Consider the following 57,671-nt stretch of genomic DNA (forward strand, 5'->3'; position numbering starts at 1 on the left):
CCCGGGATATGCGATCGAATACGACTTCTTCGATCCGACACAGCTACATCATAACCTGGAAACAAAACAGATCAGAAACCTGTTCTTTGCAGGACAGATCAACGGTACTACCGGCTATGAAGAGGCAGGTGGCCAGGGATTGATTGCAGGCATCAATGCACACATAAACTGCCACGGCGGCGAACCATTCATATTAGGTCGCGACGAAGCCTATATAGGTGTACTTATCGACGACCTGGTAACAAAAGGTGTGGACGAACCTTACCGAATGTTTACTTCCCGTGCCGAATACCGCATCCTGCTCCGACAAGACGACGCCGATATGCGCCTGACAGAAAAAGCTTACAAGATAGGTTTAGCGAAACAAGACCGTTACGACCTGCTCAAAGAGAAGAAGGAACACAGGAATGCTATTATCTCCTTTGCAGAAAACTATTCTGTGAAGCCGCAATATATAAATGACGGATTAGAGAAGCTAGGTACTACCCCACTCGCCCACGGTTGTAAACTGATCGACCTGATCCTTCGTCCGCAGCTCACGATGGAAAGTATCGCGACCCTCGTTCCTGCACTTCGCACAGAGCTGGACAAGGTTCCTACCTCACGCAAAGAAGAAATCATCGAAGCGGCAGAAATCCTGATCAAGTACAGCGGATATATCCGACGCGAGCAGATCATAGCAGATAAGATAAATCGTTTGGAGAATATCCACATCAAAGGTAAATTCGATTACAACTCGATCCAGTCTTTATCGACCGAAGCACGGCAAAAGCTAACCAAGATAGATCCGGATACAATTGCCCAGGCAAGCCGTATCCCAGGTATCTCTCCAAGCGACATAAACATCCTGTTGGTGCTACTCGGAAGATAAAACGCGAATTGTTCCACGTGAAACATTTGCTTTAGGTAAAAGGAGGTAAAACACTGGGAATAGGCCAGAAACAATTAAATAAGATGAGTTCAGAAACCGATAAACATATAAAAATGATCCTTTCTATCCTGCCGGACAAGCCTGGATGCTACCAGTACTTCGATGACAAAGGTACGATCATTTATGTAGGCAAGGCTAAGAACCTGAAGCGCCGTGTGTCCTCCTATTTTAACAAGGAACACGACAGCAATAAGACACGTGTATTGGTAAAGCAAATCCGCGACATCAAATACATCGTAGTAGATACGGAAGAGGATGCTTTATTACTCGAAAACAATCTAATCAAGCAATATCGTCCCCGGTATAATGTAATGCTGAAAGACGACAAGACGTATCCGTCTATCGTTGTAAAAAACGAATACTTTCCACGCATACTTCAAACCCGAAATATAGTGCGCGACGGCTCGCAGTATTATGGTCCCTACCCTTCCGTCTATACGGCTAAAGTAATGCTTCAAATGTTGAAAGAGCTTTATCCGTTACGCACCTGCAAATATCCGCTTACACCGGAATCGATTGCCGAAGGAAAATACAGCGTTTGCCTGGAGTATCATATAAAACGTTGCAAAGGTCCCTGCGTAGGATTGCAGACACTGGAAGAATACCGTCAGAATATATCCGAAATAAAAGAGATCCTACGTGGGAATATATCTCAGATAAGCAAACATCTTTACGAAGAAATGCAAACACTTGCCGGAGAATTGAAGTTTGAAGAAGCTCAAAAGATTAAAGAGAAATACGACGTAATAGAGAACTACCGGGCAAAATCGACCGTAGTAACTCCCATGTTACACAATATAGATGTTTTTTCTATAGCCGAAAACGAACGTTCAGCTTATATCAACTTCATGCATATAGGGAACGGAGCAATCGTTCAGGCCTACACTTTCGAGTATAAAAAACGGCTGGACGAAACAAAAGAGGAACTGCTCAGCCTGGGTATTATTGAAATGCGCGAACGTTTTAAAAGTACAGCCCGCGAGATCATCGTTCCTTTCGATCCGGATATGGAACTGGGAAATGTCAGCTTTACTGTTCCACAGCGTGGCGATAAAAAGAAGCTACTGGAACTTTCAGAAATGAATGTAAAACAATTCAAAGTAGACCGCCTGAAACAAGCGGAAAAACTGAATCCGGAGCAACGCAGCACACGCATATTGAAAGAGGTACAGGATGCTTTGCACCTACCCAAGTTGCCAATACATATCGAATGTTTCGACAACTCGAATATACAGGGTAGCGATGCCGTTGCAGCCTGTGTTGTCTTTAAAATGGCGAAACCATCGAAGAAAGACTACCGCAAATACATTATTAAAACCGTAGTAGGTCCCGATGATTACGCATCCATGAAGGAAGTAGTACGTCGCCGTTATCAGCGGGCTATCAACGAAGGATCTCCCCTGCCCGACCTGATCCTTACCGACGGAGGAAAAGGGCAAATGGAGGTGGTTCGTGAAGTCATACAGGATGAGCTTCATCTGGATATTCCCATAGCCGGATTAGCGAAAGACGGCAAGCATCGTACATCGGAACTACTCTTCGGCTTTCCCCCTGTCACAGTCGGCATGCAGATACAAAGCCAGATGTTCCGGTTCTTCACACAGATACAGGACGAGGTACACCGCTTCGCTATCACCTTCCACAAGGATAAGCGCAGTAAAAACCAGACTCGCTCGGAACTGGACAGCATCAAAGGAATTGGTGAAAAGACTAAAGTATTGCTTTTACGCCATTATAAAAGCGTAAAAAGAATACGTGAAGCAAGCTTTGAAGATTTAAAAGAATTAATCGGAGAAGCCAAAACAAAAGCATTAATAAATGGTTTAAAAGAAACATATAAATGAGAACAGTTATACAACGTGTACGACATTGCTCCGTCACGATTGACGGACTGGTAAAGTCTAAAATTGGAAACGGATTGCTCGTGCTGGTAGGTATCGAAGATCGCGACACACAGGAGGATATCGAATGGTTATGCAAGAAGATTGCAAACCTACGCATTTTCGACGATGAAAACGGGGTTATGAATCGTTCTGTGATCGAATCAGAGGGCGAGGTTATGGTCGTTAGCCAATTCACCCTTCATGCGTCTACAAAGAAAGGAAACCGTCCCTCCTACATCCATGCGTCTAAACCCGATATCGCCATACCGATGTACGAAGCTTTCTGCGCGGAGATGGGACTTCAACTAGGCAAAGATGTAGCTACAGGAACATTCGGCGCAGATATGAAAATAGAGTTGTTAAACGATGGGCCGGTCACTATCCTGATCGACTCGCAAAACAAAGAATAAGATGGCAGATATTACCCTGCAGGAAGCCCAGGAAAAGGTAGACTACTGGATCAAAACATACGGTGTACGCTACTTCAACGAGCTTACGAATATGACGATCCTGACCGAAGAAGTAGGCGAACTGGCCCGCATCATGGCTCGTACCTACGGCGAACAATCCTTTAAGGAGAGTGATAAACATCGCGATTTGGGCGATGAAATGGCGGATGTATTATGGGTACTACTCTGCCTTGCCAACCAAACCGGCGTAGACCTGACAGCAGCTTTCGAAAAGAATCTGCAAAAGAAAACCGACCGGGATAAAGAACGACATATAAACAATAAAAAATTATAACGATGGCACACGAACACAATTGCAGTTGCGGACATGACCACGATCATGACCACGACGATCAGATGGATAAATACCATGAAGCATTTACCAAATTTGAACCGGTAGCTGCAGATAGCAAAATAACAGAAACGGTTAATGCACTTGTTGAAAAGTACTACAAGGAGAACTTCACACCCGAGGTATTAAAACAGATCCACGGATGTATCGACCTGACTTCCCTGACCAGTATAGATACTAAAGAAAGCATCTGGAAACTGGTAGATAAGGTCAATGATTTCGAAGGTACCCGTCCTGATGTTCCCAACGTGGCAGCAATCTGCACCTATCCCCTCTTTGTTGAAACGGTAAAGCAGGCATTAGCCGCACAGAATGTGAAGATCGCTTCCGTTGCTGCAGGATTCCCCTCCTCGCAAACATTTATAGAAGTAAAAATCGCAGAAACAGCTATGGCTGTTATGTCGGGAGCCGATGAAATAGACGTTGTGATGAATCTGGGTTACTTCATGGAAGAAAATTATGAAGAGATTGCCGAAGAATTACAGGAGATTAAGGAAAGTTGCCGCGAAGCCAAACTGAAAGTGATACTCGAAACAGGCGCATTGGCTACTGCTGCCAATATCCGGAAAGCCTCCATCCTGGCCATCTATTCCGGCGCAGATTTCATCAAAACATCCACAGGCAAGGGTTATCCCGGAGCAACACCGGAAGCCGTTTATACGATGTGTAAAGTGCTAAAAACGTACCATTCCATCGCAGGGAGACGAGTGGGTATAAAAATATCCGGAGGAGTACGGACAGCGGAAGATGCGGTTAAGTACTATACAATCGTAAAAGAGGTATTAGGCAATGAATGGCTGAACAACGAATTATTCCGTATCGGAGCAAGCAGCCTGGTGGAAGATATTGAACACAGACTAGGGAAATAAAGTTGACATAAAAAAAGGTTCAATCCGTAGATGGGTTGAACCTTTTTTATATCTGAACATTTACTTATTTCTGTCTCTCCATGATATAATCGGCCAGTAAAAGAAGACCGTTACGGGCATCCGATTCCGGAAGTTGCATAAGGACCTCCACTGCTTTATCACGATACTCCCTCATCCGCAATTCTGCATATTCGATACCACCATTGGCTTTGGCAAACTCAATCAAAGCATCGATATTCTCAGCAGAAAAATCCTTATCGTGAATCACTTTCAGAAGAGATTCCACATCTTCTCTCCTACCCTGTTCCAGGGCATGCAACAAAGGCAAAGTAACCTTTCCTTCGCGAATATCATTACCGGTAGGTTTTCCGATATTCATTTCTTTATAATAGTCGAAAATATCGTCTTTGATCTGGAAACAATACCCCAGATACTCCCCGAACTTACGACACATCTTTACCATTTCGGGAGAAGCATCTGCCGAAATAGCACCGATCTCCGTACAGGAAGAAAGCAGCGTCGCCGTCTTTTTCTTTATAACCTGCATATAACAAGCTTCATCCAGAATCGTTTCTTCGGCTGTTTCGAGCTGTTTAATCTCCCCCTCCGACAAGTCACGCCCAAGGTTCGATACGATATTTATGATCTGCAGATTGCCTGTCTGAATAGAACGGATCAAAGCCGTAGAAAGGACATAATCTCCAACCAATACAGAAATGCGATTATCGAAAATGGCATTCAGGGAAGGCACTCCCCGACGTTGTTTCGTTTCGTCGATCACATCATCGTGTATCAGTGTAGCCGTATGCAGCAACTCCAGAAAAACAGCCGAATTAATCGTATGATCGGTCACTTTTCCACAAGCTTTAGCTGTAAGCAATACCAATAACGGACGAACATGTTTACCGCTGGCATTCAATATCTGATCGATAGCCGCTTGTAATCTGCGCGTCTCACTACGAAGTGAATCCGCAAATTCATCGTTAAAGCGTTTAAACTCTTCCGCAACCGGTTTTTCTATTTTCTTTCTGTCATTCATAATCTTTCAAAGATTCGCAAAATTAACAAAAAGTATTGAGTAAGCGAGTTTTTTCGTACATTTACCGTCTATTGTCACCCTAAAACGTGTTAAAAGAGATGAAGTTATTCCTCATAGATGCGTACGCACTGATCTATCGATCATACTACGCTTTTCTTAAAAATCCGCGTATTAACTCAAAAGGCATGAATACATCGGCCATTTTCGGGTTTATAAACAGTCTGGAAGACGTTTTAAAACGTGAGAATCCGACACATATCGCCGTAGCTTTCGACCCCAAAGGGCCTACCTTCCGCCATGAGGCCTACGAACTGTACAAGGCACAACGGGAAGAAACCCCCGAAGTGATCCGACAGTCGGTACCTATTATTAAGGATATTATTGAAGCATACAATATCCCGATACTGGAAGTCCCCCGTTTCGAAGCAGACGATGTGATAGGTACGATCTCGAAGCAAGCAGAAAAAGAGGGATTCGAAGTCTTTATGATGACACCCGACAAAGACTACGGACAGCTGGTATCCGACCATATATTTATGTACCGTCCCAAATTCGGGGGCGACTACGAAGTGATGGGCGTAAAAGAAGTACTCGACAAATACTCGCTGACCTCGGTCGACCAGATAATCGACCTGTTGGGTTTAATGGGTGACAGTTCCGATAACATTCCGGGTTGTCCGGGTGTGGGAGAAAAGACAGCCCAAAAATTACTCGAAGAATATGGCTCGATCGAAAACCTGCTGGAGAATACCGACAAACTGAAAGGGGCACTTCATAAAAGGGTAACAGAGAATGTAGAGCAAATTCGTTTCTCCAAATTCCTGGCAACGATCAAAACGGATGTGCCTATCCAGTTCGATGCGGCGAAATGCATTCGCGAAAAACCGAATGAAGCCCGGCTGACCGAGATTTACACAGAGTTAGAATTCAGAACATTTATTAACAAACTAACAGCAGAGGAGAAAAAGCCTGCCGCACCGAAAGTTGCAAAGGGCCCTGTTCAAGGCTCTCTGTTTGACATATTTGCGCCCGAGGAGCCGAGTGTTCCAAAATATTCGACTCTCGCGAACTTAAAATCGACGCCTCATAATTATAAAGTCGTTGATTCTGAAGAAGAAAGAGCCCAATTAGGTCAATTTTTGATGGATCAGGATTTTTTTGCTTTTGACACGGAAACTGACGGTATCGATCCACTGACAGCCGGACTGGTCGGAATGTCGTTCGCTGTAAAGGAAAATGAAGCCTGGTACGTTCCGGTTCCGGCCGGCAAGGAAGAAGCGGCGAAGGTAATAACCCACTTCTCCCCTGCCCTGCAAAATCGCAAATCGCAAAAGATAGGTCAGAATATTAAATTCGATATCATGGTCCTCCGCAAATATGGAGTTCGGGTAGCCGGTCCGTTGTTCGACACCATGATCGCCCATTACCTTCTCAACCCGGAGTTGCGACACGGAATGGACTATCTGGCGGAAACCTATCTCAAATATAAACCGATCCCCATCACGGAGCTTATCGGTTCAAAAGGAAAAAACCAGTTGTGCATGCGCGATGTACCTTTAGCACAAATTGCCGAGTATGCCGCCGAAGATGCCGACGTTACCCTGAAGCTGAAAAACTTCTTTGCTCCCGAACTCAAGAAGACCGGAATCGAATCGCTCTTCTTCGACATTGAAATGCCATTAATATATGTACTGGCAGAAATGGAGCAGACTGGTGTTAAGCTCGACACAGTCGCTTTGAAGCAGTCGTCGGATGAACTGACCGATGCCCTGAAAAAATTGGAAAAAGAAATCTACGAGCTGGCCGGTGTAAAGTTCAACATCAACTCCAGCAAGCAGGTCGGTGATATTCTTTTTGAACGTCTAAAGATCGAGGAGAAAGCTAAAAAGACAAAAACAGGTAGTTACAGTACCAGCGAAGACATACTGGAAAAACTCCGTTCGAAACATCCGGTCGTAGGCAAGCTACTGGAATATCGCGGACTGAAAAAGCTACTGAGTACTTATATCGACGCCTTGCCTGAACTAATCAGTCCGGTAACAGGAAAAGTCCATACCTCATACAACCAGACAGTAACTGCCACCGGTCGTTTGAGTTCGACCAATCCGAACCTGCAAAACATCCCTATCCGGGACGAGTTAGGACGCGAAATCCGCAAAGCATTCATTCCTGATAGTAAAGATTGTACCTTCTTCTCGGCCGACTATTCGCAGATCGAACTGCGCATCATGGCCCATCTGAGTAATGACGAGCATATGATCGAAGCCTTCCGTAGCGGAGCAGACATTCACGCTGCCACTGCTGCTAAAATATACGGTATTCCGGTAGAGGAAGTGACCAGCGATATGCGTCGTAAGGCCAAAACTGCCAATTTCGGGATTATCTACGGCATCTCGATATTCGGCCTTGCCGAACGTCTGAACATTCCCCGGGCGGAGTCAAAAGAGCTTATAGAAGGGTATTTCAAAAGCTATCCGGGTATCCGTGACTATATGGACGAAAGTATCCGCATTGCCAAGGAAAAAGGGTATGTGGAAACGATCTTCAAACGCAAACGGTATCTGCCGGATATCAATTCGCACAACGCCATCGTCCGCGGTTACGCCGAACGAAATGCGATCAATGCTCCCATCCAGGGCAGTGCTGCCGACATCATCAAGGTAGCCATGGTTCGTATTTTCAACCGTTTCGAAGCAGAAGGATTAAAAAGTAAAATGATCCTTCAGGTACACGACGAATTAAACTTCAATGTCTGCAATGATGAATTGGAGAAAGTAAAACAGATCGTCTTGGATGAAATGGAAGGCGCTATCAAGCTACAGGTTCCTCTGATTGCCGACTGCGGCGAAGGTACAAACTGGCTGGAGGCACATTAACCGCCAGAAGGATATTTATCCGAAGGAAGCGGGCTATTGTAATGTCGGTATATGGCATGCAGTAAAAGAAAGCCCGGCACCTTCTAATCGTTAACCAGGGAAGAATTAAATGTTAAGTCGTAACTTACTATTCCTACCCTGTACACCTTATAAGATTACCCTGTACACCCTAGCCAGACAGCCTGTACACCCTGGCAAGATACCCTGTACAGGGTAGTTTTAATAAGTCCGGACTTAACATTTAGTGCTTCCCGACTTAACAGGTAGTTGCCCGGCTCTTAACACATAGTCCTTCCTGAAAGCCCTGTGACAGATAATAGACAAAGATAATCTTTCATGCAAAAAATTGCTTATCTTTGCACACCCAAACGAGGTGAGAGGTACAATTTTGCTACTCGTCTGTTTTGCAGTTATACATAACTAATTGACAATAAAAAAAATACTATAATAATATGGCATTACAATGTGGCATCGTAGGTCTTCCGAACGTAGGAAAGTCTACTCTTTTCAACTGCTTATCAAATGCAAAAGCACAGTCTGCAAACTTCCCGTTCTGTACGATCGAACCGAACGTAGGTGTAATTACCGTTCCCGACGAACGTCTGAACAAACTGGCAGAACTGATCAACCCGAAACAAATCGTTCCTACTACGGTAGAAATCGTCGATATCGCCGGTCTGGTAAAAGGAGCCAGCAAAGGGGAAGGATTGGGAAATAAGTTCCTTGCCAATATCCGCGAAACAGATGCTATCCTGCATGTATTACGTTGTTTCGACGATGAAAATATCGTACACGTAGACGGTAAGGTAGACCCTGTACGCGATAAGGAGATCATCGATGCGGAACTCCAGATCAAAGACCTGGAAACGATCGACAGCCGTATTGCCAAAGTACAGAAACAAGCTCAAACAGGCGGCGACAAACAAGCAAAACAGGCATACGAAGTATTAGTAAAATACAAAGAAGCCCTGGAACAAGGAAAGAGTGCCCGTACGGTTACGTTCGAAACAAAAGACGAACAAAAGATTGCTCACGAACTCTTTCTGCTGACCAGCAAACCGGTGATGTATGTCTGCAACGTAGACGAAGCCAGCGCCGTAAACGGTAATAAATACGTAGAAGCAGTACGCGAAGCAGTAAAAGACGAAAACGCAGAAATCCTGGTAGTAGCAGCCAAGATTGAAAGCGAAATTGCCGAGTTCGAGACTTATGAAGAACGCCAGATGTTCCTACAGGAAATCGGGCTGGAAGAGTCAGGCGTAGCGCGCTTGATCAAATCGGCTTACAGCTTATTGAACCTGCAAACTTACCTCACTGCCGGCGTACAGGAAGTACGTGCCTGGACATTCGAAAAAGGTTGGAAGGCTCCTCAATGTGCCGGTGTGATCCACACGGATTTTGAAAAAGGTTTCATCCGCGCCGAAGTGATCAAATATGATGATTTCATTCATTATGGTTCCGAAGCCGCCGTGAAAGAAGCCGGAAAGATGAGCGTAGAAGGAAAAGAATATGTTGTACAGGATGGTGATATCATGCACTTCCGTTTCAACGTATAATCACGAAAAATAAGGTATAAATAAGATACTAAAAGCCGTTCCGTTTTATTCGGAGCGGCTTTTATTTTTACCATTACGATATTGCATCGGAGTAACTCCGAAGTATTCTTTAAAGCATTTTCCCATATAACCGGGGCTTGAGAAGCCGGCCTTCCAGGTTATTTCCGAGATAGTCAGCTCGCTGTTTTCCAAAAGGGAAGCACACTTTCTAAGTTTTATCTGGAGAATAAAATCATTCAGGGTAAGTCCTGTCACGGCCTTTATCTTTCCTCCAAGACGTGTACGGCCGATAGCAATCTGACGACACCACATGTCGATATTGAAATCTTTATTCTCCATATTCTCTTCAATGATCCGGACAGAGTCTTCAAGTAATTGCTGATCGAGGCGGTTGGTAGCCAGATCGGTTGGTGCCGATTCCGCTTCGGTACAGAAACGAGTCTGCTGACGTCTCAAAGTAGCGATCACATTATTACATTTCAAAAGAAGAAGCTCCAGATTAAAAGGCTTCATTATATAATCGCTCGCTCCACATTTCATACCCTCAAGGGCACTTTCCAAGTCCGTACGGGCCGTTAGCAAAAGGATCGGGATATGCGATGTTTCAAATTTCTTCTTCAACCGCTGGCACATAGCCGTACCCGACATGCCGGGCATCATCACATCACTGATGATCAAGTCGGGTTGCATTTCTTCGGCAATACGGATACCTTCGTCCCCTTCACTGGCCTTATAAACCTTATATTTGATAGAGAAAGCTTCCTCCAGAACTTGCAGTAAATCTTCATTATCCTCTACAATCAGAACAGAAAGTGCATTCTCTTTTATCTCCGGAGAAGGATTATCCAGAGAATCGGAGAAAACGATTTCTTCCTCCGGCCGCAATGTTCCTACAGGTAAAATATCAACCGCGGCGGCTTCTGTTGTTTTTTGTTCTTCGGTCAAATGTTGTTCACCCAGTTTGAGAGTCACTATGAATGTAGTCCCCTTACCTAATGCACTCCGTACCTCGATCGTTCCTTTGTGTTGCAAGATAATTTCTCGAGTCAGTGCCAGACCTATTCCGCTCCCGGAAAGAGATACACCGGAAGCATTATCAGCCTGGTAAAACCGCTCGAATATATGATCTTGTTGGCTCTGGGGAATTCCAGAGCCAGTGTCGGAGATACGTATCTCCGCAATATCCTTTTTCTGTATAATGGTGATCGTGATGTTTCCCTCCTTCGGAGTAAACTTAAAGGCATTTGAAAGTAAATTATTAAATACTTTCCGGATCTGAACCGGATCAAACCAGACTGGGATATTCTCATCTGCTACTTCCAGTTTATACTGGATATGGTTCATCGAAGCGTAATCGCGGAATGAGTCGAAGATTTGTTGTATGAAGGATACCAGATTCTGTTTGCTTGCATGAAACGGCATTTTACCTTGTTCCAGACGACGGAAATCGAGCACTTCGGTTATCAGCTGCTGCATCTGTCCGGTATACTGGCGGACCTTCAGCAGTTTGTTGCGAAACGTTCCCCCTAAATCGTAATTCTGCAGGATCAAATCGATCTGGCTGACCATCAAGGTCAGCGGAGTACGAAGCTCGTGCGATATATTGATATAGAACTTTAACTTCATCTGGTTCAGTTTCTCGATACGTAGCTTCTCCCTATGTTCCATTTCCAACGAAGCTTTCAATACGGCACGGCTCCGGTTAAAGCGGATAAGCCAGACCAGAAACAAGACAGTCAGCAAAATATAGATACCGAAAGCATAGACTGAGGCATAAAAAGGAGGACGTATCCGGATATCCATAGAGATCTGCTTGCCCTCTCCCACTTCACGTACCAATAAACGATATTTCCCGGGGGATAAAGAAGTATAAATTATCAATGGATGTCGGGTTCGCGTCCATTGCTTATCCAATCCTTCCAGTTTATATTCAAACAGGTTCTTGTCGGCATACCGGTAATTGGTGGAAGTAAAGCCGATTGTCAGATTGTTGCGGTCATAGGGTAAAGTCAGTTCGGATGTATATGCTATTCCTTCCTTTAGAGGAGTGGAAGCAGAAGAAGGAGTCATAAGCGTATTATCCACATATAAACTATTGAAAGAGATCGTATAAGGAACAGTTGTAGCAGCCAGGCCTGATTCTTTTGTAGCTATAATACCTTCTACTCCCCCGATAAAGATCGTACTGTCTTTCGGTGATATATATACGCCGCAATTAGAATTCAGTCGGTGAAGCGGCGAAGACGTTCCCAGCAAGGTATGTGTACTTTTCCCTCTCTTCATATCCAACAGGGTGATTCCACGTATCGATGTAATCAAAAGCCGGCCCATTGGTGTAACACACACTTTGAAAGGTTCGTTTGTCAGTAGCTGTCCCTGCTCCTGGTTATAGCAAGCCCAGAAATCATTCAACGGCTCATATTGCAAGACTCCCATACCGACAACAACAAAATAGAGATTTCCTCTATTGTCACCGGTAATACTTTGTACCGGCTTTTTCCCTATCATCCCTTTTACAGAAAGTATATCTTCTACTTTTCTGGTATCCATATTGACACAAAGTATTTCCCTGTTGGCCGGAGCAAGCCAAAGCCTGTCCTCCATATCCAGATAAGCAGCACGGATAATAACTCCTGTCTGGCTCAACAGATCGGGATCGGTAAACAACCATGAAAGCTTTTGCGTTTCGAGATCCAATAAATATATCCCCCCCTGAGAAACAACGATCAGATTCCCCTTCCAGGGTATAAGATCTGTAATTATCTGTTGATGATCTTCAACTAATACATCCACCCCTATCTGTTCAAAAGGCCCGGAAGAAGTGGAGCAAAGCAATCCACGCAGAAAAGTTCCGACATATAATCTGTCCCGGTCTGCATCATACCAGACCGACTTGGTTGTACGGCACGGGATACGCGAAGGACCGGAATCAAAACGTTTTATCTTTTGAGTCTTAAGATCCATCGAGTTTAGTCCTCCATGCTCGGTTGCGATATATAAATTTCCTTTGGTATCCTCCGTCATTTTACCAAACAGGAAACCGTTCAAACTATTGGGATCACTCGGTGAAATACCGTAAAAAGTATAATTTTCCGTGTCCGGATTGAAATAACTGAGCCCTCCGTAATAAGTTCCGACCCACATTCCACCCTGACTATCCCGGTGGATAGCATAAACGGATGAATGCTGTAAAGACCAGGAAACCTGTTCTTTATGAGATAAATGGTAATAGTCCTGCAAAGAAGGCTTCACCACAGTTATCCCACCAAAGCTTCCGATCCATATATTACCTTTAATATCCTGGTTAATACAACGAACCTGATTATTGACAAGCGGACAAACCGGACCATTCTCCTGCAAAGCAATCCATGTGCCGTCATTATATACTCTCACGCCATTCGATCCCGTACCTATCCATAACCGGTTCTGTGCATCCTTAAACAAGGAAGAAATGGATTCGTTTTCCAACAAAGAACGAACGGTTCCTCCAGTATATTCATACAACCCCTTGTTAGTCCCCAATAACCAACCGGCATCAGATAAAAGCAGAGATCTTATAGTGATAGTCGAGTCCTGAAAAGCATACAGTTCTTCAGGTTCTCCATCAAGCGGGTAACGATAGAGTGTATTTTTAGACGAATAATATAAATACTGATTCTCGTAAGTCAATGTATTCGCCAAAATATCCGTTCGTTGGAACTCTTCCGTCCTCATATTATAAACAATCACCCGGTTATTGGCCAACATATAAACAAACGCCTCCCCATCTCCACAAATAGCGTGGATATTATTATCCTCCACACCATCCATATAGGTAGAGAGACGGAAAGAACGGACAATTCTTCCATCATACACATTGAAGTTATCATTACCAAACCAGATATATCCTCTTGCGTCTTCATAAATAGAGATCGCCGATGGCTGCGTAAATCCATCATTCAAATCGACATGTTGAAAGTAAAGCTCTTTAGCCGACGCAGGAAATACTAGTAAAAGGCACAATAATTGATAGAGGTTCCTAAAACTCATACAAACGATATTTACATGCAAAAATAGCTTATTTTCAACTAGTAAGCAATAAGATAAACACGTATAACATGCAAATATAAAAGATTACACTACCTGTATTAGACTTGTTTTTATAAAAGAACACAAAAAATAACCATCTACTTCATTGGCAAAATGGTAATATCCGTCAAATAAATAGCAAAATCCATCACTAACGGTATTTACCATCCTAACAACAGATTCTAACACAGCTTTGATTCAACACTTTATAGATTTGCGGCATTGAAATTAAATTTTCTTGAATCTAACTAAAGATTTGTTTATGAAAAAAGTATTGAGACCTATCGGACTTATTTTACTATCCGGCGCTCTCTGTTCTACCGGACAGGTATATGCAACAGGAGCTAAGTCGGAAGCTGTAACTAACATCGCTCAACAGAAAAAGCAAGTAAAAGGTACAGTTATTGATGCATTTGGCCCCGTAGCCGGTGCTTCCGTATCTATAAAAGGAACCAGTCAGGGTACTATTACCGACATGGATGGTAACTTTATAATAGATGTGGAACCAGGAAGCACTTTGTCTATCTCTTTCATCGGTTATGTAACTCAGGATATCAAATACACCGGACAAGCAGCTCTGGATGTAAAATTAATGGAAGACAGCCAAAAAATCGACGAAGTGGTAGTAACCGCCATGGGTATCAAGAAAGAAAAACGTGCCCTCCCTTACGCCATGAGTGAACTGAAAGCAGAGCAGCTCCAGACTGTTCCCGTACAAAACGTAGCAACTTCCTTATATGGTAAAGCTGCCGGTGTACAAATCCAGCAGACAGCCATGGGACCTACCGGAGGTACCAAGATCCAGATCCGTGGTATCAACTCGGTGGAAGGTAATACCCGTCCGCTGATCGTTGTCGACGGTATACCTATCAACGATACAGACTCCAACTGGGCCGGTCGCGAACGTAGCGAGACACAACAAGGATCCGCTCTTAACGACATCAACCCGGACGATATCGAATCGATGTCTATCCTGAAAGGTGCAAACGCTGCCGCACTGTACGGTTCACGTGCAACCAACGGTGTGATCGTAATCACTACCAAGCGTGGAGGTGCCGGTAAAGGTCTCGGTATCCAGGTCGGAACATCTTATACATATGACCAGCGTGCTTTTATGCCGGAACTTCAGAATGTGTTCGGAGGTGGTTCAAATCCGTACTTCACTACGAATGCAGACGGTCAGAATATATATAACGGTGATACTTACCGTAGCTTCGGTCCTCGCATGGACGGAACGGAAGTACTTTGGTGGGATGGCGTGAAGCGCCCGTATTCTCCGCAGCCTAACAATTACCGGGATGTATTTAAAGACGGTTTCAGCAACAACAATAGTATCTCTATTACCAACGGTACCGATAAGAACAGCATTCGTCTGGCTTATACAAATATGAACTATGGCGGTTACCTGGAAAACTTCAAACAGAACAAGCACAACTTCAGTTTCTCCGGTAACTTTAAAGTACACGAACGTCTGACTTTCGATGCTTCTGTTTCGTTCAACATTTCGGAAACAAAGAATCCTCCTACACGTATCGACCGTGTTTCCAACTATCCGATGCCTCGTAACGAGATCACTCAGTTATGGAAAGACAACTATAAGAATGATGAAGGCTACTTCCTGACAGACGAGATCTCAGGAATCAGTTCCGGAAACCGCGATAACATCATCAAATACCTGATGTGGCAGCAGAATGAAAACGAATATACACAGAACCGCGAACGTCTGATCGCTTCGTTGTCTGCTAATCTTAAGATATTCGACTTCCTGACTTTCCGCCTGCGTGGTGGTACGGACCGTTACCGTGACGACAAGGAGAACAAAGAATACTTTACAAAATATTCGGATCCTTCAGACATTAACAGTCTGGAAGGTAGTTACCGGAAAGAGGATGCACACTACCAGAAAAACTATGTGGAAGGTTTATTGATGTTCAACAAGGCGATCAATGAAGATTTCGATGTTTCTGCCAACCTGGGTGTTTCCGGTGAAGATATCACGGAATCGAAAGTGATCTGGGAATCTCATGGACTGAAATACAACGGTATGTTCTCATCGGAAAACAACAAAAGAGATCCGAAACAAGCCAGCAAAGACAAAGTAGTTAACCAAGGTGAGTTCCTGGGAGCTGTTTTCGCTTCCGCCCAGGTCGCTTACAAACGCTTCCTGTATCTGGACTTGACTGCCCGTAACGACTGGTCTTCCCGTCTGACTGCCGGCAACCGTAGCTTCTTCTATCCTTCTGCCGGTTTGAGTTTCGTGTTTACAGAAGCATTGGATCTACCGGATTGGTATAACTACGGTAAAGTAAGAGGATCATACGCTATCGTGGGTAATACGACACCGTCTATCTACTTTACTAACTCTGAATACCAGTACGGATCATTCAATAGTTCAGTTATCACAAATGAATTCAAAGCCGACGTTCCTCCTACCAATATCGTCCCTGAAAAGACGTATTCATGGGAAGTCGGTTTGGAAAGCCGCGTGCTTAACGGACGTTTAGGATTAGACTTCGCTTTCTATACTAACAAGACAAAGAACCAGATCATCACTGTACCCGTCGCTCCTTCAACAGGTGCTACAGGTATGAGAATGAATGCGGGTGAGATCGGCAACCGTGGTGTGGAACTTCAGGTTACCGGAACTCCGGTTGAAACCAAGAACTTCAGCTGGGAAGGTGTTCTGAACTTCGCCTATACACACAATGAACTGCTTTCTCTGATCGATGGCATGGAAGACCGTCAGATCAGTAACCCGTGGAGTGCAGCGATCTTCAAAGCTGTTCCGGGATATGCTACACCTAGTGTATTTATCCGTAAATGGATACGTGACGACCAGGGAAGAATCGTTGTGGATAAGAACGGTAATTACCAACAGGAATCAGAATTCACTTATGCAGGTAGCGCAGCACCGAAGTTTACAGCCGGTTTCACGAATACATTCCGTTACAGAGACTTTTCTTTAAGCGTACATATCGACGGTTCGTTCGGCGGTAAACTGCTTTCATTCACCAACAACTTCCTGAAAGCATCTGGTGCAGGTAAAGAATCTTTGTGGGGACGCGATGAAGAATACGGTGGTCTGGCTTACTATATCGACAAGAACAGCAACCAGAAAATCCCTCTGGACAGCCACAGTGCCTCAGCTCCGGCAAATGCACTTGACGGACGTGTACGTCACGACGGTATCATTGTGGATGGTGTAAACGAAAAAGGCGAAAAGAACGACATCATTGTATCGGCAGCCGATTATTACAACTCGCGCTACAACCGTAACGGTTCTGAAGACAACCTGTATGATAACACCTATATCAAACTGCGTGAAATGAAATTATCTTACCGCGTTCCGAACAACATCGTTTCTAAGATCGGTCTGCAGAACCTGAATGTTTCATTGATCGGTAGCAACCTGTTCTTCATCTATAAGAATGTTCCTAACGTGAATCCGGAAGCAACACTGGGTACAGGCGGTACAAACCCTTATGTGGAATACACTTCTTACCCCTCAGCCAGAAGCTTTGGTTTTGCTATCAACACCAGTTTCTAAACCTAGTAACTTATTCATAATAAAACAGTAAACTTTTATGAAACATATATTATATAGCCTGCTTCTAGGCACCGTCGTAGCCTTCTCTTCCTGCGAAAGCAAACTGGACGACAAGCACAATAATCCGGATGGATTTACCTCGGCAGAAATAGAATACCTTTTCTCCAAAGGTGCGTTGAAAGCGATCGAAAACGATTACGCCGATACATACAATTACAACTTCCGCCTGATCGGAAACTATATCCAGACAACTGCCCGCCAGGCAGGAAAAGACCGTGTCAACCTGTATCAGAACATTCAGGACGATAAGGCCCGCTGGGAAAACTACTACGTAACCCGTATGAGCACTCTGACCGAGATAGACAAGATGTATGCTACCCTGTCACCGGACGAACAGAACAAATATCAAACCTTTGTCGAGGCAGGTAAGGTTCTGAAAGCATACAACACAGCTATCGCCACCGACTTTTTTGGCAATATGCCTTATTCGGAAGCCTTCACCGCACGTAATGTTGTCTATGGCGGAAGCGTCATCTTCAAACCGAAATATGATACTCAGAAAGATATTTATTATTCTATTCTGGAAGACCTGAAATCTGCTGCCGCTTATTTCAAGACAGCATCTACTAGCAATATATTTAAACAGCAGGATATTATCTACAAAGGTAATTGCGACGGTTGGTACAAGTTTGCCAACTCATTGCGCCTGCGTTATGCTATGCGTATCTCAAATGTCGATCCTGATAAGGCTAAACAAGTATTGGCTGAACTTTCACTGGACCAGTTGATCACCAGCAACAGCGATAACACATATATTAAGGTAGACAACCAGAGTACTGCTCCTGACGGTATCTGGCGTGCTATGAACGAAAGTCATTCCAAAGCACAAAGTTACTATATGTATGCACCCGAATTCACTGTTAACTTACTGAAAGAAGCTACCGACCCGCGTCTGGTGGTATTCTATCAGCCGGCAACAGATGACGAAGGGGATGTTTACGAAGATAGCAAAGAGATCATCGGTTATCCTTCTTCTGCCGACAAAGCAATCGCTCTGGTAAACGGACCGAATGGAACTGAACTTTTCAAAATCTACGGATGTCTTAATACAGTTACTTTCCGTAAAAACTATCAATTGCCGGTAGGTATCGGTATGACTGCTGCTGAAGTTTATTTCTGCCTGGCAGAAGCTGCACAGCGTGGCTTGTTTAGCGGAAATGCAGAAGAGTTCTATAACAAAGGAGTTATCTTATCTATTCAAAACTACTACGAATATTATAAGAACAGCGATGCAGAGAAAGGAAAAGATATGAATATCGCCAACAGAGACGTATCCGACGGAACGCTGGGTAGCTGGTTAGCCACTTCAACCTTCAAGTTCAATTCATCAAAAGCATTAGAGCAGATCGCTACCCAGAAATGGTTACACCTCGGTTTCCTGCAGATATATGAAAACTGGGCAGAATACCGCCGTACAGACCTGCCTGTCCTGGATGACGACCGCGAAAACGGTGCTTTACTGAATAAGGAGAATGCTCCGGTACGTTTCTTGTATCCTTCGAAAGAAGCATCTATGAACACAGAAAACTATAACGCCCAGTCGGCAAACAACAAGATCGACGCGCGTCTGTGGTGGGACGTAAAATAATCCCATCCAACTAAATAGCTACTAATCATTGACCGTATGGTTGATAATTGTTAACTTTGTGCTAATGATTACCGACCATACGGTCTTACGTTACAACAAACCATATTAATCCTATAATAGCATGAATTTCAAATATTCATTATTAGTAGCGATCTGCCTCGGGACCGGTACTATGCAAGCCAAAGACTCGATCTATAAAAAAGGATGGATAGACTTGAATAAGAACGGCGTAAAAGACGTTTACGAGGATCCCTCCGCCCCTATTGAGGCACGTGTACAAGATCTGCTCAACCAGATGACGCTGGAAGAAAAAAGCTGTCAGATGGCAACCCTTTACGGCTTCGGGCGTGTCTTGAAAGACTCACTTCCCACCGAAGGATGGAAGAACGAGATCTGGAAAGACGGTATTGCCAATATCGACGAACAGTTAAATGGAGTAGGAAGCGCTCGTCGCCGTACACCGGAAATGATCTACCCGTTCAGCAACCATGCCGAAGCAATCAACACGACACAACGCTGGTTTATCGAAGAAACCCGCCTGGGTATCCCTGTCGACTTCTCAAACGAAGGCATTCACGGACTGAACCATACCAAAGCAACTCCCCTGCCCGCCCCGATCAACATTGGTAGTACCTGGAACCGTTCGCTGGTACTTCAAGCCGGTGATATTGCTGGAAAAGAGGCCAAAGCTTTAGGATATAACAACGTATATGCTCCCATCCTCGATGTTGCCCGCGATCCTCGCTGGGGACGTGTACTCGAGACGTATGGAGAAGACCCTTATCTGGTCGGCGAACTCGGCATACAAATGGTAAACGGCATCCAGCAAAACGGCGTAGCTTCTACCCTGAAACACTTCGCCGTATATAGCATTCCGAAAGGCGGACGTGACGCAGCTGTGCGCACCGATCCGCATGTTGCTCCCCGCGAACTACATGAAATTCATTTATATCCCTTCAAAAAAGTAATACAAAAGGCCCATCCCAAAGGTATAATGAGCAGTTACAACGACTGGGACGGTGTACCCGTTACCGCCAGCTATTACTTCCTCACTGAACTGCTGCGTCAGGAATATGGTTTCAGAGGGTACGTGGTAAGCGATAGCGAAGCCGTAGAATTCGTACAAACCAAGCATCACGTGGCCGATTCTTATGAAGAAGCGGTGCGCCAGGTTGTGGAAGCCGGGCTTAACGTACGTACCAACTTCACCCATCCGGAAGATTATATTCTCCCACTACGCAAGCTGGTAAAAGAGGGGAAATTATCCATGAAATCTGTCGATCGTATGGTAGCCGACGTATTACGTGTAAAGTTTGAACTCGGCCTGTTCGACTCGCCGTATGTAAAAGACCCGAAAGCCGCAGATAAGATTGTCGGAGCCGACAAACACCGCGATTTCGTGCTGGATATGCAACAGCAGTCACTTGTTCTACTGAAAAACGAGAACAACCTGCTTCCTCTGGATAAGAACCAGACAAAGAAAGTGCTTATCGCAGGTCCATTGGCTAAAGAAACCAACTATATGATCAGCCGTTACGGCCCGCAGGGATTGGATAATATCACGGTTTACGACGGTATTAAAAGTTATCTGGGTAACCAGGCAGAAGTAGTCTACGCCAAAGGTTGTGAAATAAAAGATGCCAACTGGCCCGATAGCGAGATCGTCCCTACCCCGCTTACCAACGAAGAAAAGCAGGCAATCGCAGAAGCAACCTCAGCCGCAGCCGATTGCGATGTGATCATTGCCGTATTGGGAGAAGATGAAAGCTGCACGGGCGAAAGTAAATCGCGCACAGGCCTCGACCTTCCCGGCCGTCAGCAACAATTGCTGGAAGCCTTGCACGCTACCGGAAAACCGGTCGTTCTTGTACTTATCAACGGCCAACCGCTGACGATCAACTGGGCAGACCGTAATATCCCTTCTATCCTCGAAGCCTGGTTCCCCGGTCAACTCGGTGGAGAAGCTATTGCACAAACCCTCTTCGGTGATTACAATCCAGGGGGTCGTTTGTCTGTCACCTTCCCTAAAACAATCGGACAGATCGAGCTTAACTTCCCCTTCAAACCCGGTTCGCAGGACGGACAATACTTTGCAGGCCCTAATGGTTCCGGAAACACCCGCGTACAAGGCACTCTTTACCCTTTTGGCCACGGATTGAGTTATACAACCTTTGCTTACTCAAACCTCGCAATCAAGCAGGAAACACCCTATTCGCAAAGCCCGGTTACAGTCACAGTCGATGTGACCAATACAGGTAAACGCGCCGGTGATGAAGTAGTGCAATTATACGTCCGCGATAAAGTAAGCAGTGTAATCGCTTACGAATCCGTACTGCGCGGCTTCGAACGTATCTCCCTGCAGCCGGAAGAAACCCGCACCGTCTCTTTTACTCTTCTTCCGGAAGATTTACAAATTCTGGACAGACACATGCAATGGACAGTCGAACCGGGCGAATTTGAAGTCCGCATCGGTGCTTCTTCCACTGACATTAAACTAAAAGATAACTTTATTGTAAAGTAAAAATACTTATAGTAAGTCTATAGCTAAGAATTTATTCCCTCTTACTTTCGAAACAATTCAGAGATTTCGCAAAGTAAGAGGGAATATTTATTTGAAGAAAGAAAGATTAATTATCTTTGCCACAGAGATAAAGGAGAAAAAACTTGAAAAATCACGAGATAAAACAAAGAAACCCACTGGAAACACAAAAATGTTTCTCACAGATTTACTCTACATACTTTATCAAAATGACACGCTTCTCACAAGCTTATGTCATTGCTGAAGAAGATGCAGAGAATATCGTACAAGATATTTTCCTCTATCTATGGGAACATCCGGAAGTTTTTAAAACAATTGATAATATGGATGCTTTCCTCTTCACTCTGGTCAAAAACAGATGCCTGAACTTCCTTAAACACAGCCTGTATATAAACGAAAAGAAAAGAATCCTGGAAACGACCGAAGAACAGGAAATACAAATGAATTTATATTCACTCCAACAATTTGATGAATCATTCCTCACGATCTCAGAGGTTGAAAATCTGATTGACGAAGTGATCGGTAAATTACCGGAACGTTGCAGGGAAATATTTATCCTCAGCCGCATAGAAGGATTAAAATACAAAGAGATAGCCGAACGATTAGAAATCTCCGTCAATACAGTTGAGAATCAGATGTCTATTGCCTTGCGCAAATTAAAAGTCGAGTTAAAAGATTACCTTCCTCTCCTGCTTTTCATTATATAAAAAGCAGATAATATTCCGTCTGCATCAAAAAAACAACTTTTTTCATTTTCCTTTGGTGGTAACTTCCGATGCTTTTGTCTTTAATATAGAGACAAACAATTTTGACATGAATGACAGGTTAGATAAATATTTCTCAGGAGAGATGTCCTCAGCTGAAAAAACAGCATTTTTTCAATTGCTGGCAACAGATCCGGAAGCCAAAAAGGAATTTGCACGTACTAAAAATGCGCTCGCAATCTCCGAACTGATCGACCGGAAGGAAGATGAAGCAAATACCATCAGAGGAATCCGGGATTTTGACAAACGGCTTAGTAAACGTTCAGCCAGACAATTCCAGATCAATCTTCTAAAATATGCAGGTATAGCATTGATCCTGATAGTCGGTTCCTGGTTCGCCTCTCAGGAATACACCCAACATCTGCAAAAGGATCTATACACTGAAATAAACGTTCCCAAAGGACAGCGCGTAAATATGAGACTGGCTGATGGTACATCCGTATGGTTAAGTCCGCGTAGCAAAATCAAAATACCCAATGAATTCAAGAGAAATAACCGTACTGTCGAGTTAGACGGAGAAGGATATTTTTCAGTAACAAAAGACCCCAAACGACCATTCATTGTCAAAACACAGCAGTTTAATGTGGAAGTATTAGGTACAGAATTTAATGTGTTTGCCTATACCGAAATATCTCGTTTTGAAACCAACCTGGTAGAAGGCTCTGTACTTGTGTATAACAAAGATAACAAGAATGAAATGATTCGATTAAAACCCAGAGAAAAAGTATCAGTCATCAACGATGTCATGGTCAAATCCAGCTCTGATTTTGATAATAAAGATTATCTGGAGAGCGGCATATTCAATTTCAAATCAAAGCCTTTTGTCGAAATACTGGATTGCCTGTCTCTTTGGTATAATGTAAGATTCAAAGTGATCGGAACAATTGCTCTTACTGAAAAGATATCCGGTAAATTCCGACAAAGCGAAGAAATTGAAAAAATACTGGGTGCTTTACAAAATGTTTACCATTTCAATTTTAAGAGAATAAGTGAAAATGTATTTGAAATTTACTAATCAATAATCTATGTCTAACCAATAAAATCAAATGCCCATGAAGTAAAAGAGCTATCATGATAGGGCCAAAAAGGGTAAGTGTTGGAACCACTTACCCTACAGAGCCAATACTATCAAATCCATTTCGAGACAGATAACAGTATCAACTTTAAACTATCAGCAAAGTTATGAAAAAAAACTTGTTGCAACTATGCTATGTATTTAAACATGATGAATTAACACACATTATTCGTATTATGAGACTATCCGTGTTTTTCATATTCGTACTATTTTTCCAGCTACATGCGGTCAATACCCATTCGCAGGAAGCACGAATCACCATTACCAAAAATAATATTTCATTCGGTGAACTGATTACCGAAATAGAGAGACAAACCGATTATTTGTTCCTATATGGAGATAAGGATATCAATCTATCCCAACCCATCCAGGTCGATGCGAACAATAAGACTGTGAAAGAGGTTCTGGACAATGTGTTGGCAAATAAAGGCCTTACCTATAAAGTACTGGATAACTACATATCCATACATTCAATCAGCAACAAACGTGCCATATCCCACTCCGATCCATCGGCAGGCACTCCCCAGGTTCCCATTATCAGAGTTACAGGGACTGTGGTAGACCAGCTAAACACACCTATCATCGGAGCCAATGTGTTTTTGAAAGGAAGTGCGTCGACCGGGACTGTAACCGATATCGACGGTCATTTCTCGATTGAAGTTCCGGCTAATGCCCATCTTGTGTTTTCTTATATCGGCTATCAGAACAAAGATGTCTCTGTCAACAACCAAAAGACATTGTTAATATCCATGCAGGAAGATTCTAAAAACCTGGAAGAAGTCGTAGTCACTGCCTTAGGTATCAAACGTTCGGAGAAAGCGTTAGGATATGCTGTACAGAAAGTTGGGGGAGATAAAATGACTACCGTAAAATCAGTTGATGTAGGAACTGCGCTTACAGGAAAAATTGCCGGTTTGAATGTACAGAATAGTACCGAATTCAATGAAGCTCCTTCTATCCTTCTGCGAGGCGAAGAACCTCTATTGGTTATTGATGGCGTTCCTTATAATAATATCACATTAAGAGATATCGCATCTGATGATATAGAATCCGTCGATGTTTTAAAAGGGGCAACAGCATCAGCCCTTTACGGTTCCCGAGGTGGCTCCGGAGCTATTATGGTCACAACCAAAAAGGGAAAAGAAGAAGGACTGAATATAGATGTTAACAGCAGTACCATGTTCGAAGCCGGTTTTCTAAAATTACCTAAAGTCCAGACCTCATACAGCGCGGGAGCATATGGTAAATACAATTCAAACGAACTACTCTGGGGAGACAAATTAGATATTGGCCGGACTGCCGAGCAATACGATCCCTATACCTATGAATGGAGAGAAATGCCTTTGGTATCAAAAGGGAAAAATAACTTCAAAAATTTTCTTGAATTCAGCTTTGTAACAAACAACAATGTGAGTGTTACTCAAAAAGGGAAATACGGTAGCTTCCGGACTTCATTGACTCATATTTATAATAAGGGACAATATCCGAATACCAAACTGAACAAACTTACTTATTCTGTTGGCGGTGATATGAAATTCAGCAACTTATCCGTAGAAGGAGGTTTGACATACAACAAGAGGTTTTATCCCAATGACTTTGGTACAGGATACGGTGCAGGTGGCTACATATATAACTTATTGGTATGGAATGGAAGCGATCTGGATATAAGGGATTATAAAAACTATTGGATTAAAGACAAAGAGAATGAGCAACAAAACTGGCCCAATACACTTTGGTATGACAACCCCTATTTCATTGCAAATGAAATAATCCACTCAAGTGATTACGACATAGTCAACGGTTATTTATCGGCAAACTATTCAATTAAACCATGGCTGAAAGTATCGCTTCGCTCCGGTCTGGATATGTATAGTAACCGGGAAAAATGGAGAAATTCTATCGGAGCAGCAGGAGGCTGGGATAGAAAAGGATATTATGCGGAAAAACGTTCAGGAGGATATAGTATCAACAATGATTTCCTGATCACCGCCGATCACAAATTCGGAGATATCTCATTAGACGGTTTTGTCGGAGGAACAATCTATTTTTATCAGAACGACTGGCTGCAAAATGAAACACAAAATGGATTGACCGTACCCGGTTATTATTCATTGTATGGATCTGTCGATCCTGTTAAAATGAATAGTACTTTAGAGAAGAAGCAGGTAAACAGTGTATATGGTAAAGCCTCTGCAGCATGGAAAAGCACATTCTTTTTAGACATAACTGCACGAAATGACTGGTCATCCACGTTACCATCTGAAACCCGTTCGTATTTCTACCCTTCTGTATCAGCCAGTATTGTTCTGTCTGAATTTATACCTATGCCATCATGGCTTGATTTCTGGAAAATGAGAGGATCGTGGACTCAAACTAAAAAAGATCTGTCAATATACGATACCAATAAGGCATATACCATTAAAACCAATAGTTGGGATGGTCTGAACGGCGCTACTTATCCTACAAAGATCAGAGGAGCCGTGATTAACCCCAGCAGTACACGTTCATTCGAAATCGGTACAGCACTACATTTCCTGAAGAACAGACTGAATCTTGATATCGCTTATTATCAAAAGCTTTTCTATAACCTGACGACAGATGCAAAAATAAGTGATGCCAGTGGATTTCAATCTACTTTGATCAATATTGACGAGGAACATACCCGTAAAGGAATAGAAATCTCTCTCAATGCCAATATTTATAAAGACAAAAACTGGGATTGGAATGCAACAGTCAACTGGTCATCAGACAGATACTATTATTCAAAAATCGATCCGGCATATTCAACCCAGAAAGACTGGGTAAAGAAAGGGGAACGCTGGGACTGGCTCGATTGTTATGATTGGGAACGCGATCCGAATGGAAACATCATTCATGAAAACGGCTATCCTATCGCTAGCCAATACACATCCAAAGCAGGACATACGAATCCGGACTGGATATTCGGATTCAGTAACTCCTTGAAATATAAAAATGTAACTCTCTCCTTTACCATCGACGGCCGGATCGGAGGAATGTCGCACTCCGTGATCGACCAGGCGTTGTGGATGTCGGGTGCCCATATAGGAACTGATAATCAATACAGATACGAAGAAGTGGTAAATGGGAACAGAACTTTCATCGGTGAAGGAGTAAAAGTAGTTTCTGGTAGTGTCGACCGTGATTCGAATGGAAATATTATCAGAGACGACCGTGTGTTTGCTCCTAACGATAAAGTTGTCTCATATGAAAGTTACATGAATCTATACAGTGGAACAGGAAATGTCTGGCAAGCCAGAAAACAATATCTCTATGACCAGACATTCATTAAGTTGAGAGAACTGGCACTTACATACAATCTCCCATCGAATTTATGCAACAAACTGAAAATGAAACATGCTTCCGTTTCATTAATAGGAAATAATCTGTTCATCTGGACGAAAGATTTCAAATATTCCGATCCTGACAAATCGAAAGAGAATCTGAATTCTCCTTCTTTACGAATGATTGGATGCAATTTAAAGGTTAATTTCTAAAAGATACTGAATATGAAAAAGATAAAATCAATAGTATACGTCATCCTTTGCGCGATGATATCCGGTTGTTCCAATTTCGATCAACTGAATACGAACCCGAATACTGTAGAAACAGCAACATCATCTCTAATAGCAACTTCAGTCATACTGGATATAGTTACCCCTGACGGATACGCTGCGAACTTTATTCAGGATGCCTGTTTAGCTAAGCAAATGATTTGGCTGGAGTATTTGCACGACTATAATTATAATGTGCTGGGACGAGCCGATTTTTCCGGATATACTATGCTCATCAACGCAGAAAAGATGAAAGAACTGGCAAAAGAAGAATACAAAAATGCATATGAGGCATTAGCTTTATTTGCTAAATCATATAAGTTATTCTATTTATCCATGCAAGTCGGTGACATACCTTTCAGCGATGCTCTCCAGGGAGAATTCAACAATACAAAGCCACGGTATGATTCTCAGGAAGAAGTGATGAAAACAATCCTGGACGATCTTGAAACAGCATCCCGCTTGTTTTCTCTTGCCAGCCCATTCGATGGAGACCCGGTATTCCAGGGGGATGTTTCCAAATGGGAGAAAGTAACCAATACATTCCGGTTAAAAGTCTTGATGTATTTGTCGAAAAAGGAAAACGATCCCGGATTAAATATCAAAGAACGTTTTGCCCGGATCTTCAACGATCAACCATTGATGGAATCCAACAAAGATAACCTCCAGCTGGTATTTTCCAATAAATCCGGACAGTTGTATCCATACAATAAAGCAACATCAAAACATCATGTTTATGCTACAATTTCCAGTGTCATTGTAGATACTTTAAAAGCCTATAACGACTACCGGCTTTTCTATTTTGCCCAGCCGGCTAAAACTATGACTGATAAAGGACTTCAACCAGATGATGTCGATGCTTATATCGGTCTTGATCCGGTAGCTGATTTCTCGGATATAAAATCTGAATATGCCAAAGGTGCTTATTCGGCAATTAATTTAAGATATACCGATATTCCAGCCGGCGAACCCTATACACGTGTCGGCTATGCAGAGCAATGTTTTATTCTGGCAGAAGCAATACTGAGAGGTTGGATTAATGGAAATGCAACAGAATATTACAACGCCGGAATCAAGGCTTCAATGACATTTATCGGAGAAAACACGCCTGATGACAAAATGTATCACCATGGCAAAATAATTACAGAAGACTATATCGGTACTTACCAGAACAGTGAACCTATCATGCTGAAAGGCGATACGGAACACAAGATTAAACAAATCATTGTTCAGAAATATCTAACTTATTATATGCAATATCCTTTTGACGCATATTATGAATACAGGAGAACCGGTTATCCAGTTTTGCCAATCAATCCTCTTACTAACAGGAATGCGGAAAAGGATAAAATTCCGGTACGGTGGATGTATCCTACAAAAGAGTTTGATTACAACAAAGAAAACGTAGACAATGCTGTTGCATCACAATATGAAGGGATCGATAATAATAACAAAATAATGTGGATATTGAAATGAAAAGAATTATAAGCCTGGCGATTATAATTTCCATGTTCCCCTTCTTTGTATACAGTGCTACAGAAAAAAACGATACTCTGAAAGTTCTACAATTAAATTTATGGGGACAAGGTGAAACCGTACCCAATGGAGTTAAAGGGATTGTAGATATTATTGATCAGACAGATCCGGACATCGTTTTCCTCTGTGAGATATTCAGTCAAAAAGAAAAGCATTTTATGGATTATCTCACCAGTGAACTGAAAAAGAGAGGCAAACAGTATTACGGGGAAAATCTTAAACAAACAATGGGCGTCCTGTCAAAGATCAAAATGGATGAAGTCAGCTCATGTTTCACACTCGCCGATAAATCAAGACCTAACCCTGTTTGTAAAGCGACAATCAGTTTAGGTGCAAAGAAACTGATTGCCTATTCTGTACATTGGGACTGGACTCATTATGAATGTTATCTTCCCCGGGGTTACAGCGGTACAACCTGGAAAAAACTGCCGGAACCGGTAAGTAATGCAGATTCCATACTGGCAGCTAATAGAGTCTCTTTTCGGGATGAAGGCGTCAAAGCTTTACTGGAAGATGCCGGAAAAGAAATTGAAAAAGGCAACCTGGTCATATTAGGCGGCGACTTCAATGAACCGTCGCATCTGGATTGGCAGCAAAATACCAAAGATATGAGAAATCATAACGGTTTGGTTATAAACTGGGACTGCTCCGTATTACTATATGATGCAGGGTTCAAAGATGTTTACCGCGAAATATATCCTGATGCAGTAACACATCCTGGGTTTACATTCCCGGCCGGAAATAGAGATGCAGACCTGAATAAGCTGGTCTGGCTGCCTGATAGGGACGAAAGGGACAGAATAGATTTTATTTATTATTATCCTGATCCATCACTGAGTCTGGAAAACGCAGTCATCGTAGGTCCGTCCCAGAATATATTGAAAGGAGAAATTATTGAGAATGATTCTGAAGATCAGTTCATAAAACCAACTGGTACATGGCCCAGTGATCACAAAGGGATTTTCAGCACATTCTTGATAGAAAGCAATTAACCATTTCAATATGCAAGATAAGCCAACAAAGGGGATGAGTTTGATTCATCCCCTTTTATACTTTATTAAAAAGAATACCTCCTCTATTTCCCCGGATTTAAATATCTTAGCAAAAAATCAATTATCCCGATAAACCGACTGTTTATGGACAGCCTGCAAAGATGGAAAACACAATACCGGTTTTACCGGACATTCTTCCTCAGCACATTAAAATTCAGTGTTCTGACAAGCTTTATCTTTGCTTTTATGGGTGGACTCATTCCCGATGGGAGTTTTGAACCTGTTAAGCTATTCTTCCGCTTTATCCCCACGCTCGGATTAGGATTCGATTATATCTATAAGGAACTGACACGAAAAGAAGAATATTATTTCTATTATAATCAGGGAATCAGCAAATATAAACTCTGGATCGTTACATTCATTGTTATGTTTATTGGCTGCCACCTACTTTATCAGATCATTGAGCTATGTGTACAGGCCTTGAAATAGATAGCGTAATGAAATCTTTCGGTGATCGTCCGATTCTATTGGATGTTTACCTGAAATGTTGCCGGGGAGATATCATTGCCCTCTTCGGACGAAACGGGACAGGCAAATCAACCCTGCTGAATATCATCTTTGGGACACTGAAAGCCGACCGGAAGTTTATCCGCATCAACGGAAAGGTTATAAACGGACCGGCTTTCCATTCCGGACTGATCGCTTATCTGCCACAACATCCTTCCTTTCCTTCACACCTGAAAGTATCACAGATAGTAGAGCTTTGTATCGCCCCGGAAGACCGGAAACGTTTCCTTGCCGACAAGATGCTTCTCCGGCTCAGAACCTCCCGTATCTGTGAAATATCGACCGGAGAACAACGCTATCTGGAAATCAAAACCTCCCTATTCAGCCCAGCGCCTTACATCCTACTGGACGAACCTTTCAGTGGAGTCTCCCCTGTCGTAGCCGAACAAATCCGGCAGCTTATGACCGAAAGCGCCCAAAGCCATGGAATTATCCTGACAGACCATAACTTCCGCGAAGTACACAAAATAGCCAACCGACTGACCTTGCTTAGCGAATGTTATCTCAAAGAAATCAAACAGGTAGAGGAACTGATACCTTACGGCTATTACCAGCCATAGAATAAGCCCGAAGCAGCATTTATCTTCCGCTAAGCAGAAATAAAAAAGGGACACCCTTACGGATATCCCCAACACTGAAAAGATTCTATTCTATCCCATACTTCTGCATCGCATATTCACCCAGTATTTCCAGGTATTTGATGCATTTACTAACTACCTTTTTCATAGCGCATTTCTATTTATTTAAAACGATCTCTTTGCCTAAACATATTCGATAAATATGTTTTACAACACAAAAGTAGTGCTTATACCGATACAGTATACTCTCTACTCCTGCTTTTAACATCATTTGCACAAAATAGATATACAGCTATTGAAGATCTTTATCCGATAATATACTTTGAATAAGGCAACTTGCTCAACAAATAAACAAACAACCAGGTGGCAGCCAGCGTAAAGACAGCCGAAATAGGAACAATTGCCGGAATAGGAATACCTAGCCAAAGCGTCAGCAGATAAGAAGGCCCTACGAAGAAATAATGCACGCAATACACCCCGAATCCGACCTTTGTCAGATTAGCCAAAGCACGACAAACCAAAGGTGACGTAATACGAACTTTCTGAACCAGCAGGAAAATAGCAGCCGTCATCAGCATCGCATTCGGAGAACAATAGGTAAAGAAGAGTTCCATCCCCTCTTCACTCACATTCGGATCGGAAGTCATATAACGAAAACCAGTAAAAGTGATCAGGTAACCAATCAGGAACAAAGGAACAGATACCGCCAGCGTCTTACCGACCGACCAATCATTTCCTTTCCCCAGATAATGGCCAAGCAACAGATAACCGTTGAAACCGGCAAAATAATAGAACAGCCCATACGCATTCCACGAACAGGTTCCGAACACATACTTCGAAACAAACTCCACCAGGTAAGGTATAAACAGTGAGACACTCCAGACAATCAAAAACGAACGTTTCCCCTTATCGGACGCTTTCTCCACCCAGGCCGAAAATACAGGTATATACAAATACAAGCCGATCAGTGCATAAATATACCACATCGGTGTTGCATATACGGTAAATGTGATCGGAATCATAGCAATATCTTTCAGTCCGTCAACCAAAGAGGCTGAAGGATCGGGCGCCCAAGGGAAGAAATCAGTCACCAGCTCCGCACTTCCTCCCACCCATTGAATAAACCACGGAGCCAGATTAAACAATACCGACCAGATCAGGAAAGGAAAAAATACACGCGGAATACGTTTCTTATAAAAGACAGAAGCCTCCTGCTTCACCGGCAACAACAGAAGGCCTGTCATCATCACAAACAGGGGGACACAAGCCCTCAACATAGAGCCATAGGCCGATCCCCAGAAATTAATTTCGGGATTGCCACGCGATTCCGGAGAGGCGTTAAACGGATCTGTACAATGACAAGCTATCACCATCAGGATAGCAACGAAACGAAGTGCGTCCAACCATACGATATGCGGACGTGCAGTAGTAGTGTTATTCATGACAAGAGTTATTTCTTCAACAGGATGTAAAAGTAAGCAATCTTATCATATCATACAAGATAGGATTATCCTCTCTTATACTCGGAAGGAATAATACCGGTATGTTTGGTAAACGCCCTGCGAAACGTACTGATAGAATGAAAGCCGGAACGTTCGGCAATATCCTGAATACTGGCCAAAGGTTCGGCATCCATCAGGCGTTTGCTCTCTTCTACACGGAACTGGTTCACATAATCGGAAAAAGACATTCCCAGCTCTTTATTAAATAGTTGTGAGAGATAAGAACGGCTGATAGGAAATACGCGTTGTAAATCAGTCAGGCGCAGATCATCACGCAAATAGGGTTTCTCTTTTTCGAACCAGGTATTAACTTCTTCAGCATAACGCTTGAAAAGAAGACCTTGCTGTTCATCGTCATCATCATCTTCTTCATTATGCTCATCCGCCGGAGAATTCCAGCCATTCTTAAAGGTACGATCCAGCTGGATATTCTTGAGAAATAAAGCTTTGTAAAAGAAATAAAACCAAACAACCAGCATAATAGTCTTAATAACAACATACAAGATTGTCTTGTCGGTCAGCAACAGGACCACATAAAGGAAATAGAGAATCGACAACACGATCATTGTCCGCTTCAACCATACCAGATCGTAATTTTCAGGGTCCGAAACATTCTCACTCAAATAAGCAGTATACTCACCAGCATACTTTACGACAAGATATATCGGTAAAATCATATAAAAAAGAGTAAGCGCCAGCACCAATAAACGCAGGAATACATCCATATTAAAATGCGTAAACACGTCTTTTATCGAATAAAATATATGAATTTCTCCACCAGACAAACGGTAAGTAAGATAAGACAAACCACCTATCACAACGGGCGAAAGAAAAATGGCAAATCGCTTTAAAGTAAGAAAACCAGGACGTAGCTTTTCAATCACATAACTGGCAAGGCAGGCTGTCACAAAACAGCTTGGAATAAGTACATCAGGATGGAATGCTTCCTTCGTCTCATCCACATAAGAATTAACAGTAATTCGGATCACAGCCATCAAGGCCCACATAATCATACTCCAGCCTAAAATATGTCGTGCCTGGTTGCCGAATGACCTTAATAACATCATAATACCGCCTAAAATACATAGGCCGATTATCTGCATACTTAATAAAAACTGTATTTTGTCTAACATACTCCCATCGCCTCGTTTATCTATAAACAAATTGCACTCTCAAATAGTTGATTTGCACCATATTTAGACAATTTGACGTCTTTAGATTATTTGCATCATGCGTTTTTATACGATTTCATCGTGGTTTTATACCGTATGATCCCTCTTTCTACTCAAACCGCCGGATATTTGCAATATGAAATTTGATACAAAAATAGCATAAAAGTATGAGAAATTTATTACTATTTATTACACTGATTTCCTGTTTGGCAGGTTGCTCTAACGAAGGCAATATCGTAGCCATTGAGAGTATTAGCGCAAAAGAAAAACCATTAAGAATTATTACACGTATTTTAACTACAAAGTCTGCGAATTTCGTGCAAGAATTCAAAGACGGATCGGAAATAGGGCTACTGATAACCCGCGAAAATGACGGTGGCCTATATGATGAAGATAGTGATTATATAAATGTAAAAGCGAAAGCAAGTTTAATTAGTAATAAAATCTCCTGGCAACAAACGCCGGAAGTCTCCCTTAACTTCGACCCGGCCACCGTGTATGCCTATTATCCATATCAGTCGCAAATGAGACTGAGTGCAGCCAGTATTCCTGTAAGGTTATCATCGGATGCAACTCAAACTCCCGACTATATGTATGGCACACACGCCGTTGGTCAAAAAATAGTGAACAGTATTTCACCTATGGTGATTCTGAATATGAATCATGCTTTGTCTCTTATCTCCTTTCAAATCAACTTGCAGGAAGGAGAATACGAAGATTATCAGCTAAGTGCCATCCAGGTAGGTAACAAGGCAGGAGGAAGCACACTGATTTGTAGAGGCATGATGGATATCAGAACCGGCGAAATTACCGGAACAGCAGGTTGCAAGACCTCCACCCGGTTGAACCTTGAAGAAGCTGTTACTCTGACGAAAGAGTTTTGCGATCCGCAGCATATCAGGGTATTCCCGACATCGGGTCCCATAGCAGAAGGAGATATTGAAGCCCTCTTTACAATAAATGGAAGTTCATATAAATACAAAATTCCCGCTCAAACAGTTTGGGAAAAAGGACATAAATACCTCTACAAATTAACTCTCAGCGGAGAGGCTCTTACATTAAAAGAGGTATCCGTTACCGACTGGATACAGGGTAATGGTAAAGATGCTACAAGCAGCATTATGTAAGTTTTATTTTATGTTTTGGTTATGGTTTAGAATCTCTGCGTAAGTGTACTTTGTTGCAGTGCCGACGAACTGCCTGCCCGGATGTACAGACAAAGTCTGATAGTGTAGCCGGTCCGGCATCGCAAGAAGAAGCGCAATTACGGGGAAAAGGAGGAAGCAATGCTCCCGCTCTTACCACGACATCCGGTAAAGGGGTCTCAAAACTTCCTCCGAATGAGGTTCTATATTTGAAATGGATTAACGAACTAACTCGTGAGAGTTACGTATACATTTAATTAATACTAAAATAGTAGTAATGAAGCCGGCCCCGAATACCGTGCCCTGTACTCAACAGGACGCATATTCCCTCTCAACTTATCGCCGACAACACTCTTTTATTTGACCCGAACCTTACCGGGGCCGGTTTCATTATGCTGCTATTTTCTTTCCTTCAGGTATCTCACCTATCAATATTTTATCAATGAGATTTGATTTATATTTATTTTCCCTACATTTGTCCCCAACGACTATTGTGAAAACAAGGAGAGAAAATGATCGGGACTGAAATACATAACTTCAATACTTTATATACTAAATACTACAGAAAATCTTTTCTGTTCACCAAATCTTATGTTCACGACGAGTGTATTGCCGAAGACATTGTATCGGATGTCCTGATAAAATTATGGGAAATACTGAAAGAAAAGGAGATTGAACATATCGAAGCCTTACTACTGACGACATTAAAAAACAAATCACTCGACCACCTGAAACATGAAGCAATCAAGACGGAAGCGCTTCAATCGCTGACAGACATGAAACAAAGAGAACTGGATATCCGCATCTCCACCCTGGAAGCATGCAATCCCGAAGACATATTCTCTACCGAAGTACAGCAAATAATCACCGCAACCTTAGCTCTTTTACCGGAGCAAACCCGCCGTGTATTCGAAATGAGCCGCTTCGAAAACAAAACAAACAAAGAAATTGCCGAAGAACTTCAAATCACTGTTAAAGGAGTCGAATATCATATCACCAAAGCCTTAAAACCTTTACGGGAGAATCTGAAAGATTATCTTCCCCTCTTCTATTTCTTCTTCTTTTTCCAATAATTTTTCATTTTCCACTAGGGGTATCACTTTGTGAATCGTTTTAATAATAGCGAGGCAAAAACATGCCTATAAAAAAGAGAGAATGAATCAGGAAATATTAAATAGATATATAGCCGGCGAAGCAACACCGCAAGAAAAGGAAGATGTTGCCCGCTGGCTCGACGCTGACAAAGAAAATATGAAAGAATTTCTTGCCCGGCGCAAATTATACGATATATCTATCTGGCAACAGGAGTCGACTCCTGTTGCCAAGGGTAACTCACCCTTGGCTAATAAACGATGGACATTACGCACTATTGCAATCGAATTCTCTAAAATAGCAGCCGTCTTCCTAATTGCATTCACTGTCCTTTATTCACTCATGATGAATAAAGGCACTATCGACCCGACAAAAATGCAAACTATCTTCGTTCCACCCGGCCAACGAGCCGAACTGACACTGACCGATGGAACCAAAGTCTGGTTAAATGCTAAAACGACTTTTACCTTCCCTGATAAATTCACAGCTTGCAGCCGTGATGTTACATTAGATGGAGAAGGTTACTTTGAGGTGACCAAAGATATGGAAAAGCCTTTCACCGTTAAGACCGATAAATATAATATAAAAGTACTGGGAACGGAATTCAATGTAACAGCCTACTCTACCTCTCCTGTCTTCGAGACTTCTTTATTAAAGGGAGCTGTCGAGGTTTCTTCGCCTGCAACAGATACCAAGATTAGCCTGGAACCCAATACCCGCACATATATAGAAAACGGAATCTTGAAAAAAGGAGTAATAGAACATCAAACCTATTTCTTATGGAAAGAAGGCCTGATCTGTTTCTATGATGAACCGGTCGGTAAAATGATAGACAAACTCGAATTATACTATGATGTAAAGATCGATGTACAGAATAAAAAGTTACTCAAAAATCGCTATTCAGGAAAATTCAGGACAAAAGATGGTGTTGAACATGTATTGAGAGTTCTTCAGTTAAGTAACAAGTTTACCTACATAAAAGACAATGACTTGAATCTGATAACCATTAAATAAACTAATCACAAAAACAGTTAGCCTATGACGTAAAAGACATGAACAAAACAAAAAACCGGAAAGTGCTCCAACACTCCCCGGTTTAAAGTAAGTCAATACCCGACTTCATTCCTTAAATATCTAAGTATTAACTAACACAGTCTACAAAAGTATGAAAAATATTTTGTACGGGGATTCTTTTATCCCACTTAAACCACATTTTAAATACACATTCCGTATTATGAAATTAGTATTTGTATACCTCTTTATCTTTGTATCCGGAATATTTGCTACAGAAGCGACCTCACAAACAACCAGAGTGTCTATTGTCGCTAAAAATATTTCAACGCAGGAGCTCATGCAAGAGATCGAAAAGCAGACAGACTATCTGTTTGTATACAACAAACATGAAGTGAACCTAAATCGTAAAGTGACCATTCAGGCAAATAATCAAACAGTTATTGAAGTCCTGAATAAAGCTTTCAACCAGACAGATATCGCTTTTGCAATGGAAGGTTCAAATATCATGTTAATGAAGAAAGAATCGAAAGATACTCTTCCTTCTATTCAACAAAAAGGACGTACCATTAATGGAGTAGTTACAGACGAAAAAGGAGAAACGATTATCGGAGCCAACGTATCGGTAAAAGGAACAACCATCGGAACAATCACAGACATTGATGGAAAATTTACTATGGATGTGCCGGAAGGCTCAAAGCTCCAGGTTTCTTATATCGGCTACCTGACTCAGGATGTTACAGTAGGAAACAATACCTCTCTTAATATAAAACTCCTTGAAGATACACAGAATCTGGACGAGATCGTTGTTGTTGGATACGGTGTACAGAAAAAGAGCAGTGTATCCGGAGCAATTGCGACCATCGCACAAAATGATATTAAAAAAGCAGCAACATCAAATTTAAGTGATGCTTTAGTTGGACAAATGCCTGGTCTGATCGCTGTAAACGAATCCGGAAAACCTGGTTCAGGTTCTAAGCTTTTAATCCGTGGACAAGGAACCTGGAACAATAGTGACCCGCTAGTGATTGTCGACGGCATAGAACGCGATTTCAGCAATCTGGATCCGAATGAAGTAGAAACGATCTCCGTCCTGAAGGATGCAGCAGCAGCCGCCGTATATGGTGCACGTGCAGCCAATGGCGTTATTCTTGTAACAACCAAGCGAGGAAAAGACGGAAAACCTTCCGTAAAACTGGATACTTATTATGGACTGAAAAGCGTTACACGTTATCCGGATCTTGCTACTCCTTATGAATGGGCTTCCACCCGTAACAAAGCATACCTGATGGATGGCGTCAGTCCTAACGATAACCGTATTTTCACTCAGGAACAACTGGATAACTTCAGAACAGGTGGCCAGGGAACAGACTGGTATAAAGAAACATTTAATAAAACAGCACCTCAGTATTATGCGAACCTTAATTTATCTGGGGGATCGGAAAAAGTAAAATATTTTGTTTCTTTAGGACATCATTCGGAAGATGGCCTGATCGACAATTTCGACTACAAGAAATATAATTTACGTTCCAACATCGATGCAAAAGTAACCGAACGGTTCACTATCGCAGCTGATATAGATGCCAGTACCAGAACGTACAATAGCCCGGGATGGAAAGCAGAAGACCTGTTTCACTATGTAGCCCGTCAGAATCCGACACTTCCGGCCTATCATCCGAACGGTTTACCTGCCAATACAAATGGAGAACACCTTCCGGAAATGGTTCACAGCTCTGGCTATAATAAAGAAACCTACAATGATTTCCGCGTTACCTTTAAAGCAGATTATAAAATCCCCGGAATTGAAGGGTTAGTTGCTAAAGGAATGTTCTCCTATGGTAAAAATTATATGTATAATAAGAAGTTCTTTATTCCATACTCGATGTATGACGTAAATGAAAACGGAGATATTACAAACACAAAAGTGGTAGGAGAAAAAACGAAACTGGATGAGAAATTCGATCAGGGCGACGGTTATACTTACAATATATCTTTAAATTACAACCGCACATTCGGTAAACATGATGTAGGATTTCTGTTCCTGTACGAAGAAGAATCTTCTAAAGGAAATGAATTTTCCGCCTTCCGAACTAATTTTGTTTCCAATTCGGTACCTCAACTTTCTGCCGGCGGCGATGCGGATAAAACAAACGCAGGTAAAGCAAATGAGTGGGCACGTAACGGTCTGGTCGGACGTATTAATTACGCATACGACTCCAGATATATGGTTGAAGCATCTTTTCGTTACGATGGTTCCATCACATTCCCCAAAGGACACAGATATGGATTCTTCCCGTCAGTTTCCGGAGCCTGGAGAATATCCAACGAAGCGTTTATTAAAGATAACTTCTCCTTTATCGATAATCTTAAGCTAAGAGCCTCATACGGTACATTAGGTAACGACCAGGTAAAACTATGGCAATACATGTCCGAATTTGTATATTCGGATGTAGCAACCATAGGTGGAAAAAATACCAACAGTATTGCCGTTTATAAAGATTTATTCCCCAACCCCAATATCACCTGGGAAAAATCATCTACTTTCGATGTCGGACTTGAAGGTATGTTATGGCAAGGTTTACTGAGCTTTGAACTTGACTTCTTCTCCAAAAGGACAAAAGACATTTTAGCCCCTCAGATCAGAACGATACCGGAAACATTCGGAGCCACACTGCCTGACGTCAACTATGGTATCCTGGATAATAAGGGGATAGAAATAGCGGTCAGTCACTCACATAAAATTGGCGACTTCACTTATAAAATAGGCGGAAACTTTAGTTTCGTCCGCAATAAAGTAATCAAGTTTGATGAGAGTGAAAGTACTCCGGATTATTACAAAGTCGTTGGCAGGCCATTTACCCACACATTGAGTACCAACGGTGGAAAAGTATCGTTAATGGATAAGACGACTGAAAAAATCGGCCGCCCTTATGCCGGACTTGTCGGTATGAAAGCGATCGGGATCTTCCAGTCACAGGAAGAAATCGATACCTGGCCTAAACAGTTCAATGGAGGCCAGAAACCGGGTGATGTCAAATATGCAGACGTAAACGGCGACGGTATGATCAATGAAAACGACCTGATCGTTGTAGACCGTTACGGTTCTATTCCTGAAATTATCTACGGGTTCAATTTGTCGTGCGGATGGAAAGGTTTCGAACTGACGGCACTGTTTCAGGGGGCAGCTCATAAATCCATTATGCTGGAAGGATATGGAACCACCATGTTCCTCGACGGCTCCAGTAACTATTACAGCTATTTGTCAGACGGCTCATGGTCGCCCGAAAATACAGGAGCCAAATATCCGCGTGCCTATGTAGGAGGAAACAGTAACAACAACCGTGCATCAAGTATATGGATGAAAAATGGTAACTACCTGCGCCTGAAAAACATTGAACTATCATATACTTTCCCAAAATCTATATTAGAAAAAACAAAAGTTATCAACGGATTACGGTTATATATTAACGGTACGAACTTATTAACGTTCGATAAGTTAGATATTATGGACCCGGAAATGACAGGCGGTTCGGCCCAATATTATCCACAACTGAAATCAGTAAACTTTGGTCTTAATTTCACATATTAAATAAAGAAGGAATCATGAAAAAATATATTCTATTATTAAGCGCAGTTTGCATGTTCTCATGTAACGACCTGTTTAATAAAACAAACCTGGAGTCTATGGGCTCTGATATTGTCTGGAAAGACCCTCTTCTGGTTGAAAGTTATGTCAATAACCTATATGCTAAATATCCCAGCTGGAGCCGTGAAGAGAATGACTTCACGGATGAAGCCAGAAACGGATATCGTACACACAAGGCATGGAATGTCGTAAAAGGAGAATGGGGACTGGAAAGCAATCCGATGGAATACTGGGCTTACAGTTATATTCGCAAATGTAATGAGATATTGCAGAATATCGATGATGTAACTATGGATGACAAACTGAAAGACAGGATGAAAGGTGAAACGACCTTCTTCAGGGCAACCGCTTATTTCAAGATGGTGATCCGTTATGGTGGCGTACCTCTTATCCTGGAGCCCCAGACCTTTGACTCGGAAGATCTCTATCCTAAGAGAGCCAGCATCGACGAAATATTCGATTTCGTTACAAAAGAATATGAAAAAGCAGCAAGCTTCCTTAGCGAATTTAAGACACAGGATAGCAATAACTTCGGACGTGTAACCTGGGGAGCTTGCAAAGCGATGGAAGCGCGAGCCTTTTTATTCTGGGCCAGTCCATTATATAATACTTCACAAGACATGTCCCGTTGGGAAAATGCAGCCCAATTAAATAAAGAAGTAATAGACAGCGGGCTATATGAATTAAAAGAAAATGTTCGTGACCTGTTTTTGGATTATCAGTCACCCGAAAATATCTTTGCAGTCTACTACAAAATGCCTGAACGATATAATGGAATCGATGCCATGTGTAAACCGCTTGGTATCGCAAATGGAGATGCAGCTCATTGGGGACCGCTACAGGAACTGGTTGATGCTTTTCCAACAATAAATGGCCTGGATATAACAGATGACAGTACTTACGATCCTGCTAATCCATACACAAACAGAGATCCCCGGCTCAATGCCTTTGTGGTTGTAAATGAAACACAATATTGCGGTCGTACTCAATATAGTTATTTCGACCTGGGAACGATCGATCCTTCTTTCCCGAAAGAAGAAGCAGACAGATATAAATCATGGGAAGCCAAAGGAGAGTTCCAGGATGCAGCCGGTTCTGCGCACAACTCTCTGACTTCTTATCTTTGCCGCAAGGTTATTAAAGAAAATCTCCCCAAAGATGGTTACTCTTATAATTGGGGTAGCGAAACTCCATTTATTGAAATCCGTTTAGGTGAAGTTATTCTTAATTATGCGGAAGCTCTAAATGAGCAAGGCAATATCAACGAAGCTTGTGAACAACTAAAAATAATCCGTCAGAGAGCAGGCATACTGAATCCGGAAGTTCCGGCTAAAAACAAGGCTAGTAAAGAAACACTCCGCAAATTCATCCAGAATGAACGTTATATCGAATTATGCTTTGAGCAGAAACGATACTGGGATTTACGCAGATGGAAAATAGCGACAACCCATCTTGGAGGGCAAAAGTTCTCCGGTATGAAAATATATCTGAACTTGTTGAATAATTCAGATATCATATCCTCCGAGCAATACAAAAAAGCATCTTTCACCGAACAACTGGATATGCTGAGAAAAAGCTGGACATACGAGCGTTACACAGTAGACGAAGCCCCCTATGTTTTTGATGAGAAAATGTATTTTATGCCTATTCCACGAAACGATATGGAAACAAATCCGAATTTGGAACAAAACAGTGGTTGGTAATCGATTTGACAGAATAATAAAATTAAATGACGATGAAACATTTTATATATACTATATTTGTATGCCTGTTTGTATTAACGGGGTGTGATAGTGAAGAGCCTGGTTACGGATATAAGGATCCGGTCGTATACTTCTCAAGAGCAGGTATTCTGGAAACAAAGATCACTGGTAGTGAAATTCCGGTATCCGTTTATTGTAGCGGGAATCCTGATCGGGGATCAGTAACAGTATCAGCTGCAGTAGAGAGATCTTTATATGACTCTTTTACGGGAAAATCCGACTATCAGTTAGTTCCGGAAAGTTTTTATACTACCTCCTCGTGGACGGTAGATATACCTAAAAAGGAACAAATAGGAATATTCAATATCCCGATACAGGCTTCCGCCTTAAGTAAAGGAAAATATGTATTGCCATTGAAGCTTACGAACTCATCTCCTTTCGAACTGTTGAAAGATAAAGACGTATTATATCTTACATTCGTAATAGAATAGGAAATACTCCCCAATTACCTGCCTTACTTTAAGACAGGTAATTTTTTATATGAAGATACTGAATTTTATAAATAAAGACAACACCTTAAAACTTAATATCATGAAGACTAAATTGTTTCTTTTTTTATCTCTTTTTGTCCTGTCTTCGACAGAAATAAATATTTCTGCTCATACTCCCTCAACGATCGACCATCCCGAAAATTCACGGAAAACATTAAAAAGGAGCGAAAGCTTCCTGGGATTCCATTTTGATTTTCATGCAGGTCTGGATTGTAATGAAATTGGTAAAAGACTCACAGAAGAGATGATCGATTCCCTACTTATCCTCACTAAGCCTGATTATATACAGGTCGATTGCAAAGGCCATGCCGGTTATTCCAGTTATCCGACCGGGATAGGTAATCAGGCTCCCGGATTTGAAAAAGATATTCTGGATATATTCCGGAAAGTGACCCGAAAACATCATGTAGCCTTATATGTACATTATTCCGGTGTGTGGGATACCCGTGCCATGCAATTACACCCCGAATGGGCCATCGTTCATCAGGACGGCTCTTACGACCGTGACAAAGCAGCTTATTTTGGTCCCTATTCTGATAAACTTTTGATCCCACAACTAAAAGAAATAGCGGCAAAAGGTATTGACGGAGCATGGATCGATGGAGATTGCTGGAGTGCCATTCCTGATTATTCACAGTATATGCAACAATTCTATACCACCGAGACTGGTAAAAAAATAATGCCTAAAAAAGGAGAAGAAGGGTATCAGGAATTTCTGGAACTAAACCGGAAAGCCTTCCGCATATATATGAAAAAATATATCGATGCAATTCATCAGGCTTATCCCGAATTTCAGATAACAAGTAACTGGTCATACTCATCCATGATGCCCGAAAAGATCGATACTCCCGTAGACTTTCTCTCCGGTGACGTTGCCGGCAGGAATGGTGTTTACAGTGCTGCCTGGGAAGCCCGTTGTCTGGCTTTACAAGGAAAACCCTGGGATTTAATGTCATGGGGATTTAACTACAATCAAGGTTTGCCTTCTTCCAAATCACTGGTTATGCTACAACAGGAAGCCGCGGAAGTAATCGCCATGGGTGGAGGTTTTCAAACTTACTATCAACAAAACAGGGATGGTTCATTAAAAACAATCTATTTTGATCAAATGGCAAAACTGGCCTCCTGGTGTCGTGACAGGCAAACATTTTGCCATCATAGCAAGCCTGTACCACAAATAGCTTTATGGTATTCCACACATGCCTGGAAAAAAGCGCAATCAAGCTTATATACCAGCGAGCAGAGTTGGCGGATGGCAGAAACATTAAATATCTTACTGGATGGTCGACAAACTGTCGAAGTACTAATGGATCACTATCTGAAAGATCATATAAACGAATATCCGTTAGTTGTTTTACCTGAATGGGCTGAGATCGGTACGGAAATGAGAAAGATCGTCCTTCAATATGTCGAGAATGGAGGAAACTTACTTATTTCAGGGGTTGATGCAAGTCGCGCTTTTGCAAATGAAATAAAAGTCGAATTAACTGAATATCCACAAAACAGCAATGTATTCCTATTTGCAAATAATGAATCAGCAGCATTGAATACCCGGTGGCAAAAAGTAATTCCCTCGAAAGATATCGTTTCTTTCGGCATTATGAAAACATGTGATGATCCGAACTATGATAATGAATCTTATCCGGTAGCCACCATAACTCCTTATGGAAAAGGTAAAATAGCTGCAGTATACAGTGATCTGGCTGATCCTTATCGCTCAAACCGTTCTTCTAATGTCGCTGCAATCTTCAATTCTTTAGTAAGAACCTTACATCCGAAAGCATTAGCAACCATAGAAGGTAATGGTCGTATGCACCTCATACTGGCTCAAAAAGAGGATAATTGGATTGTCAATATCATTAATATCGACGGAGAACATAACAACAGCCAGGTCTCTATCTACGATACGGTTCTATCAACAGGTCCCGTCGATTTAATCATAAATACAGATAAAACTATAAAAAAGGCAGTCCTTCAGCCGGAAGGGAAAAGACTATCCGTAAAAAAAGAAAAAGGAAAATACACAATTTCCGTTCCGTCTGTCGCAATTCATAGCATAATAGAACTATCCTTCTAAATAAATAATTATTATTAATCTTATCGGGTTCATACTGATCTGTAATAAGTATGAACCCGATATTTTCAACTATCATTTTGACATTAATATAGCGACTAATTAGAATTAATATAGCGGGTAAATAAAATTAGTATTAAGACTAATATTATTTAACATATCATATGGACAGGTACCAAACAAATTACCTATCAAATTGACTTTTCGGCAGATTAAAATAATCTGAAAAAATAGACATAGTTCTAGAAGAACTATCGTGTTTTCTTCGATGCAAATATAATCTATTTATAGCATAAGTAGTTAATATTGTGCATTAAATCCGATAATAGAAAAATATAAATGTATAGTAGAATAATTTTAGTAAAAATTCTATTTAACAGATAATCAATAAAATATCGTATCACTTAAGGTTTAGTTCTTCTAGAACAAAGTTAACCTATGGCAACAGAAGCATTGATTGATGAAAAAGGAAAAATCAAATTCGAAGATATTTATCTTTCTTACTTCTCCAAATTGAAGTACTTTGCCTTGGAGTATGTTATACGAGAAGAAGATGCAGAAAATATCGTTCAGGATGTATTCACCGAACTTTGGGAAAAGAGAGAAATGCTCTCTATGCACATAAACCTGGTTGCATATCTATTCACTACAGTCAAGAACAGATGCTTAAACCACTTACGACATAAAACAATTGTACATGAAACAGCTACCCTGATACAGGAAGAATATCTTATCACTATGCGAATGAACCTGAATTCATTAGAGGCATTCGATCAAAATCTGTTCTCTGATCAGGATATTGAGAAAATAATAACACGTGCGCTCGACACCTTATCTCCCAAATGCAAAGAAATATTTGTTATGAGCAAAATAGAGGGAAAAAAACAAAAACAAATCGCCACAGAACTTAATATATCTATCAATACCGTTGAAACTCAGATAGGTATAGCCTATAAAAAACTAAGAACAGAATTGAAAGACCGCCTTCTCCTTTTCATATTCCTCTTTTATTTCTAAAAAAGCAGAAATTTTCTATTCGTTCTTTAGCGGATTTTTCCGACGTGCGTGTTTACATAATAACAAGCCAATAATATGGACGAACAAATTAGAAAATATTTCCAGAAAGAACTTGACTCGACAGACAGGTTGAAGTTGTTAAAGCAAGTAGAATCAGACGATAAATTAAAAGACAAATTTATCGAATACAAAAACATGTATGCCTTATTATCACTCTCCGATCAGGCCGATGACAAAAAAGCGAATCAGGAAGGCTATCGCCGTTTCAACAACATAAGAAAAATGAAGAGAATTCGTCGGATTATGTCGAACGTAGCCAGCTATGCAGCCATTGTCACATTATTAGTCATATCAACTTATTGGATTACTATCAGCCATCATCCAGCTTCGTTACCGGTAATAGCAGACAACAAGCTTTATGTACCAGCCGGTCAACGAGTCAAATTAACCCTCCAAGACGGAACAGATGTATGGTTAAATTCGCAGACAACGTTTACCTATCCCGCCGTCTTCTCCGGAAAAGAAAGACGGGTGACGGTTGAAGGAGAAGCTTTTTTTGAAGTTGCTAAAAATGAGGACAAACCTTTTATCGTTTCATCGCAGGGCATTGAAATGAAAGTATTGGGAACGAAATTTAATATATATAGTTATCCTGTAAAAAAAGATATTCAGACCAGCCTGATAGAAGGATCGCTACATGTCTATTTCCCCTATCAGAATAAAGAAGGAGTTATTTTGAAGCCCAACGAACAAGTAACGATAAAAGAGGGAACGATGAAAGTCGGTATAATTCCTCACCATGATTACTTTTTGTGGAGGGATGGTATTTATAGCTTTGAAGATGAACTTCTTATAGATATACTTGAAAAATTGCAACTCTATTATGATGTAAAGATAGACGTCAAAGACCCATCTATCTTCAAATGGGAATACACCGGAAAATTCCGGCAACGTGACGGTATAGATGAAATTCTACGTATGATACAACGAATACATAAATTCAAGATTCACAAAGATGAGGAAAATAATATTATCACTTTAAGTAAGTAGTATGTATAACCTTTAAAAGTAATGCCTATGATATAAACACAAGAAAAATAACGGCGGATGCTGGAACCATCCACCGTTAAAAAACAGCAAACACTAATTAGTTAATTTTAGTATTCACCTAACATTGAGCAAAGATATGAAAATAAAAACTTTGTTACCACTCTTTTTTGTAGAGAACAAACACATTAAAGACTATTTCAGAATCATGAAAATATCACTCGTCATGCTTTTCGCCTGTGTTTTTCAAATGATTGCAATCAACTCGGAAGCACAAAACACTGTTATTAAGGTTGAAACAGAAGAGTTATCCATCGGCCAGCTTATCAACCAGATAGAGCAACAAACAGACTATTTGGTCGTATTCAGGAACCGCGAAGTGGATACAAACCGCGCCATTACCGTACGCAAAAAGTCCGGTAAAATAATCTCTTATCTGGAAGATGCATTCAAGGGGACTGACATCACCTACGAATTCGATAATAAGTATATTTTGCTGTTGAAGAAAAACAGTACGGATAAATCAGAACTTATCAACCAACAATCCCGGATAATAACAGGTGTTGTAACCGACGCAAATGGCGAACCGATTCCCGGCGCCAACGTTGTTATAAAAGGAACTACCACCGGAACGGTTACTGACTTTAATGGAAATTATACGCTGGAAGTTCCTCAGGGTGCCGTTTTACAGATCTCTTACATCGGTTACCTGACGAAAGAAATTACTGTAGGCAACAACAAATCTGCCAACGTAAGTTTGACAGAAGATATGCAAAGCATAGATGAAGTGGTAGTAGTAGGTTACGGTACACAGAAGAAAGGAGAAGTAGCCAGCTCTATTTCAACCATTAAATCCGACAACTTTGTTAAAACTCCGACATCGGATGCTGCCCAACTGATTAAAGGACAGGTTCCCGGTTTGAGTATCATTACACCGGATGCCAACCCGACATCTACCTCTCAGATTGCATTACGCGGTATCACGACACTGAAAGCCAGTGCCAGCCCGCTGGTTCTTATCGACGGAATACCGGGCGACCTTAATTCCATATCACCGGATGATATCGATCAGATCGACGTATTGAAAGATGGTTCAGCTGCAGCCATCTACGGTACACGTGGTACCAATGGTGTTATCCTTATCACTACTAAAAATGCCAATGGCGAAATGCCGACGGAAGTAGATGTGAATGCTTATATTTCCACCCAGCAAATCACAAGAACTTTGCCGTTTATGAAAGCCGACGAATACCGCCAGCGCGTTAAAGAAGGATGGCCGGGAGGTCAGGACGACGGTTCTTCCGTTAACTGGCTGGATGAGGTAACCCGCACACCGTTTACACAAATCTATAACATTAGCATGCGTGGTGGTAGCCGCACGACAAATTATGTAGCCAGTTTCGAGTACAGAGGATTAAATGGTTTAATTAAACGAACAAACAACCAAATGTTCTATCCGCGCATCGAGATTACACACCGCATGTTCAATAATAAATTGAAACTGAATGCCAGTTTAAGTGGTTACAAACAAACTTATTTTTCCGGATCCGATGGAGGCGGTTACAATAGTGAGGTATATAGAAATGCTTTAATTTACAATCCGACAACTTCGGTATATGACAAAGACGGAAAATATTCCGAAAGTACAAAGAACGAATATTATAATCCCGTAGCATTACTGAATGAGGTAGAAGGAGAAAATCAGGCGACGAATTTGCGTATGTTTGCAAATGTAACCTATACTCCTGTCGAAGGTTTGGATATTAAATATCTATTCTCCTCAAACACCTACAACCAGATTAGAGGATATTACGAAACGCAGGAACATAAATCCTCCTGGAGAGACGGGAAAAACGGATATGCTTCACGCGGTTCTACGCGCCGTAACGAAGATTTATCAGAAATAACCGTGCAATGGAGAAAAACAATCTTTGAAGATCATTCATTTACCTTGTTGGGCGGATATAGCTGGCAAAAGACAAACTATCAAAACTTCTACATGCAGAACTTCAACTTCCCGTCAGACGACTATACATACAACAACATGGGAGCCGGACAAGCGTTGAAAGACGGACGTGGAACAGAATTTTCAGAAGCAAACGAAAGTAGGCTGATCGGTTATTTCGGCCGTTTGAACTATAGCTATAAAGGTAAATATATGCTGGCTGCCAGTATTCGTCACGAAGGTTCTACCAAATTCGGTGCAGACCATAAATGGGGTAACTTCCCGTCAGTTTCCGCTGCCTGGAATATAAAAGGCGAAAGCTTTATGGAAGATGTGGAGGCTTTGTCTATATTAAAACTGCGTGCAGGTTTTGGTGTAACAGGAACTGTTCCTACTGATCCTTACATGTCTTTAAACACACTGAATTTCGGAACTTACGTTTATTACAACAACGAATGGATCAAAACGATTCGCCCGGACTCAAATGCAAACCCGGATTTAAGATGGGAAAAGAAGAAAGAGGTGAATATCGGTTTTGATTTCGGATTTCTGAACGATCGTATCACTGGTAATATCGATTACTATAATCGTAAAACAGATGATTTACTGTGGGATTATGATGTTCCTTCTCCTCCGTATCTGTTCTCAAACATGGTGGCTAATGCTGGTTCCATGCGAAATCAGGGTATAGAAGTCGGTGTAACAGCCATACCTGTACAAACAAAAGATTTCCAATGGACAACATCTATGAATTATTCCACAAACAAAAACGAACTGCTATCCTTATCGAACGACCAGTTCATCTCAAGTGGTTACTCAGATCAAGGATCTACAGGAGAACCTTTACAAACAAATACTCACCGTATTCAGGAAGGTCAGCCAATCGGTAATTTCTGGGGATATAAGAGCGTCGATATCGATGAAAACGGTCACTGGATCATTGAAGGGGCCGATGGCAATCCGAAACCGATATCACAATTGCAACCTACCGACAAACAAGTGATCGGTAACGGTTTGCCCAAACACTATCTGAACTGGAATAACTCGTTGAGTTGGAAAAACTTCGATTTTAATGTAACCATGCGTGGCGCATTCGGTTTCGATATCCTTAACATGCCACGCCTGCAATATGAAGCACCGGTTATGTTGGCAAGAGGCAATGTGCTGAGTGCCGCTTTCGAAACGAAATATGGTAAAGTGCCTTTGGCTGCCGATCAGGAATTGCAGTATGTCAGCTATTACGTAGAAAATGGTAGTTACTGGAAAATCGATAATATGACTTTGGGATATACTTTCAACTTCAATTCCTGGATTAAGCGTTTAAGAATATACGGTACGGTTTCCAATCTGGCAACTATCACCGGCTATTCCGGTATCGATCCGGAAGTCAGCATTAGTGGTTTGAATCCGGGCGTCGATAACAAAAACCGTTATCCATCTACACGTACTTATACACTTGGAATTTCTGTTAAATTTTAATGTACAAATATTATGAAGATCTATATAAAGTTATTTTTAGCATTATGTTGTTCAGGGACTATCATCTCTTGTAGCAATGACATGGATGAAAAAGTTTTTTCCAAAATAACCGAACAGACATACAATTATACTGTCGATGATTTTTCACCATCCGTATCCAGTGTATACAGTTATTTACGAAGCTTTACGGATCACTGGGGATATTTTTCGGCTCAGGAAGTTACTGCTGATGCAATCGTTATGCCTCCCAATGCTTCCGGTTGGGACGACGGCGGCGTTTATCGACGCATGCATTATCAGACATGGAATTCAGAACAAGATCATGTAAAAAATATATGGTCAGTGTTTTATCAGGGTGCTCTGTTATGTAATAAAATTATCGAACAGATAGAGACAGGTATTCTTCCTGCTCCGTCTGATGCTGAAAAAACAGCAGGCTTAGCTGAACTACGAGCCATGCGTGCCTATTACTACTGGCAGATATGCGATAACTTCGGGGAAGCTCCCCTCGTTACAACTACAGCAATGGATTTACCTTCAAAAAACAGTCGCAAAGAAATATACGACTTTACTGTAAAGGAATTAGAGGAAGTAATACCTTCACTCAGTGAAGAACAGGGAGGTAACTACTACGGACGAATGACAAAATGGGCGGCAAAAGCTGTATTAGCCAACATATATCTGAATGCAAACGTATACGTTGGCGAAACTCATTGGGACGAGTGTATCCAACAATGTGACGACATTATCAACAGCAATAAATTTGCTTTATCGGATAATTACAAAGATCCTTTCCGTACTACCGGTGTCGAAAACTCCAAAGAAGTGATCTTCACCATTCCGTTTGATGAGAACCTGGCCGGCGGAAACAGCATATTCATGTTCTCATGGCATGGAGAGTTAAAGAAAAAGTATGAAACGGAAGCAACCCCATGGGGATGCGGTTCTGCTATGGGAGTTTCCCAATTTATCGATACTTACAATGTAAAAGATTGCCGCCTGGCTGACTCCTGGCTGATGGGAGAACAGTTAGCAGCCGATGGCAGCAAACTGTATGGAACATACGACAAAATGGGTGAACCTCTTATTTATACCAAAGATCTTCCCGATGGTAATTATACCAGTGAAATGGAAGGCTATCGCATGAATAAATATGAAGTTGCCAAAGGATCACAAAGTTCATCCGGAACAGATGTCCCATTAATCCGGTACGCAGAAATATTAATGATGAAGGCAGAATGTTTGTTACGTTCAGGAAAAGCTGGAGCCGGCACATTAGTTACAGCAGTCCGTCAACGCGCATTCAAAGAAAATCCGGAACTGGCAACTGTTACAGACGCCCAGCTCAAAGAAAACACATCTTATCAATACGGATCGATTGAAAATTACAAGATTGCAGATAAAGGAAATACCGATATTGTAGAGTTTGGTAGAATGTATGACGAACTGGGTTGGGAGTTCGCTTGGGAAATGCATCGCAGAAGAGATGCCATCCGTTTCGGTGTTTATACCAAGAAAAGCTGGTTATCCCACAAACCGCAGGGAGAATACCGTTCGGTATTCCCGATACCGGAAAAAGTACTGACTTCTAATCCGAATCTGGAACAGAATCCCAGTTACAAGTAGAACAAGCTATAAATAACAATTTTATATTATCTCCCCGTCCACATTTGGATGGGGAGTATAAAAACTTTTGTCCTCATGAATAAATATATTATTGCTTTTTTACTGCTCATTTGTAGCCCGATCCTTTCTTTTAAAGTAACAGGCCAGGTGATCGACCGCGCCATATTGGACTCGTATATAGATCGCTTTAATCAGCAGGATGAGGAACTATATGTACAATATATTCCTAACAGTCAGGCAAAAGAATTTTTAGCTGAAAATATTCCTTTGTTTGAATGTCCGGATAAAAACATAGAAGAAATCTATTATTTTCGCTGGTGGACATTCAGAAAACATCTGAAAAAGACACCGGATGGATTCATCGTTACCGAATTTCTCCCGGACGTATCCTGGGCAGGAAAATACAATGGTATATGTTGTCCGGCCTGGTTCCATTTCAGAGAAGGCCGATGGATGAAAAACAATAGATTTCTGAAAGACTATGCCTATTACTGGCTAAAAGGAGGGGGCGCCCTTCGTTCCTACAGTTTTCCTGTTACGGACGCTATATACCAATACTCTCTGGTAGCAGGCGACAACCAGATACTCAAAGATCTTTATCCGGAACTAAAAGAGAACTACACTGAGTGGAAAAAAGAAAAGTTTATACCGGAAACAGGCTTGTTCTGGCAGACAGACAACAGGGACGGAATGGAAATATCCATAGGAGGTAATGGGTTTCGGGCAACTATCAATTCTTATATGACAGCCGAAGCTGCAATTTTAACCCGAATTGCCGGATGGAAAAATGATCCTCAGGCAAAAAGACTCAAAGAAGATGCAGAACAATTAAAAAACAACATGTTTCAAAAGCTATGGGATCAGGATGCTGAGTTTTTAAAAGTATTGCCACACGAAAAAAACACTCAACTACAGGATGTCCGTGAAGTTCACGGATATACCCCATGGGCTTTCGATCTGGCTGATCCTGAATATGCGGTAGCATGGAAATTCCTGATGGATGCACGTTATTTCTTTGCACCTTACGGACCTACGACCGCTGAACAATGCCATCCGGGATTCAAGGTCGTTTACGAAGGCCATGAATGTCAGTGGAATGGTCCATCCTGGCCGTATTCTACCGCTATGACGTTAACCGGACTATCCAATTTATTAAATAATCAGACTCAATCCTTTATATCTTCAAGTGATTACGTAACTTTACTCACGATTTTCGCACGCAGTCAGTATAGAAGAAAAGATAACGGCACACAGATACCATGGATTGATGAAAATCTGAATCCTTTCACCGGAGATTGGATCTCGCGGACTATACTGAAGCAACGGAACCGTTTACCGGAAGAACGCGGAAGAGATTACAACCATTCATCCTTTTGTGATCTGATTATAAACGGATTAGTCGGCATCCGCCCACAGGAAGGGAATAAACTGGTAATCAACCCATTGGTTCCGGAAGGGTACTGGGATTATTTTTGTCTGGATAATGTATCCTATCATGGAAGAACCATATGTGTTCTTTATGATAAAACAGGAGAGAAATACAATAAAGGAACCGGATTATCCATCTTTATCGATGGTCAGAGAGTTACCTCCTCTCCTACTTTAAAAAGAATTAGTTGTGAATTATAAAATTAAAAATTAAGACCATGAAACAGTATCTCTTATTATCTCTGACTTGCTTGGCTTTATGGGGATGTAGCGAACAAAAACAGGTATTGGAAACACCCCTCAAAATGATCGACCAGGTAGACTTCTCCCACGTTCATATACAAGACCATTTTTGGTCGCCACGTCTGAGCAAACATATCTCGGCAACATTACCTGTCTGTATAGATCAGATAGAGAACCAGACAGGTCGCATGCAAAACTTTGTCAATGCGGCCAAAGGAGAAGGTGAACACTCCGGTATTTTCTTCGATGATTCGGATGTATATAAAGCACTCGAAGGTATTGCTTATAGCCTCATCAACAATCCGAATCCCGAACTGGAAAAGAAAGCTGACGAATGGATCGATAAGATAGCCGCCGCACAACAACCGGACGGATATATCAATACATTCTATACCCTGACCGGATTGGACAAACGGTGGAAAAATATGGACAAGCACGAAATGTATTGCGCCGGTCATATGATGGAAGCCGCTGTTGCTTATTACCAGGCTACCGGAAAACGCAAACTGCTCGACGTAAGTATGCGTATGGCAGACCATATGATGAGCCTCTTCGGCCCTGATAAGCGTCATTGGGTACCGGGACATGAAGAAATAGAACTGGCGCTGGTTAAACTTTATCAGACCACCAAAGAACAGAAATACCTGGACTTTGCCAACTGGCTATTGGAAGAAAGAGGCCACGGTCACGGAAGCAAAGGCGATGAAGGCAAGTGGGATCCGGCTTACTACCAGGACATCGTTCCGGTTCGCGAGCTGACAGATATTTCCGGCCACGCCGTTCGTTGTATGTATCTGTATTGTGGTATGGCCGATGTTGCAGCCCTGAAGAAAGATACCGGTTACGTGGAAGCGTTGGATCGTCTGTGGGATGATGTTGTTCTGCGCAATATGTATGTTACCGGTGGTATCGGTTCTTCAAGGCATAATGAAGGATTTACCGAAGATTACGACCTGCCTAATATGGACGCCTATTGTGAAACCTGTGCCTCTGTCGGCATGGTTTACTGGAACCAACGTATGAACCAGTTTACCGGCAACTCCAAATATGTAGATGTGCTGGAACGTTCCATGTACAACGGAGCACTGGCAGGTGTTTCCCTGGCTGGAGATCGTTTCTTCTATGTTAATCCGCTGGAGTCAAATGGCGATCATCACCGCCAGGCATGGTATGGTTGCGCCTGCTGCCCGAGCCAGATCTCACGTTTCTTACCCTCTATCGGTAATTATATCTATGGAACATCCGATAAAGCCTTGTGGGTAAATCTTTATATGGGAAATACGACACAAATTACTGTGGATAACAAAGAAGTCACCTTGAAACAGGAGACAGATTATCCGTGGGATGGACTGGTTAAACTGACAGTTACCTCTGCACACCCTTTGAATAAAGAACTACACATCCGTATTCCGGGATGGTGTAAAAAATATACATTGTCTGTTAATGGCAATCCCGTAAATGCATCGACAGATAAAGGATATGCTATTGTCAAAGACTGGAAATCAGGAGATCAGATCACACTCAACATGGATATGCCGATCGAAATGGTTTCTGCTGATCCGCGTGTAAAACAGAATGTAGGAAAACGGGCTGTACAACGCGGTCCACTTGTTTATTGCCTGGAAGAGATTGATAATTCCAAAAACTTTGCCGATCTCAATCTGGCAGCCGGTACTTCTTTCGAAGTAAAAGACGAACCCGGTAAACTGGGAGGCATCAAAGAGATTGAAGCCGTATCCGGAAATCAAAAGTTGTCTTTCATCCCCTACTACACCTGGGATAATCGGGAAGCCGGAAAAATGAAAGTTTGGATCGATTATAAAGAGTAATTCATATATTCTACATGACCATGAATAAATTAATAAAAATCTTTTTCGCATCATTTGCGACCCTTGCGATTGCTTCGGCTGCACCTGCCGGAGGAGAATCCGTGTCTGGTAATTATTTGAATAACCGCCAGCCACTATTACAAAAAACATACATAGAACTTCCTCTAGGTTCTATCAAAGCGGAAGGCTGGATGCAGGAACAACTCGTCCGGATGAAAAACGGAATGACCGGACATCTGGATGAGGTTTACGAGAAAGTGATGGGACCGCGCAACGGTTGGCTCGGCGGTGACGGCGATGTATGGGAACGAGGCCCGTACTGGATAGACGGCCTGCTCCCACTGGCTTATATTCTGAATGACCAGGCTCTTATAGAGAAAATAAAACCCTGGATCGAATGGACGCTGGCCTCTCAAAAGCCGAACGGCTATTTCGGACCCGACACCGACCGCAGTTACGAACCGGGATTACAGCGTGACAATGCCCAGGACTGGTGGCCTAAAATGGTCATGCTGAAAATCATGCAGCAGTATTATACAGCAACCAACGATATCCGCGTGATCGGTTTCCTGACCAATTATTTCAAATACCAGTTAGCCGAATTACCTAAGAATCCGCTTGGCAAATGGACATTCTGGGGTGAACAACGTGGCGGCGATAACCTGATGATCGTCTACTGGCTGTATAATATTACCGGAGATAAATTCCTGCTCGATCTGGGCGAACTTATCCATAAACAGACATTCAACTGGACAGATATCTTCCTGAACCAGGATCATTTGTCACGCCAGCACAGCCTGCATTGTGTAAACCTGGCACAAGGATTCAAGGAGCCGATCGTTTATTACCAGCAAAACAAAGATCCGAAACAGATACAAGCAACAAAGAAGGCTGTTCATGATATTCATAACACGATAGGCCTGCCTACCGGATTATGGGGTGGTGACGAATTGTTGCGTTTCGGAAAACCGACAGCAGGTTCCGAACTATGTACGGCTGTAGAAATGATGTATTCATTGGAAGAAATGCTGGAAATAACCGGTGACATCCAATGGGCCGATTATCTGGAGCGAGTAACCTATAATGCACTGCCAACACAGGTAACCGACGATTATTCCGGCCGCCAGTACTACCAGCAAACGAATCAGGTAGCCGTTACACGCGACTGGAGAGAATTCTCCACTCCCCATGAAGATACCGACATCCTGTTCGGCGAACTGACCGGCTATCCTTGCTGTACCTCCAACCTCCATCAAGGCTGGCCCAAATTTGTACAGAACTTATGGTATGCTACTGCCGACAACGGCATTGCAGCTTTAGTATATGCCCCGTCACAGGTATCGGCAAAAATAGCCAACGGCATTACTGTAAATATCAAAGAAGAAACAGCCTATCCTTTCGAAGAAGCCATTCGTTTCAACATTTCCTTCGCCGACAAAAAGGTGAAACAGGCATTCTTCCCCTTCCACATCCGTATACCGGCCTGGTGTAAGAATCCGATTGTCAAACTGAATGGCGAACCAATCACTATCGATGCCTATCCGGGAACTGTAGCACGTGTAAACCGCGAATGGAAGAACGGCGATATACTGAGCCTCGAATTACCGATGGAAGTAGCTGTAAGCCGCTGGTACGACAACAGTGCCGTAGTTGAACGTGGTCCGCTGGTATATGCTTTGAAAATGAATGAAAAATGGGAAAAGAAAACATTCGAAAACGAGAAAGCCGGAGAATACGGCAAATGGTATTATGAAGTAACTTCCGATTCTCCCTGGAACTACGCTTTATTACACCGTAGCTTCTCGTCTGAACAGATCAAGACATCTTTTACCGTAGAGAAATCGTCTACCGTTGCTATTTATCCGTGGAATGTAGAAAATGCGCCTATACGCATCAAAACAAAAGCAAAACGGGTAAACAACTGGACACTCGTCAGAGGTTCCGCCGGTCCGGTTCCTTTCTTCACGCAACAAGGTAACGATGTCGGAGAAGAAGAAATGATCGAACTGATACCTTATGGGTGTACGACACTCCGCATTACCGAATTCCCGGTAAGATAATATCTACTCTAAGCCACCTTCAAGAAAATAACATACACTTGAAGGTGGCTTAACTATCTTGTCATAAAGCCAAAATGCATAATAATAATATCATATTTGAAACATTATTATCGTGATTAGTAACTACTTTTGTTTTATTACAGATATAAACTAATCAACCATGGAAAAACTCTTTATTTTAACCCTGTGTATTTTTTCCCAGCTTCTTTCTTCCCAGGTAAAACAATTGCCTCCCGGACATCCCGACCGTTCCGCCACTA

Annotated in this window: 36 protein-coding genes (1 of these 36 running past the window's edge); 32 read left to right on the forward strand and 4 right to left on the reverse strand. The window is 42.0% G+C overall.

Features of this window, described 5'->3' with window-relative positions; all coding sequences use genetic code 11:
- From QZ076_RS10825 to deoC, 5 genes are all read left to right on the forward strand, one after another.
- A partial coding sequence (locus tag QZ076_RS10825; protein WP_293713284.1) for an FAD-dependent oxidoreductase occupies positions 1-871 on the forward strand: 871 nt, incomplete at its 5' end.
- A gap of 83 nt (positions 872-954) precedes the next feature.
- Positions 955-2,775, forward strand: a complete 1,821-nt coding sequence (uvrC, locus tag QZ076_RS10830; RefSeq protein ID WP_293713285.1) for an excinuclease ABC subunit UvrC — start codon at positions 955-957, stop codon at positions 2,773-2,775.
- Positions 2,772-3,224: a D-aminoacyl-tRNA deacylase gene (gene dtd / locus QZ076_RS10835; protein WP_129730759.1), complete on the forward strand. Its 453-nt coding sequence runs from the start codon at positions 2,772-2,774 to the stop codon at positions 3,222-3,224. The genes uvrC and dtd overlap by 4 nt, the downstream gene beginning before the upstream one ends.
- Before the next feature lies 1 nt (position 3,225).
- A complete protein-coding gene (locus QZ076_RS10840; protein WP_293713286.1) occupies positions 3,226-3,558 on the forward strand; it encodes a nucleotide pyrophosphohydrolase in 333 nt (110 codons plus the stop codon).
- A 2-nt stretch (positions 3,559-3,560) separates the two neighbouring features.
- A complete protein-coding gene (gene deoC / locus QZ076_RS10845) occupies positions 3,561-4,484 on the forward strand; it encodes a deoxyribose-phosphate aldolase (protein ID WP_293713287.1) in 924 nt (307 codons plus the stop codon).
- A gap of 64 nt (positions 4,485-4,548) precedes the next feature.
- Here the strand turns inward: deoC and QZ076_RS10850 are convergent, their stop codons facing one another.
- On the reverse strand, positions 4,549-5,523 hold the full coding sequence (locus QZ076_RS10850; protein WP_293713288.1) for a polyprenyl synthetase family protein: 975 nt from the start codon (positions 5,521-5,523) through the stop codon (positions 4,549-4,551).
- Between the two features lie 98 nt (positions 5,524-5,621).
- On the opposite strand from QZ076_RS10850, the gene polA reads away from it, so the two are divergent.
- Both polA and ychF read left to right on the forward strand, forming a co-directional pair.
- Positions 5,622-8,399: a DNA polymerase I gene (gene polA, locus QZ076_RS10855; protein ID WP_293713289.1), complete on the forward strand. Its 2,778-nt coding sequence runs from the start codon at positions 5,622-5,624 to the stop codon at positions 8,397-8,399.
- 452 nt (positions 8,400-8,851) lie between these two features.
- Positions 8,852-9,955, forward strand: a complete 1,104-nt coding sequence (ychF, locus tag QZ076_RS10860; RefSeq protein ID WP_075559683.1) for a redox-regulated ATPase YchF — start codon at positions 8,852-8,854, stop codon at positions 9,953-9,955.
- A gap of 45 nt (positions 9,956-10,000) precedes the next feature.
- Here the strand turns inward: ychF and QZ076_RS10865 are convergent, their stop codons facing one another.
- Complete coding sequence (locus QZ076_RS10865; RefSeq protein ID WP_293713290.1) at positions 10,001-13,984, reverse strand: hybrid sensor histidine kinase/response regulator transcription factor; 3,984 nt, start codon at positions 13,982-13,984, stop codon at positions 10,001-10,003.
- 301 nt (positions 13,985-14,285) lie between these two features.
- Here QZ076_RS10865 and QZ076_RS10870 point away from each other — a divergent pair, with 301 nt between their 5' ends.
- The 10 genes from QZ076_RS10870 (at position 14,286) to QZ076_RS10915 (ending at position 30,823) form a co-directional block, all read left to right on the forward strand.
- Positions 14,286-17,570: a SusC/RagA family TonB-linked outer membrane protein gene (locus QZ076_RS10870; RefSeq protein ID WP_293713291.1), complete on the forward strand. Its 3,285-nt coding sequence runs from the start codon at positions 14,286-14,288 to the stop codon at positions 17,568-17,570.
- Between the two features lie 37 nt (positions 17,571-17,607).
- Positions 17,608-19,218: a SusD/RagB family nutrient-binding outer membrane lipoprotein gene (locus QZ076_RS10875; protein ID WP_293713293.1), complete on the forward strand. Its 1,611-nt coding sequence runs from the start codon at positions 17,608-17,610 to the stop codon at positions 19,216-19,218.
- 172 nt (positions 19,219-19,390) lie between these two features.
- The gene (locus QZ076_RS10880) at positions 19,391-21,739 is read left to right on the forward strand and encodes a glycoside hydrolase family 3 N-terminal domain-containing protein (protein WP_293713353.1); all 2,349 of its coding nucleotides are present in this window, start codon (positions 19,391-19,393) and stop codon (positions 21,737-21,739) included.
- 158 nt (positions 21,740-21,897) lie between these two features.
- Positions 21,898-22,464: an RNA polymerase sigma-70 factor gene (locus QZ076_RS10885; protein WP_293713355.1), complete on the forward strand. Its 567-nt coding sequence runs from the start codon at positions 21,898-21,900 to the stop codon at positions 22,462-22,464.
- Between the two features lie 106 nt (positions 22,465-22,570).
- Positions 22,571-23,536, forward strand: coding sequence for a FecR family protein (locus QZ076_RS10890; RefSeq protein ID WP_293713295.1), 966 nt, complete (start codon positions 22,571-22,573; stop codon positions 23,534-23,536).
- Positions 23,537-23,703: 167 nt separating this feature from the next.
- The gene (locus QZ076_RS10895) at positions 23,704-27,111 is read left to right on the forward strand and encodes a SusC/RagA family TonB-linked outer membrane protein (protein ID WP_293713297.1); all 3,408 of its coding nucleotides are present in this window, start codon (positions 23,704-23,706) and stop codon (positions 27,109-27,111) included.
- A gap of 12 nt (positions 27,112-27,123) precedes the next feature.
- Entirely contained in the window at positions 27,124-28,644 is a 1,521-nt protein-coding gene (locus QZ076_RS10900) for a SusD/RagB family nutrient-binding outer membrane lipoprotein (protein ID WP_293713299.1), read from the forward strand.
- On the forward strand, positions 28,641-29,696 hold the full coding sequence (locus QZ076_RS10905; RefSeq protein WP_293713301.1) for an endonuclease/exonuclease/phosphatase family protein: 1,056 nt from the start codon (positions 28,641-28,643) through the stop codon (positions 29,694-29,696). The genes QZ076_RS10900 and QZ076_RS10905 overlap by 4 nt, the downstream gene beginning before the upstream one ends.
- A gap of 144 nt (positions 29,697-29,840) precedes the next feature.
- The gene (locus tag QZ076_RS10910) at positions 29,841-30,185 is read left to right on the forward strand and encodes a hypothetical protein (RefSeq protein WP_293713304.1); all 345 of its coding nucleotides are present in this window, start codon (positions 29,841-29,843) and stop codon (positions 30,183-30,185) included.
- Between the two features lie 8 nt (positions 30,186-30,193).
- Positions 30,194-30,823: an ATP-binding cassette domain-containing protein gene (locus tag QZ076_RS10915; RefSeq protein WP_293713311.1), complete on the forward strand. Its 630-nt coding sequence runs from the start codon at positions 30,194-30,196 to the stop codon at positions 30,821-30,823.
- Positions 30,824-31,146: 323 nt separating this feature from the next.
- On the opposite strand, the gene QZ076_RS10920 is transcribed toward QZ076_RS10915, so the two are convergent.
- Together QZ076_RS10920 and QZ076_RS10925 are read right to left on the reverse strand one after the other, a co-directional pair.
- Positions 31,147-32,283, reverse strand: a complete 1,137-nt coding sequence (locus QZ076_RS10920) for an acyltransferase family protein (RefSeq protein WP_293713313.1) — start codon at positions 32,281-32,283, stop codon at positions 31,147-31,149.
- Positions 32,284-32,348: 65 nt separating this feature from the next.
- A complete protein-coding gene (locus QZ076_RS10925) occupies positions 32,349-33,476 on the reverse strand; it encodes an AraC family transcriptional regulator (protein ID WP_293713315.1) in 1,128 nt (375 codons plus the stop codon).
- A 206-nt stretch (positions 33,477-33,682) separates the two neighbouring features.
- Here QZ076_RS10925 and QZ076_RS10930 point away from each other — a divergent pair, with 206 nt between their 5' ends.
- From QZ076_RS10930 to QZ076_RS11000, 15 genes are all read left to right on the forward strand, one after another.
- On the forward strand, positions 33,683-34,642 hold the full coding sequence (locus tag QZ076_RS10930; protein WP_293713317.1) for a fimbrillin family protein: 960 nt from the start codon (positions 33,683-33,685) through the stop codon (positions 34,640-34,642).
- Between the two features lie 530 nt (positions 34,643-35,172).
- Positions 35,173-35,733 (forward strand): RNA polymerase sigma-70 factor, encoded by a 561-nt coding sequence (locus QZ076_RS10935; protein ID WP_293713319.1) that lies wholly within the window; start codon positions 35,173-35,175, stop codon positions 35,731-35,733.
- Positions 35,734-35,815: 82 nt separating this feature from the next.
- A complete protein-coding gene (locus tag QZ076_RS10940) occupies positions 35,816-36,766 on the forward strand; it encodes a FecR family protein (RefSeq protein ID WP_293713321.1) in 951 nt (316 codons plus the stop codon).
- A 220-nt stretch (positions 36,767-36,986) separates the two neighbouring features.
- On the forward strand, positions 36,987-40,352 hold the full coding sequence (locus QZ076_RS10945; RefSeq protein WP_293713323.1) for a TonB-dependent receptor: 3,366 nt from the start codon (positions 36,987-36,989) through the stop codon (positions 40,350-40,352).
- A 14-nt stretch (positions 40,353-40,366) separates the two neighbouring features.
- Positions 40,367-42,112: a RagB/SusD family nutrient uptake outer membrane protein gene (locus tag QZ076_RS10950; RefSeq protein ID WP_293713325.1), complete on the forward strand. Its 1,746-nt coding sequence runs from the start codon at positions 40,367-40,369 to the stop codon at positions 42,110-42,112.
- Positions 42,113-42,144: 32 nt separating this feature from the next.
- Complete coding sequence (locus QZ076_RS10955; protein WP_293713328.1) at positions 42,145-42,603, forward strand: DUF1735 domain-containing protein; 459 nt, start codon at positions 42,145-42,147, stop codon at positions 42,601-42,603.
- Between the two features lie 100 nt (positions 42,604-42,703).
- A complete protein-coding gene (locus QZ076_RS10960; protein ID WP_293713330.1) occupies positions 42,704-44,740 on the forward strand; it encodes a hypothetical protein in 2,037 nt (678 codons plus the stop codon).
- Positions 44,741-45,175: 435 nt separating this feature from the next.
- Positions 45,176-45,754 (forward strand): RNA polymerase sigma-70 factor, encoded by a 579-nt coding sequence (locus QZ076_RS10965; protein ID WP_293713331.1) that lies wholly within the window; start codon positions 45,176-45,178, stop codon positions 45,752-45,754.
- A 75-nt stretch (positions 45,755-45,829) separates the two neighbouring features.
- A complete protein-coding gene (locus QZ076_RS10970) occupies positions 45,830-46,804 on the forward strand; it encodes a FecR domain-containing protein (RefSeq protein WP_293713333.1) in 975 nt (324 codons plus the stop codon).
- 205 nt (positions 46,805-47,009) lie between these two features.
- Entirely contained in the window at positions 47,010-50,225 is a 3,216-nt protein-coding gene (locus QZ076_RS10975; RefSeq protein WP_293713335.1) for a TonB-dependent receptor, read from the forward strand.
- A gap of 12 nt (positions 50,226-50,237) precedes the next feature.
- Positions 50,238-51,851, forward strand: coding sequence for a RagB/SusD family nutrient uptake outer membrane protein (locus tag QZ076_RS10980; protein WP_293713337.1), 1,614 nt, complete (start codon positions 50,238-50,240; stop codon positions 51,849-51,851).
- A 75-nt stretch (positions 51,852-51,926) separates the two neighbouring features.
- Positions 51,927-53,480, forward strand: a complete 1,554-nt coding sequence (locus tag QZ076_RS10985) for a glycosyl hydrolase family 65 protein (RefSeq protein ID WP_293713339.1) — start codon at positions 51,927-51,929, stop codon at positions 53,478-53,480.
- Positions 53,481-53,497: 17 nt separating this feature from the next.
- Positions 53,498-55,351, forward strand: a complete 1,854-nt coding sequence (locus QZ076_RS10990) for a beta-L-arabinofuranosidase domain-containing protein (protein ID WP_293713341.1) — start codon at positions 53,498-53,500, stop codon at positions 55,349-55,351.
- A gap of 20 nt (positions 55,352-55,371) precedes the next feature.
- Positions 55,372-57,411, forward strand: coding sequence for a beta-L-arabinofuranosidase domain-containing protein (locus QZ076_RS10995; RefSeq protein WP_293713343.1), 2,040 nt, complete (start codon positions 55,372-55,374; stop codon positions 57,409-57,411).
- A gap of 160 nt (positions 57,412-57,571) precedes the next feature.
- Positions 57,572-57,671 carry the start of a glycosyl hydrolase gene (locus QZ076_RS11000; RefSeq protein WP_293713345.1) on the forward strand. 3,515 nt of this gene lie beyond the right edge of the window, so only the first 100 of its 3,615 coding nucleotides appear in the window; it begins with the start codon at positions 57,572-57,574; its stop codon lies beyond the right edge, outside the window.

It is taken from the genome of uncultured Parabacteroides sp., assembly GCF_905196875.1.
Taxonomy (GTDB): domain Bacteria; phylum Bacteroidota; class Bacteroidia; order Bacteroidales; family Tannerellaceae; genus Parabacteroides.

Excerpts from the sequence above, each read along its gene's own strand:
- QZ076_RS10915 (WP_293713311.1), top strand. The coding sequence starts at position 30,194 with ATGAAATCTTTCGGTGATCGTCCGATTCTATTGGATGTTTACCTGAAA.
- QZ076_RS10850 (WP_293713288.1), bottom strand. The coding sequence starts at position 5,523 with ATGAATGACAGAAAGAAAATAGAAAAACCGGTTGCGGAAGAGTTTAAA.
- QZ076_RS10980 (WP_293713337.1), top strand. The coding sequence starts at position 50,238 with ATGAAGATCTATATAAAGTTATTTTTAGCATTATGTTGTTCAGGGACT.
- QZ076_RS10970 (WP_293713333.1), top strand. The coding sequence starts at position 45,830 with ATGGACGAACAAATTAGAAAATATTTCCAGAAAGAACTTGACTCGACA.
- QZ076_RS10940 (WP_293713321.1), top strand. The coding sequence starts at position 35,816 with ATGAATCAGGAAATATTAAATAGATATATAGCCGGCGAAGCAACACCG.
- QZ076_RS10875 (WP_293713293.1), top strand. The coding sequence starts at position 17,608 with ATGAAACATATATTATATAGCCTGCTTCTAGGCACCGTCGTAGCCTTC.
- QZ076_RS10895 (WP_293713297.1), top strand. The coding sequence starts at position 23,704 with ATGAAAAAAAACTTGTTGCAACTATGCTATGTATTTAAACATGATGAA.
- QZ076_RS10955 (WP_293713328.1), top strand. The coding sequence starts at position 42,145 with ATGAAACATTTTATATATACTATATTTGTATGCCTGTTTGTATTAACG.
- QZ076_RS10870 (WP_293713291.1), top strand. The coding sequence starts at position 14,286 with ATGAAAAAAGTATTGAGACCTATCGGACTTATTTTACTATCCGGCGCT.
- QZ076_RS10930 (WP_293713317.1), top strand. The coding sequence starts at position 33,683 with ATGAGAAATTTATTACTATTTATTACACTGATTTCCTGTTTGGCAGGT.
- QZ076_RS10920 (WP_293713313.1), bottom strand. The coding sequence starts at position 32,283 with ATGAATAACACTACTACTGCACGTCCGCATATCGTATGGTTGGACGCA.
- QZ076_RS10865 (WP_293713290.1), bottom strand. The coding sequence starts at position 13,984 with ATGAGTTTTAGGAACCTCTATCAATTATTGTGCCTTTTACTAGTATTT.
- QZ076_RS10960 (WP_293713330.1), top strand. The coding sequence starts at position 42,704 with ATGAAGACTAAATTGTTTCTTTTTTTATCTCTTTTTGTCCTGTCTTCG.
- polA (WP_293713289.1), top strand. The coding sequence starts at position 5,622 with ATGAAGTTATTCCTCATAGATGCGTACGCACTGATCTATCGATCATAC.
- ychF (WP_075559683.1), top strand. The coding sequence starts at position 8,852 with ATGGCATTACAATGTGGCATCGTAGGTCTTCCGAACGTAGGAAAGTCT.
- deoC (WP_293713287.1), top strand. The coding sequence starts at position 3,561 with ATGGCACACGAACACAATTGCAGTTGCGGACATGACCACGATCATGAC.
- dtd (WP_129730759.1), top strand. The coding sequence starts at position 2,772 with ATGAGAACAGTTATACAACGTGTACGACATTGCTCCGTCACGATTGAC.
- QZ076_RS10900 (WP_293713299.1), top strand. The coding sequence starts at position 27,124 with ATGAAAAAGATAAAATCAATAGTATACGTCATCCTTTGCGCGATGATA.
- QZ076_RS10990 (WP_293713341.1), top strand. The coding sequence starts at position 53,498 with ATGAAACAGTATCTCTTATTATCTCTGACTTGCTTGGCTTTATGGGGA.
- QZ076_RS10840 (WP_293713286.1), top strand. The coding sequence starts at position 3,226 with ATGGCAGATATTACCCTGCAGGAAGCCCAGGAAAAGGTAGACTACTGG.
- QZ076_RS10910 (WP_293713304.1), top strand. The coding sequence starts at position 29,841 with ATGGACAGCCTGCAAAGATGGAAAACACAATACCGGTTTTACCGGACA.
- QZ076_RS10935 (WP_293713319.1), top strand. The coding sequence starts at position 35,173 with ATGATCGGGACTGAAATACATAACTTCAATACTTTATATACTAAATAC.
- QZ076_RS10890 (WP_293713295.1), top strand. The coding sequence starts at position 22,571 with ATGAATGACAGGTTAGATAAATATTTCTCAGGAGAGATGTCCTCAGCT.
- QZ076_RS10950 (WP_293713325.1), top strand. The coding sequence starts at position 40,367 with ATGAAAAAATATATTCTATTATTAAGCGCAGTTTGCATGTTCTCATGT.
- QZ076_RS10985 (WP_293713339.1), top strand. The coding sequence starts at position 51,927 with ATGAATAAATATATTATTGCTTTTTTACTGCTCATTTGTAGCCCGATC.
- uvrC (WP_293713285.1), top strand. The coding sequence starts at position 955 with ATGAGTTCAGAAACCGATAAACATATAAAAATGATCCTTTCTATCCTG.
- QZ076_RS10995 (WP_293713343.1), top strand. The coding sequence starts at position 55,372 with ATGAATAAATTAATAAAAATCTTTTTCGCATCATTTGCGACCCTTGCG.
- QZ076_RS10965 (WP_293713331.1), top strand. The coding sequence starts at position 45,176 with ATGGCAACAGAAGCATTGATTGATGAAAAAGGAAAAATCAAATTCGAA.
- QZ076_RS10975 (WP_293713335.1), top strand. The coding sequence starts at position 47,010 with ATGAAAATATCACTCGTCATGCTTTTCGCCTGTGTTTTTCAAATGATT.
- QZ076_RS10905 (WP_293713301.1), top strand. The coding sequence starts at position 28,641 with ATGAAAAGAATTATAAGCCTGGCGATTATAATTTCCATGTTCCCCTTC.
- QZ076_RS10945 (WP_293713323.1), top strand. The coding sequence starts at position 36,987 with ATGAAATTAGTATTTGTATACCTCTTTATCTTTGTATCCGGAATATTT.
- QZ076_RS10925 (WP_293713315.1), bottom strand. The coding sequence starts at position 33,476 with ATGTTAGACAAAATACAGTTTTTATTAAGTATGCAGATAATCGGCCTA.
- QZ076_RS10880 (WP_293713353.1), top strand. The coding sequence starts at position 19,391 with ATGCAAGCCAAAGACTCGATCTATAAAAAAGGATGGATAGACTTGAAT.